48 protein-coding genes, 1 pseudogene and 1 riboswitch (1 of these 50 only partly in view) are annotated in these 57,124 nt (G+C 73.0%); of the genes and pseudogenes, 29 read left to right on the forward strand and 20 right to left on the reverse strand.

Features of this window, described 5'->3' with window-relative positions:
- Positions 1-30 precede the first annotated feature (30 nt).
- Positions 31-1,269 carry an MFS transporter gene (locus tag AC07FT_RS27570; RefSeq protein WP_479178544.1) on the reverse strand — a complete coding sequence of 413 codons (1,239 nt, stop codon included), beginning with the start codon at positions 1,267-1,269 and terminating at the stop codon, positions 31-33.
- A gap of 137 nt (positions 1,270-1,406) precedes the next feature.
- Between AC07FT_RS27570 and AC07FT_RS27575 the strand changes: the two genes are divergently transcribed.
- The 10 genes from AC07FT_RS27575 to AC07FT_RS27620 all read left to right on the forward strand — a co-directional run bounded on the left by AC07FT_RS27575 (position 1,407) and on the right by AC07FT_RS27620 (position 11,466).
- Positions 1,407-2,621 carry an ROK family transcriptional regulator gene (locus tag AC07FT_RS27575; RefSeq protein ID WP_479178546.1) on the forward strand — a complete coding sequence of 405 codons (1,215 nt, stop codon included), beginning with the start codon at positions 1,407-1,409 and terminating at the stop codon, positions 2,619-2,621.
- A gap of 237 nt (positions 2,622-2,858) precedes the next feature.
- A riboswitch (FMN riboswitch) is annotated at positions 2,859-2,989 on the forward strand.
- Positions 2,990-3,140: 151 nt separating this feature from the next.
- On the forward strand, positions 3,141-4,241 hold the full coding sequence (gene ribD / locus AC07FT_RS27580) for a bifunctional diaminohydroxyphosphoribosylaminopyrimidine deaminase/5-amino-6-(5-phosphoribosylamino)uracil reductase RibD (protein WP_479178547.1): 1,101 nt from the start codon (positions 3,141-3,143) through the stop codon (positions 4,239-4,241).
- Position 4,242: 1 nt separating this feature from the next.
- Positions 4,243-4,902 carry a riboflavin synthase gene (locus tag AC07FT_RS27585; protein ID WP_471205300.1) on the forward strand — a complete coding sequence of 220 codons (660 nt, stop codon included), beginning with the start codon at positions 4,243-4,245 and terminating at the stop codon, positions 4,900-4,902.
- A gap of 80 nt (positions 4,903-4,982) precedes the next feature.
- On the forward strand, positions 4,983-6,341 hold the full coding sequence (locus tag AC07FT_RS27590; RefSeq protein WP_471205404.1) for a bifunctional 3,4-dihydroxy-2-butanone-4-phosphate synthase/GTP cyclohydrolase II: 1,359 nt from the start codon (positions 4,983-4,985) through the stop codon (positions 6,339-6,341).
- A gap of 87 nt (positions 6,342-6,428) precedes the next feature.
- On the forward strand, positions 6,429-6,914 hold the full coding sequence (gene ribH, locus AC07FT_RS27595) for a 6,7-dimethyl-8-ribityllumazine synthase (RefSeq protein WP_362445718.1): 486 nt from the start codon (positions 6,429-6,431) through the stop codon (positions 6,912-6,914).
- Positions 6,915-6,950: 36 nt separating this feature from the next.
- A complete protein-coding gene (locus AC07FT_RS27600; RefSeq protein WP_254741959.1) occupies positions 6,951-7,223 on the forward strand; it encodes a phosphoribosyl-ATP diphosphatase in 273 nt (90 codons plus the stop codon).
- Positions 7,224-7,305: 82 nt separating this feature from the next.
- Positions 7,306-8,154 (forward strand): ATP phosphoribosyltransferase, encoded by an 849-nt coding sequence (gene hisG, locus AC07FT_RS27605; protein WP_471205298.1) that lies wholly within the window; start codon positions 7,306-7,308, stop codon positions 8,152-8,154.
- A 50-nt stretch (positions 8,155-8,204) separates the two neighbouring features.
- A complete protein-coding gene (locus tag AC07FT_RS27610) occupies positions 8,205-8,657 on the forward strand; it encodes a PH domain-containing protein (protein ID WP_471205296.1) in 453 nt (150 codons plus the stop codon).
- A gap of 245 nt (positions 8,658-8,902) precedes the next feature.
- Positions 8,903-10,324: a hemolysin family protein gene (locus tag AC07FT_RS27615; RefSeq protein WP_471205294.1), complete on the forward strand. Its 1,422-nt coding sequence runs from the start codon at positions 8,903-8,905 to the stop codon at positions 10,322-10,324.
- Positions 10,321-11,466 (forward strand): hemolysin family protein, encoded by a 1,146-nt coding sequence (locus tag AC07FT_RS27620; RefSeq protein ID WP_479178548.1) that lies wholly within the window; start codon positions 10,321-10,323, stop codon positions 11,464-11,466. The genes AC07FT_RS27615 and AC07FT_RS27620 overlap by 4 nt, the downstream gene beginning before the upstream one ends.
- A gap of 144 nt (positions 11,467-11,610) precedes the next feature.
- Here AC07FT_RS27620 and AC07FT_RS27625 read toward each other — a convergent pair whose 3' ends face one another.
- Together AC07FT_RS27625 and AC07FT_RS27630 are read right to left on the reverse strand one after the other, a co-directional pair.
- A complete protein-coding gene (locus tag AC07FT_RS27625) occupies positions 11,611-13,512 on the reverse strand; it encodes an AAA family ATPase (protein WP_479178549.1) in 1,902 nt (633 codons plus the stop codon).
- A gap of 409 nt (positions 13,513-13,921) precedes the next feature.
- Complete coding sequence (locus AC07FT_RS27630) at positions 13,922-14,596, reverse strand: uridine kinase family protein (protein WP_479178550.1); 675 nt, start codon at positions 14,594-14,596, stop codon at positions 13,922-13,924.
- A 176-nt stretch (positions 14,597-14,772) separates the two neighbouring features.
- Between AC07FT_RS27630 and AC07FT_RS27635 the strand changes: the two genes are divergently transcribed.
- Positions 14,773-16,176: a peptidase C39 family protein gene (locus AC07FT_RS27635; RefSeq protein ID WP_479178552.1), complete on the forward strand. Its 1,404-nt coding sequence runs from the start codon at positions 14,773-14,775 to the stop codon at positions 16,174-16,176.
- A gap of 363 nt (positions 16,177-16,539) precedes the next feature.
- Here AC07FT_RS27635 and AC07FT_RS27640 read toward each other — a convergent pair whose 3' ends face one another.
- Entirely contained in the window at positions 16,540-18,213 is a 1,674-nt protein-coding gene (locus tag AC07FT_RS27640) for a PucR family transcriptional regulator (protein ID WP_479178553.1), read from the reverse strand.
- Positions 18,214-19,048: 835 nt separating this feature from the next.
- Between AC07FT_RS27640 and AC07FT_RS27645 the strand changes: the two genes are divergently transcribed.
- Positions 19,049-21,286 (forward strand): putative bifunctional diguanylate cyclase/phosphodiesterase, encoded by a 2,238-nt coding sequence (locus tag AC07FT_RS27645; RefSeq protein WP_479178554.1) that lies wholly within the window; start codon positions 19,049-19,051, stop codon positions 21,284-21,286.
- A 41-nt stretch (positions 21,287-21,327) separates the two neighbouring features.
- On the opposite strand, the gene AC07FT_RS27650 is transcribed toward AC07FT_RS27645, so the two are convergent.
- Together AC07FT_RS27650 and AC07FT_RS27655 are read right to left on the reverse strand one after the other, a co-directional pair.
- Positions 21,328-21,687: a DUF779 domain-containing protein gene (locus tag AC07FT_RS27650; RefSeq protein WP_471205277.1), complete on the reverse strand. Its 360-nt coding sequence runs from the start codon at positions 21,685-21,687 to the stop codon at positions 21,328-21,330.
- Between the two features lie 118 nt (positions 21,688-21,805).
- A complete protein-coding gene (locus tag AC07FT_RS27655) occupies positions 21,806-24,454 on the reverse strand; it encodes a LuxR C-terminal-related transcriptional regulator (protein ID WP_479178556.1) in 2,649 nt (882 codons plus the stop codon).
- Between the two features lie 365 nt (positions 24,455-24,819).
- On the opposite strand from AC07FT_RS27655, the gene AC07FT_RS27660 reads away from it, so the two are divergent.
- On the forward strand, positions 24,820-25,554 hold the full coding sequence (locus AC07FT_RS27660) for a hypothetical protein (protein WP_479178558.1): 735 nt from the start codon (positions 24,820-24,822) through the stop codon (positions 25,552-25,554).
- Here AC07FT_RS27660 and AC07FT_RS27665 read toward each other — a convergent pair.
- The 4 genes from AC07FT_RS27665 to AC07FT_RS27680 form a co-directional block, all read right to left on the reverse strand.
- The gene (locus AC07FT_RS27665) at positions 25,533-26,729 is read right to left on the reverse strand and encodes a serine hydrolase domain-containing protein (RefSeq protein WP_479178560.1); all 1,197 of its coding nucleotides are present in this window, start codon (positions 26,727-26,729) and stop codon (positions 25,533-25,535) included. The two genes, AC07FT_RS27660 and AC07FT_RS27665, sit on opposite strands and share 22 nt — an antisense overlap.
- A 404-nt stretch (positions 26,730-27,133) precedes the next feature.
- A complete protein-coding gene (exaC, locus tag AC07FT_RS27670; RefSeq protein WP_479178562.1) occupies positions 27,134-28,657 on the reverse strand; it encodes an acetaldehyde dehydrogenase ExaC in 1,524 nt (507 codons plus the stop codon).
- A 205-nt stretch (positions 28,658-28,862) separates the two neighbouring features.
- Complete coding sequence (locus tag AC07FT_RS27675) at positions 28,863-30,107, reverse strand: GAF domain-containing protein (RefSeq protein ID WP_479178617.1); 1,245 nt, start codon at positions 30,105-30,107, stop codon at positions 28,863-28,865.
- Between the two features lie 67 nt (positions 30,108-30,174).
- Complete coding sequence (locus AC07FT_RS27680) at positions 30,175-30,303, reverse strand: hypothetical protein (protein WP_303331592.1); 129 nt, start codon at positions 30,301-30,303, stop codon at positions 30,175-30,177.
- A 199-nt stretch (positions 30,304-30,502) separates the two neighbouring features.
- On the opposite strand from AC07FT_RS27680, the gene AC07FT_RS27685 reads away from it, so the two are divergent.
- Positions 30,503-31,285 carry a hypothetical protein gene (locus AC07FT_RS27685; protein WP_479178564.1) on the forward strand — a complete coding sequence of 261 codons (783 nt, stop codon included), beginning with the start codon at positions 30,503-30,505 and terminating at the stop codon, positions 31,283-31,285.
- Positions 31,286-31,462: 177 nt separating this feature from the next.
- On the opposite strand, the gene AC07FT_RS27690 is transcribed toward AC07FT_RS27685, so the two are convergent.
- The gene (locus tag AC07FT_RS27690; RefSeq protein ID WP_479178566.1) at positions 31,463-31,654 is read right to left on the reverse strand and encodes a zf-HC2 domain-containing protein; all 192 of its coding nucleotides are present in this window, start codon (positions 31,652-31,654) and stop codon (positions 31,463-31,465) included.
- A gap of 46 nt (positions 31,655-31,700) precedes the next feature.
- Between AC07FT_RS27690 and AC07FT_RS27695 the strand changes: the two genes are divergently transcribed.
- Positions 31,701-32,309 (forward strand): sigma-70 family RNA polymerase sigma factor, encoded by a 609-nt coding sequence (locus tag AC07FT_RS27695; RefSeq protein WP_479178568.1) that lies wholly within the window; start codon positions 31,701-31,703, stop codon positions 32,307-32,309.
- A gap of 200 nt (positions 32,310-32,509) precedes the next feature.
- A pseudogene (locus AC07FT_RS27700) lies at positions 32,510-32,889 on the forward strand (IS30 family transposase); the annotation flags it as partial.
- 64 nt (positions 32,890-32,953) lie between these two features.
- Here AC07FT_RS27700 and AC07FT_RS27705 read toward each other — a convergent pair.
- From AC07FT_RS27705 to AC07FT_RS27715, 3 genes are all read right to left on the reverse strand, one after another.
- A complete protein-coding gene (locus AC07FT_RS27705) occupies positions 32,954-33,307 on the reverse strand; it encodes a hypothetical protein (RefSeq protein ID WP_479178569.1) in 354 nt (117 codons plus the stop codon).
- A gap of 562 nt (positions 33,308-33,869) precedes the next feature.
- Positions 33,870-34,352, reverse strand: coding sequence for a copper chaperone PCu(A)C (locus AC07FT_RS27710; RefSeq protein WP_479178570.1), 483 nt, complete (start codon positions 34,350-34,352; stop codon positions 33,870-33,872).
- Between the two features lie 291 nt (positions 34,353-34,643).
- Complete coding sequence (locus AC07FT_RS27715; RefSeq protein WP_479178571.1) at positions 34,644-35,921, reverse strand: glycoside hydrolase family 18 protein; 1,278 nt, start codon at positions 35,919-35,921, stop codon at positions 34,644-34,646.
- A gap of 481 nt (positions 35,922-36,402) precedes the next feature.
- On the opposite strand from AC07FT_RS27715, the gene AC07FT_RS27720 reads away from it, so the two are divergent.
- Positions 36,403-37,575, forward strand: a complete 1,173-nt coding sequence (locus AC07FT_RS27720) for an acyl-CoA dehydrogenase family protein (protein ID WP_479178572.1) — start codon at positions 36,403-36,405, stop codon at positions 37,573-37,575.
- 72 nt (positions 37,576-37,647) lie between these two features.
- Here AC07FT_RS27720 and AC07FT_RS27725 read toward each other — a convergent pair whose 3' ends face one another.
- Positions 37,648-38,028: a hypothetical protein gene (locus AC07FT_RS27725; RefSeq protein WP_479178573.1), complete on the reverse strand. Its 381-nt coding sequence runs from the start codon at positions 38,026-38,028 to the stop codon at positions 37,648-37,650.
- A gap of 227 nt (positions 38,029-38,255) precedes the next feature.
- Here AC07FT_RS27725 and AC07FT_RS27730 point away from each other — a divergent pair, with 227 nt between their 5' ends.
- The 6 genes from AC07FT_RS27730 (at position 38,256) to fxsA (ending at position 44,835) form a co-directional block, all read left to right on the forward strand.
- Positions 38,256-38,696, forward strand: coding sequence for an Lrp/AsnC family transcriptional regulator (locus AC07FT_RS27730; protein WP_020866923.1), 441 nt, complete (start codon positions 38,256-38,258; stop codon positions 38,694-38,696).
- A gap of 149 nt (positions 38,697-38,845) precedes the next feature.
- The gene (locus tag AC07FT_RS27735; protein WP_479178574.1) at positions 38,846-40,489 is read left to right on the forward strand and encodes an amidohydrolase; all 1,644 of its coding nucleotides are present in this window, start codon (positions 38,846-38,848) and stop codon (positions 40,487-40,489) included.
- 574 nt (positions 40,490-41,063) lie between these two features.
- Complete coding sequence (gene lnt / locus AC07FT_RS27740; protein WP_479178575.1) at positions 41,064-42,782, forward strand: apolipoprotein N-acyltransferase; 1,719 nt, start codon at positions 41,064-41,066, stop codon at positions 42,780-42,782.
- A 2-nt stretch (positions 42,783-42,784) separates the two neighbouring features.
- Entirely contained in the window at positions 42,785-43,708 is a 924-nt protein-coding gene (locus AC07FT_RS27745; protein WP_479178577.1) for a polyprenol monophosphomannose synthase, read from the forward strand.
- An 85-nt stretch (positions 43,709-43,793) separates the two neighbouring features.
- A complete protein-coding gene (locus AC07FT_RS27750; protein WP_254741898.1) occupies positions 43,794-43,985 on the forward strand; it encodes a Rho termination factor N-terminal domain-containing protein in 192 nt (63 codons plus the stop codon).
- A 220-nt stretch (positions 43,986-44,205) separates the two neighbouring features.
- Entirely contained in the window at positions 44,206-44,835 is a 630-nt protein-coding gene (fxsA, locus tag AC07FT_RS27755; protein ID WP_479178578.1) for an FxsA family membrane protein, read from the forward strand.
- Positions 44,836-44,957: 122 nt separating this feature from the next.
- Here fxsA and AC07FT_RS27760 read toward each other — a convergent pair whose 3' ends face one another.
- A complete protein-coding gene (locus tag AC07FT_RS27760; protein ID WP_254741893.1) occupies positions 44,958-45,332 on the reverse strand; it encodes an RNA polymerase-binding protein RbpA in 375 nt (124 codons plus the stop codon).
- 261 nt (positions 45,333-45,593) lie between these two features.
- Complete coding sequence (gene yczE / locus AC07FT_RS27765; protein ID WP_471206615.1) at positions 45,594-46,274, reverse strand: membrane protein YczE; 681 nt, start codon at positions 46,272-46,274, stop codon at positions 45,594-45,596.
- Between the two features lie 142 nt (positions 46,275-46,416).
- Here yczE and AC07FT_RS27770 point away from each other — a divergent pair, with 142 nt between their 5' ends.
- Positions 46,417-47,940 carry an SCO1417 family PLP biosynthesis transcription factor gene (locus tag AC07FT_RS27770; protein WP_479178580.1) on the forward strand — a complete coding sequence of 508 codons (1,524 nt, stop codon included), beginning with the start codon at positions 46,417-46,419 and terminating at the stop codon, positions 47,938-47,940.
- Positions 47,941-47,975: 35 nt separating this feature from the next.
- On the opposite strand, the gene AC07FT_RS27775 is transcribed toward AC07FT_RS27770, so the two are convergent.
- Positions 47,976-49,622 carry a hypothetical protein gene (locus tag AC07FT_RS27775; protein WP_479178581.1) on the reverse strand — a complete coding sequence of 549 codons (1,647 nt, stop codon included), beginning with the start codon at positions 49,620-49,622 and terminating at the stop codon, positions 47,976-47,978.
- Between the two features lies 1 nt (position 49,623).
- A complete protein-coding gene (locus AC07FT_RS27780; protein WP_254741884.1) occupies positions 49,624-49,818 on the reverse strand; it encodes a hypothetical protein in 195 nt (64 codons plus the stop codon).
- A gap of 229 nt (positions 49,819-50,047) precedes the next feature.
- Between AC07FT_RS27780 and AC07FT_RS27785 the strand changes: the two genes are divergently transcribed.
- The 5 genes from AC07FT_RS27785 (at position 50,048) to AC07FT_RS27805 (ending at position 54,674) form a co-directional block, all read left to right on the forward strand.
- Entirely contained in the window at positions 50,048-50,461 is a 414-nt protein-coding gene (locus AC07FT_RS27785) for an ankyrin repeat domain-containing protein (protein ID WP_471206609.1), read from the forward strand.
- A 101-nt stretch (positions 50,462-50,562) separates the two neighbouring features.
- Positions 50,563-51,852, forward strand: a complete 1,290-nt coding sequence (locus tag AC07FT_RS27790; RefSeq protein WP_479178583.1) for an ROK family transcriptional regulator — start codon at positions 50,563-50,565, stop codon at positions 51,850-51,852.
- Between the two features lie 128 nt (positions 51,853-51,980).
- Positions 51,981-53,204, forward strand: a complete 1,224-nt coding sequence (locus tag AC07FT_RS27795; protein ID WP_479178585.1) for an ROK family protein — start codon at positions 51,981-51,983, stop codon at positions 53,202-53,204.
- Positions 53,205-53,332: 128 nt separating this feature from the next.
- Positions 53,333-54,190, forward strand: coding sequence for a glycoside hydrolase family 16 protein (locus tag AC07FT_RS27800; RefSeq protein ID WP_479178586.1), 858 nt, complete (start codon positions 53,333-53,335; stop codon positions 54,188-54,190).
- Between the two features lie 28 nt (positions 54,191-54,218).
- Complete coding sequence (locus AC07FT_RS27805) at positions 54,219-54,674, forward strand: peroxiredoxin (RefSeq protein WP_479178588.1); 456 nt, start codon at positions 54,219-54,221, stop codon at positions 54,672-54,674.
- A gap of 66 nt (positions 54,675-54,740) precedes the next feature.
- On the opposite strand, the gene AC07FT_RS27810 is transcribed toward AC07FT_RS27805, so the two are convergent.
- Positions 54,741-57,124: the 3' portion of a glycoside hydrolase family 2 TIM barrel-domain containing protein gene (locus AC07FT_RS27810; protein ID WP_479178589.1), read on the reverse strand. 550 nt of this gene lie beyond the right edge of the window; 2,384 of the gene's 2,934 nt are visible here — the last part of the coding sequence; its start codon lies beyond the right edge, outside the window — the gene reads right to left on this strand; it ends in the stop codon at positions 54,741-54,743.

Consider the following 57,124-nt stretch of genomic DNA (forward strand, 5'->3'; position numbering starts at 1 on the left):
GGCCGCGAACCGGTGGGCCGTCGGTCGCGCTCAGCCGGACGCCGTGCGCTCGGACGCGCCGGGTTCGCGGACCGGGGCGCCCGGCGCGGCGGTCGGTTCGCCGGAGGCGCCGCGGAGTACGCCCGCGCCCGCCACCAGCCCCAGTGCCCCCACTGTGACCAGGCAGAACGACACCGTCAACGAGGTCAGGTCGGCGATCGAACCCATGGCCGCGGGGGCGATCAGCCCGGAGGTGTAGGTGATCGTGGCCACGCCGGCGATGGCCTGGCTGGGGGCGGGACCGCTGCGGCCCGCCGCCGCGAACGCCAGCGGCACCACGACCGCGATGCCCAGCCCGATGAGACCGAAGCCCGCGATGGCCAGGCCCGCGTTCGGCGCGGTGACCACCCCGAGGCCGCCGAGCGTGGCGAGCACCCCGCCCACCCGTACCGTCCGCACCGCGCCGAACCGGCCGACCACCGCGTCGCCCGCCAGCCGGGCCGCGGCCATGGTGCAGGAGAAGGCGGTGGTGCAGGCGGCGGCGACGCCGGGGGAGGAGTCCATGACGTCCCGCAGATAGACCGCCGACCAGTCGAGGCTCGCCCCCTCGGCGAACACCGCGCAGAACCCCACCGCGCCGATGATCAGCGCGGACCGGGGCGGCAGTGCGAAACGGGGCGGCGGGTGCTCCTCGGCCGCGCTGTCCAGGTCCAGCACCCAGTGACAGGCCATGGCGCCCAGCACCGTCAGCGCCGCGGCGGCGACGGCCAGATGGAGCCGGGCGTCCGCCTCCGCGTGGGCCGCGACCGTGCCCGCCGCCGAACCGATGAGCGCGCCCGCGCTCCACATCCCGTGCAGCCCCGACATGATGGGACGGCCCAGCCGGGTCTCGATCTCCACGCCGAGGGCGTTCATGGCGACGTCGGACATCCCGGCGGTGGCGCCGAACACGAACAGCGCGCCGCACAGCCAGACCGGACCGGGGACGAGCGGGGGCACCGCGAGCCACAGACACCACAGCGCCAGCAGCCCCCGCAGGGCCGCGCGGGCCCCGAAGCGGTGACTGATCCGCCCGGCCAGCGGCATCGCGAAGGACGCCCCGATCGCGGGAAAGGCCAGCGCCAGGCCGAGTTGGCCCGCGGTCAGGTCCAACCGCTCCTGGACCCAGGGGATCCGGGTGGCGAAGTTACCGGTGACCGCGCCGTGTACGGCGAACACCGCCGCCACGGCGATCCGCGCCCGCCGTACGGGGGACGGTGGGACCGCCCCGGATTCCGTCGTACTGCTCATGGCTGTCGCTCCCTCCCCGAAGCGCGGCCCTTCCCTGTGCGGCCCTTCCTCGTCCGGCCTATCGGTGGGGAAACTATCAGGGAGCCTGCCTGATAGATAGGCGATATCCCCGGACGGCCGTCTGGAAGGATTCCGGCATGACCTCGACGCGTGGCCCCGCCCCGGGCCGCACCGCATCTCCCGCTACGGCGCGGGCCATCAACGACCGCTTCGCGCTGCATCTGCTCAAGGACGAGGGGCCGCTGACCGCAGGTCAGCTCAAGACGCTGACCGGTCTCTCCCGCCCCACCGTGGCGGACCTGGTGGAACGGCTGCGAGCGGCCGGACTGGTCGCGGTCGTCGGGGAGTCGGGGGCGGAGCGGCGCGGGCCCAACGCCCGGGTCTACGGGATCGTCGCGGACAGCGCATACGTGGCCGGGGTCGACGTCCGCACCGACAGCGTCGCCGTCTGCGTCGCGGACCTGCTCGGCCGGACGCTGGCCGAGGCGTCGCTGCCGGTCGCCGCGAACGCCGACCCCGCGCGGACCGTCTCCGGCGCGGTCGCCCTGGTGGAGCGCACCGCCCGGCGGGCCGGGGCGGACCGGCTGCACCACATCGGCGTCGGCGCGCCCGGCCTGGTCGATCCGGCCACCGGTGAGCTGGACTCCCCGGCCGGGCTGCCCTCCTGGCACCGCGAACTGGCCGCCGCGCTCCACCGCGGCCTGGCGGCGCCGGTGCTGCTGGAGAACGAGGTCAACCTCGCCGCCGTCGCCGAACAGCGGCTCGGCGCGGTGCGCGACCGTGACACCTTCGTGCTGCTGTGGCTGGGCCACGGGGTCGGCGCGGCCGTGGTACTGGACCGGGTGCTGCGGCGCGGTGCCTCCGGTGGCACCGGCGAGATCGGCTTCCTGCCGGTCCCGGGGACGGCGGGACTGCCGTCGGCGACCGGCTGCGACGGTGGCTTCCACGCCCTCGCGGGCAGCCGCGCCATCGGTGAACTCGCCCGGGAGCACGGCCTGTGCGCGGCCCCGGCGGGCGGTGCGGACGACGCGGAGACGGCGGAGGCGGTGCTGCGCGAGGCGGTCGCGGCGGGCGAGCGGGCCGCCCCCTTCCTGGACGCCCTGGCGGCCCGGGTCGCCCTGGGGGCCGCGGCGGTGAGCGCGGTGCTCGACCCCGGCTGTGTGGTCCTCGGCGGGGAGACCGGTCGCGCCGGGGGTACGGCCCTCGCCCATCGCGTCGAGGCCCGGGTCGCCCGGATGTCCCCGCTGCGCACCGAGATCCGCCCCGGGGCCGTCGGCGGCACCGGGGTGCTGCGCGGCGCGGTCCTCACCGCGACGGACGCGGCCCAGAACGACCTGTTCGGAGCGGACTAGCGGACCAGCGGACCAGCGGTTCGGCGGCGGAGCGCACCCGGACGGCCGGGCTTCCCTCCGGAGTGGTCGGGCCGTGAGCCGAACGCACGGCCGGGGTACGGGCCGACGGACACCCCGCACCCCGTTCCCGCACCGCCGTCCCCGCGGGCCCTGAGCCCGCCCCGTGAGGGAGGCCACAGGGGGTGGGCCTCCAGGTCCGCTGATCGTCGTGGCACACTGGGCGCGTACCAGTGACGTCAGCGCACTCCGGGGTCGGTGAAAATCCGAACCGGCGGTTACAGTCCGCGACCCGTCCGCCGCCAGCGGCCGGTTGACCAGGTGAAATTCCTGGACCGACGGTGAAAGTCCGGATGGGAGGCAGTGCGCGGCGAATGCGACATCACCGGTGCGCCGCCGTCGGCGGTCCGCGCTGTTCCTGTGCGGTCCCGTCCGCGATCCCGGCGTACTGGCGGCGCCGTCGTTCGTTCGTGTCGTTTCCGACAGCCCCGGAGTCCGTGCCCGAAGAGGCAGGAGGACCCGGTGGCCACCGCAGCCGAAGCCGACGCGATGCGTCGTGCCGTGGCGCTCGCAGCCCACGGCCTCGGCCACACCAGCCCCAACCCCGTCGTCGGCTGCGTCATCCTCGACGCCCAGGGCCGCATCGCCGGTGAGGGCTGGCACCAGCGCGCCGGCGGGCCGCACGCCGAGGTCCACGCCCTGCGCGCCGCGGGGGAACGGGCCCGGGGCGGGACCGCGCTGGTCACGCTCGAACCCTGCAACCACACCGGCCGCACCGGACCCTGTGCCCAGGCGCTCATCGACGCCGGGATCGCCCGTGTCCGCTACGCCGTCGCCGATCCCACCGCCGAGGCCCGGGGCGGCGCCGCCACCCTGGCCGCCGCCGGGATCGACGTCGCGGCCGGGCCCCTGGCCGACGAGGCCGAGGCGGTCAACGAAGCCTGGCTGACCTCGATGCGGCGCGGCCGCCCGTTCGTGCTGTGGAAGTACGCCGCCACCCTCGACGGACGCAGCGCCGCGGCGGACGGCACCAGCCGCTGGATCACCTCCGCCGCCTCCCGGGCCGATGTGCACCGGCTGCGCGCCGAGGCGGACGCCGTGGTCGTCGGCTCCGGAACCCTGCGCGCCGACGACCCCCACCTGGCCGTGCGCGACCGGGACGGGGCGGCCCAGCCGCTGCGCGTCGTGGTCGACACCCGTGCGACCGTCACCCCCGGCGCCCGAGTGCTGGACGACGCGGCGCCCACGCTGGTCGCCGTCGCCGAGGACGCCGACACCGGCCATCTGCCGGGCGTGGCGACCGTACGGCTGCCGCGTGCCACCGGCACCCCCGGGCTCGACATCCCCGCGCTGCTGGCCGCCCTGCACGACCGCGGGGTGCGCTCTGTCCTGCTGGAGGGCGGGCCCACGCTGGCCGGGGCGTTCCTGGCCGCCGGAGCCGTCGACAAGGTCGTCGGCTATCTGGCGCCCGTGCTGCTCGGTGCGGGCCCCGCCGCCCTCGCCGACGCCGGAATCACCACCATCGCGCAGGCGTTGCGCCTCGAACCGGCCGATGTCACCCGGCTCGGACCCGATCTGCGCGTCACCGCCGTGCCCGCAGCCCCCCTCGCCGAGGAGAACTGAAGTGTTCACCGGAATTGTCGAAGAACTGGGTGAGATCGTCGCCGTCGAGAACCTCGGCGACGCCTCCCGCTTCCTGGTGCGCGGCCCCGTCGTCACCGACGGTGCGAAGCACGGCGACTCCATCGCGGTCAACGGCGTCTGTCTCACCGTGGTGGACCGCCAGGAGGGTCCCGGAGGCGGCGAGTTCAGCGCCGATGTGATGGCCGAGACCCTGAACCGCTCCAGCCTCGGCGCGCTCACCGTCGGCTCCCGCGTCAACCTGGAGCGCCCCATGGCGCTCGGCGGACGGCTCGGCGGCCACCTCGTCCAGGGCCACGTCGACGGCACCGGCACCATCGTCGAGCGCACGCCCTCCGAGCACTGGGAGATCGTCCGGATCTCGCTGCCCGCCGGACTCGGCCGCTATGTGGTGGAGAAGGGTTCGATCACGGTCGACGGCATCAGCCTGACCGTCGTCGACGCGGACCCCGACTCCTTCACCGTGAGCCTGATCCCGACGACGCTCGCCCTCACCACCCTCGGCGTCAAACAGCCCGGTGACCCGGTCAACCTCGAGGTGGACGTGGTCGCCAAGTACGTCGAGCGGATGCTCGGCGACCGCGCCCAGGGCCCCGCCGCCCCCAGCTCCACGTCCGGAACCGCCGAGGAGGCCGTCTCATGACCACCGTCGACCGGCTGGACGCCGGACCCCGAACGATCCACCGCGAGACCGCGAGCGCGCCCGTTCCCGGAAGGAGCCCCATGAACGAGGCATCCGCGCAGACCGCGCCGCAGCACGCCGACCCGCAGCCGGAGCCGGCCCCCGCGCCGCGCGCCGTCCGCACCGGCGGGCAGTGGCCCGACGAACTGGCGCTGGACTCCGTCGAGCGGGCCATCACCGAGATCGCCGCGGGGCGCCCCGTCGTGGTCGTGGACGACGAGGACCGGGAGAACGAGGGCGACCTCATCGTCGCCGCCGAGAAGATCACTCCCGAGATCGTCGCCTTCATGATGTCCGAGTGCCGCGGGCTGATCTGCGCCACCCTGGAGGGCGCCGACCTGGACCGGCTGGAGCTGCCCCAGATGGTGGAGCAGAACTCCGAGTCCATGCGCACCGCGTTCACCGTCTCGGTGGACGCCACCGCCGAGCACGGCGTCAGCACCGGTATCTCCGCCGCCGACCGGGCCACCACCCTGCGGCTGCTGGCCGATCCGCACAGCGTCCCCGGCGACTTCGCGCGCCCCGGCCACATCTTCCCGCTGCGCGCCCGTCCCGGCGGGGTGCTCTCCCGGGACGGCCACACCGAGGCCGGGGTCGATCTGGCCCGGCTCGCGGGGCTGCGCCCGGCCGCCGCGATCGTGGAGATCGCGGGCGAGGACGGCACCATGCTGCGCCTGCCGGACCTGGTCGCCTTCGCTCGCAAGCACGATCTGGCGATCATCTCCATCGAGGACCTGATCGCCCACCGCAAGGCGCTGGAGCCCGGGGTGCGGCGCGAGGCCCAGACCCGGCTGCCCACCGCCTTCGGGGACTTCCAGGCGTACGGCTACCGCTCGACGGCCGACGGCGTCGAGCACATCGCGCTCGTCAGCGGTGAGATCGGCGACGGCGAGGATGTGCTGGTGCGCGTCCACTCCGAATGCCTCACCGGCGACGTCTTCCACTCGCTGCGCTGCGACTGCGGCCCCCAGCTGCACGCCTCGCTGGAGCGGGTGGCCGCCGAGGGCCGCGGCGTGGTGCTCTATCTGCGCGGCCACGAGGGACGCGGTATCGGACTGCTGTCCAAGCTGCGCGCCTACCAGCTCCAGGAGCTGGGCCGGGACACCCTGGACGCCAATCTGGAACTGGGACTGCCCGCCGACGCCCGGGACTACGCCGCGGGCGCGGAGATGCTCACCGACCTCGGTGTGCGCTCGCTGCGTCTGATGACCAACAACCCCGAGAAGACCACGGCACTGGTCCGCCACGGTCTGCGGGTCCTGGACCGGGAGCCGATGCCGGTCCAGGCCGGGGAGCACAACCTGCGGTACCTGCGGACCAAGCGGGACCGGATGGGGCACGACCTGCCCTGGCTGGACGGCGACCGCGCCGAACCCGTGTCCGCCTGCGGCAACCAGTAGCCGCGGGCGAACACCACGACCCACCACCCCCATCAGCACGACCCGTACGGAACCCGTACGCGGGCACAACACGCACCGAGGAGAGACGTGAGCGGTAAGGGCGCCCCCGAACTGTCCGTGAAGAACTGCGGCGACCTGCGCGTGGCAGTCATCGCCGCCCAGTGGCACGAGCAGGTGATGGACGGACTGGTCGACGGCGCGCTGCGCGCCCTCGGCGAGCTCGGCATCTCCGAGCCCACCGTGCTGCGGGTGCCCGGCAGCTTCGAGCTGCCGGTGGTCGCCAAGGTCCTGGCGGGCCGCGGCTATGACGCGATCGTGGCCCTCGGCGTGGTCATCCGCGGTGGCACCCCGCACTTCGAGTACGTGTGCCAGGGCGTCACCCAGGGCCTCACCCAGGTCAGCGTGGACACCGGGGTCCCCATCGGCTTCGGCGTGCTGACCTGCGACACCGAGGAGCAGGCGCTCGACCGGGCCGGGATCGCCGGATCCAGCGAGGACAAGGGCCACGAGGCGGTCACCGCCGCTGTCGCCACCGCCACCACCCTGCGCTCGGTCGCCGAACCCTGGCGCTGAGCCGGGTCGGCCCGCACCAGTAGGATGGCGGGCATCATGGCCAACAAGACGTTCGAGGAGCTCTTCACCGAGCTCCAGCAGAAGGCCGCCACGGCCGATCCCGCCACCTCCCGCACCGCCGAACTGCTCCAGTCCGGTGTGCATGCCATCGGCAAGAAGGTGGTGGAGGAGGCCGCCGAGGTGTGGATGGCCGCCGAGTACGAGAGCGACGCGGCGACCGCCGAGGAGATCTCCCAGCTCCTCTACCACCTTCAGGTGATGATGGTCGCCAAGGGCCTCTCCCTCGATGACGTCTACGCTCATCTCTGAGCCGTCGCGCCCGCCCCGTCACCCCTCCGCGTCCCGAGTCACACCTCTCTCGCACCGATCGCTACCGAAGGAAAGAACGCTCATGCTGCGCATCGCCGTCCCCAACAAGGGTTCACTGTCCGAGCCTGCGTCGGCGATGCTCCATGAGGCGGGCTACCGGCAGCGCAAGGACCGCAAGGAACTGGTGCTCGTCGACTCCGACAACGACGTGGAGTTCTTCTTCCTGCGGCCCCGGGACATCGCGGTCTACGTCGGCTCCGGCCGGCTGGACATCGGTATCACCGGCCGTGATCTGCTGCTGGACTCCGGCTCCAAGGCCGAGGAGATCATGCAGCTCGGCTTCGCCGGGTCCACCTTCCGCTACGCCACGCTCCCCGGCACCGCCCAGGACGTGAGCGAGTTCGGCGGGAAGACCGTGGCCACCTCCTTCGCCGGACTGGTCACCAAGCACCTGGCCGACCACGGGGTCGACGCCGATGTCGTCCACCTCGACGGCGCCGTCGAGACCGCCATCCAGCTCGGCGTCGCCGAGATCATCGCGGATGTCGTGGAGACCGGCACCACCCTGCGCAACGCCGGGCTGGAGATCATCGGTGAGCCGATCCTGCAGTCCGAGGCCGTGGTGATCCGCCGCACCGGCGCCCCCACCGACGACCCCAAGGTGCAGCAGTTCCTCCGCCGGATGCAGGGCGTCCTGGTGGCCCGGCGCTACGTGATGATGGACTACGACATCCGGGTCGAGCACGTCGAGCGCGCCGTGGCGCTCACCCCCGGTCTGGAGTCGCCCACCGTCTCCCCGCTGCACCACGAGGGCTGGGTCGCGGTCCGTTCGATGGTCCCGTCCAAGGACGCCCAGCGGATCATGGATGAGCTGTACGACCTGGGGGCACGGGCGATCCTGACCACCGGGATCCACGCCTGCCGGCTCTGACCCGGCCCCCGCCGCCCCAGCCCATCCGCCTCCCACGAGAGACCGGCCACGTGTCCTCCGCGCCCCTGCCCGCCCTGCCCGTCACCTTCCGGCCGACCAGGACCCGGGCGGTCCTGCTGACCGTCGGTACCGCCGTCGTCATCGCGCTCACCGCGGTCGGACTGCTCCTGGACAGCCTGAGCCCGGGGGAGAAGGCCAGCTTCGCCATCACCGGCCTGATCTTCTTCGGAGTGCTGCTGCTGCTCAGCCGTCCCAAGGTGATGGCCGACACGGACGGGGTGACCGTGGTCAACCTCACCACCCGGCGCCGTCTTGAGTGGGCCGAGGTGCTCCGGGTCAATCTGCGGCCCGGCGATCCGTGGGTCTTCCTGGACCTGGCCGACGGCACCAGCCTGCCCGCGATGGGCATCCAGCCGGGCATCGCCAAGGAGCGCGCCATCCACGACGCGCGGGCGCTGCGGGCCCTGGCCGAGAAGCACGGCACGGGTGGTGAATCGGCCTGATTCCCGCCGCCGCGGCCCGGCCGCGGCGGCTGGGCGGCACTCCATCGGCCCGAGGGGCCTGCCCGTGACGCCCCATCCTTGATTACCCTGTTGCCGGGGCCGAACGGTGCCCCGCCCCGCCTTCCCATGTCCGCGCTCCCCCCGCGCGGCCGGCGGGCTCCCCTGCGACCCGAGGAGTGACTCCCTCCGCAGATGGACGGATCGTCCTGTAGTACCTGCGCCGCCGCCGGCTTCGAGGCGGCGGCATGAGCATCACCCTGTCCCTCCTGCTGCTCTGTGCGGCACTCGTTCTCATCCTCGCCAACGGCTTCTTCGTGGCGGCGGAGTTCGGCCTGGTCACCGTGGAGCGGCCGGATGCCGAACGGGCCGCCGACGAGGGCGACCGGCGCGCCCGCACCGTCGTCGAGGCGCTGCGCGAGCTGTCCTTCCAGCTCTCCGGGACCCAGCTGGGCATCACCATCACCTCCCTGGTGGTCGGCATGCTCGCCGAGCCCGCGCTCGGTCATCTGCTGACCCCGCCGCTGGAGGCCGCCGGTCTGCCGCACGGGGCCGTCCCCGGTGTGGCCGTGGTCATCGGCATGCTGGTGGCGTCCGCCGTGCAGATGGTCATCGGCGAGCTGGTGCCCAAGAACTGGGCCGTCTCCCGGCCGCTCCAGGTCGCCCGGTTCGTGGCGGGCCCGCAGTACGCCTTCGCCCGTTTCTTCCGGCCCGTCATCGCCCTGCTCAACACGGTGGCCAACCGGCTGGTGCGGATGCTCGGCGTGGAGCCCACCGAGGAACTGGCCTCCGCCCGTACCCCCGGTGAGCTGGTCTCGCTCGCCCGCCATTCGGCGCGCGCCGGCGCCATCGAGCAGGACACCGCCGATCTCTTCGTGCGGACCCTCTCCCTGGGCGACCTCACCGCGCAGCATGTGATGACCCCGCGGGTCCGGGTGAGCGCGCTCCAGTCCACGGCCACCGCCGAGGACGTGCTCAACCTCACCCGCGCCACCGGGCTCTCCCGCTTCCCGGTCTACCGGGACCGGCTGGACGAGGTCATCGGGATGGTGCACCTCAAGGAGGCCCTCGCGGTGCCCGCGCACGACCGGCTGCGCACTCCCGTGAGCCGGATCGCCCAGGCCCCGCTGCTGGTTCCGGAGACCCTGCCGGTCCAGCCGCTGTTGGAGCGGCTCCGCAGTGAGCAGCCGATAGCCGTGGTCGTCGACGAGTACGGCGGTACGGCGGGCGTCGTCACCCTGGAGGACATCGTCGAGGAACTCGTCGGCGAGGTCCGCGACGAACATGACGATGAAGCGTCCAATATGCCCGACTTGATGCAAATTGCCATGGAGGACGGCCGTCACGCCTGGGACGCCGACGGCGGCTGCCGCGTGGACACCCTGCGCCGGATCGGCCTGGAGGCTCCCGACGGTCCCTATGAGACCGTCGCCGGACTCGTCGCCGATCTGCTGGCGCGGATCCCCGTCCCCGGCGACACCGCCGAGCTGCCCGGCTGGAAACTGGCGGTCCGGCAGGTCGGCCACCACCGGGCCGAGCTGGTGCGCATCGTCCGCGCCAAGGCGGGTACGCCCGTGGGGCAGCAGGGCACCGCCCCCGCAGCCACCGCCACCTGTCCGGCGGCCAGCACGGCCGCCGGTGCCGCCGCCGGGAAGGGAACCGAGCGATGAGTCTCGTCCAACTGCTCTTCGCCGCCCTGCTGGTGCTCGCCAACGGCTTCTTCGTGGGCGCCGAGTTCGCCCTGGTCTCGGTGCGCCGCAGCCAGATCGAGCCGCGCGCGGCCGAGGGCTCCGCCCGGGCCCGCACGGTGCTCACCGGTCTGGAGAACCTGCCGCAGATGATGGCGGCCGCCCAGTTCGGCATCACCGTCTGCTCGCTGACCCTCGGCGCGGTCGCCGAGCCGACCGTCGCCCATCTGCTGGAGCCGGTCTTCCACGCCGCCCATCTGCCCGCCGGGCTGGTCCACCCCCTCGGCTACGCCATCGCGCTCGCCGTCGTGGTCTTCCTCCACCTGGTCATCGGCGAGATGGTGCCGAAGAACCTGGCCATGGCGGCGCCGGAGAAGACCGCGCTGTGGCTCGGCCCGGGCCTGGTCGGCTTCGCCCGGCTGTGCCGCCCGGTCACCGCGGCGCTCGGGGCCTGCGCCCGGGTGGTGCTGCGGCTGTTCCGGGTGGAGCCCAAGGACGAGGTCGAGGCGGTCTTCACCAGTGAGCAGCTGACCCATCTGGTGGAGGACTCCCGGCAGGCCGGACTCCTCGAACCCGGGGAGCACGAGCGGCTCGCCGATGCCCTGGAGCTGGGCAGCCGCCCGGTCACCGATGTGCTGCTCGACCCGGCGGGCCTGGTCACGGTGGATCCCTCGGTCACCCCCCGGCGGATCGAGGAGCTGACCGTGCGGACCGGCTACTCCCGTTTCCCGGTACGCGGTCCCGGTGGCGCCTTCATGGGCTATCTGCATGTGAAGGATGTCCTGGACCTGGAGTTCCGGGAGCGTGCCGTACCGCAGCACGTCTGGCGGCCGATCGAGACCCTGCGGGCGGAACTGCCGCTCGACGACGCGCTCACCGTGATGCGCCGGGCCGCCTCCCACCTCGCGGCCGTCACCGACGCCTCGGGGAAGGTGCTGGGCCTGGTCGCACTGGAGGACGTCCTGGAGATGCTGGTCGGCGAGGTCAGGGACCCCGCTCACCGGTCCGGGAAGCGCCGCCGGGTGACCGAGCCCCGCGGTGCCTCCGCGGAGCCGTCCGGCCGGGAGCCGGCGCGGCCCTCCGGGGAGGAACCGGCGGAGCAGCACGCGATGGTGGCGCGCTGAGCGCTTCGCGGGAAGTGCCGTGAGGCGCTGTCGTCCGTCCGCGGATGCGTCGTGGCCGGTCGCGCAGTTCCCCGCGCCCCTTCGGGGCACCGAGCCCCAGCCGGTCCGTCTCGGCGGAGGTCGTGGTTCAAGGGGCGGCTGCGGTCAGGACAGCGGGTCCTGCGGGTCGCGGTACATCGGACCGCGGCCCGACAGGACCTCCCCGTACGCCTGCATCAGATCCGGCAGCCGCAGGGTGGCCAGATCGTCCCGGGTCGGGGTGCCCGTCCACCCCGACAGCCGCAGATCCCGGTACGCGCAGCTCTTCTCGTACAGGGTGCGCAGAAAGCGGCCGTTGCCCAGTTCGTCGATCCAGCCCTGGTCCACCACATGGCCGCTGATGCTGCGCAGCTCCTCCACGGCCTCCTCGTCCCAGCCGTCGCCGTTCTCCGCGGCCAGCACCTCGCCGATGCGGGTCAGCTCCAGCGGACGGTAGCTGGGGAAGTCCACCCGTGTGGTGAAGCGCGAGCCGAGACCGGGGTTGGCGGCCAGCAGCCGGTCCATGCCCTCGGGGTAGCCCGCCAGGATCACCACCAGCCGGTCGCGGTTGTCCTCGGCGCGCTTGAGCAGCACCTGGAGCGCCTCGTCGCCGTAGGCGTCGCCCTTGCTGTAGCCGGAGTTGGACAGGCTGTACGCCTCGTCGACGAAGAGCACCCCGCCCAGCGCCGAGTCGATCAGCTCATTGGCCTTCACCGCCGTCTGGCCGAGGTACTCGCCGACCAGATCGGCGCGTCCGGCCTCCACCAGGTGGTCCCCGCCCAGCAGTCCGAGCGCGTAGAAGACCCGGCCCAGGATGCGGGCCACGGTCGTCTTGCCGGTGCCGGAGGGGCCGGAGAAGACGAAGTGGCGCTTGGGCGGCTGGACCGGCAGGCCCTGCCCGGCGCGCAGCCGCGCCATATGGAGCTGTGCGGACAGCGCCCGGACCTGCCGCTTGACCGGCTCCAGACCGACCATGCGCTCCAGCTCCCGCAACGCGCTCTCCAGCAGTGCCGGATCCGAGGGGCCCGGCGGGGCGGGCGGTCCGGACCGCTCCCGGGTGCCGCCGGAACCCACCACGGCGGAGCCCAGCAGCGCCGCGCCCCCGGGACCGGCCTCGCCGCCGGTCCGCGGCTCACGGCCGTCGCCCGGATCGGCGGTGGGCAGCGGGTCGGGGTCGATGGCCATGGCGTCGCGGAGGTCGGCCGCGTCCTGGCCGCCGGCCCCGGCCAGGGAGACGGCCGCCAGATCGGCGGGCTCGTCAAGACCGTCGGACTCGGCTATCGCCGCCAGCCGCGCCGAGGTGTCCATGAAGGTGGGGTCGATCCGGTGCACCGCGCGGTACAGGGGGAGCGCGGCGGCGCTGCGCCCGGTGCCCTCATGGGCGCGGGCGAGCCAGTAGCGCAGCTCCTTGCGCTGCGGCTGTTCGCTGCGGCAGCGCATCAGCGCGGCGGTGAGCAGTGGTTCGGCCTGGCCGAACATCTCCAGCCGGACCCGTGCCATCCCGCCGAAGAGCCCCGCCTCGATGCCCAGCAGCGGATCGTCCAGCAGCGGTTCGGTATGCCGCACCAACTGCTCCCAGTCCTTGACCAGATAGGCACGGCAGGCGTGCAGGAAGCGGGCCTGGGGGTCCGCCTCCACCGGCGGGCACCCGGCCAGCGCCCGGTCCAGCTCGGGGACGTGGCGGCCGTCGAGCCAGTGGGAGGCGTGGGCGAGCAGCAGATCGCGGCTGGTCTCCAGCACCGGCTGGACCCACCAGCCCAGCCAATACCAGGAGTTGAGGGTGCGGCGGTGGCGGGCGCGCTGCTCCCCGAAGCGGTCGCGGTGGCGGTACATCCGCAGCAGGGCGGTGGCGGTGTCGGCGCGGAGCGCGTGCAGCCCGAGCCAGGCGTCGGCCATCGCGGGGTCGTGCCGCACGGCGGCCCGGAACTCCTCCTCGGCCTGTGCGTAGGCGCCCATCGTGTAGGCGTCGACGGCCCGCAGCCAGGCGAGATCGGCCGGGGCGTGCGATCCTTGCGTGCCGAAATCCATCACGTCCCCCACAACCCCTGCCCCCGTGGATGCCGCAAGGGCGACTGCCCCTGGGGCATCGTACCGGCGCAAACGGCACCGGCCGAGGGTGCCGGACTCTTGTTCGTCGCAATCGCACAATGCCGACCCGGTGTGCGCCGGGGGCGTATAGGGGGCGCGAACGGCCATGACCGGTCGGACGTCCATGGTCACCGAGGGTGAGATACGTGCTGGTCACGGCATCGGAAAACCGGCCCCAGACAGGACGAAGCCCCCGATCACGGGGGAACAACCGGGGGCTTCGCGTTGTGGGGCGACTCGTACGAGTCGCACATTGAGAACGTAAGACCTGTATGGCCCCCAGGTCAAGCCGAGTTGGGGCACGCGTCGCACCTCGGGCACCGGGTGCGGACCGGTCGGCCACGCCGGATCACGCTGAGTGAGGAGAGGTCTCGTCTCGGTCGACCTCCGCCGGTCCCGGCAGCAACATGTACCCCTCTTTTCCCTCTGCCACCAGAGTGTCGGCAAAGGGGCGCGAGGGGTCGGCGGTGAAGTGCAGTCGCTCGGCGTGTCGCCAGCCGTCCCAGAATGCGGACTGTTCCGGTCCGTCCCGGCGCTCACCGCGCCGCCAGGCGAGGTGGTCGGGCAGATCCATCCACAACAGCCGCGCCAGGGAAGGCCGTACGGCACGGCGGCCACAGCCCACCCCCTCCAGCAGCACGACCGGCGCGGGGTCCAGCTCCCGCTCCCCGGCCGCGAAGCGGCGCGCCACCCAGTCGTACGGGGCGTACCGGGCGGTGGTGCCCCGGGCGAGCGGATCGAGGATCTGGTGGCGCAGCCGCTCCGCCCAGCCGAACAGCTCGTCATGGGTGGCGAGGTCATCGGTGTGCAGGACCGGGGCGCCGCCGAGCGCCGCCGAGAGCCGCCCGGTGAAGGTGGTCTTCCCCGATCCGGCGTGGCCGTCCACGGCGATGAGCCGCACCGGGCCGCAGGAGGGCGGCAGGGCGCGCAGCCGCCGGGCCAGTGCGTCGAGCCCGGCGGTGGTGCCGGTGGTGCCGGTGGGGGCGTCCGTGCCGGGTGCGCCGGTCGGTTCGGGTGAGTCCATCGCCGCCCAGCCTACGGCGCCCGCCCTCCCGTTCACTCCACTGGTCCACACCAATATTGATGAGCCCGCGGGAGGGGAATCACTGGTCCGAGACCATCCGCAGCGGCCATAGTTGGGCGACGGTCACGTATCCGCCGCCCCGATGGACGACTGGACGACGACTGGGGGAACCCCGTATGAGCAGATCCGGATCCACGCCCCGCCGTTCCGTGCTCACCGCCGCGCTCGGCGTCGCCGGCGCGGTCGCCGTCTCCACCTCCGCCGCCTCGGCCGCCGGGACGGCCCGCCCGGCCGGGGAGCCGGTCGCGGTCGGCGGGCCGAAGCGCCGCAGGGCCCCGGAGGTCGCGGAGTACCACGGCTGGAGCAGCGGCGCCGACTGGAAGGCCGGGACCGCCAAGGGCGTCCGCGTCCAGTCCGGGTCCCGCCCCGGCATCGTGATCTCCACCCCCGCGGGCAGCACGGACTACACCGACCCGCACACCGGCACCAAGGCCCGGTGGGAGTACGCGACCTGGACCTCCCCGGTGCACAAGCTCCAGGTCCCCGCCACCGAGGCGATCGTCTCCTGGAACGCGCGCACCCCGGCCGGCACCTGGATCCAGGCCGAGCTGAAGGGCACCTACTCCGACGCCACCAGTACGCCCTGGTACGTCATGGGCCGCTGGGCCTCCGGCGACGGCGCCGACTCCATCCGGCGCACCTCGGTGGACGACCAGAGCGACGACAAGAGCTCGGTGTGGACCGACACCCTCTCCGTCGACGCCCCGGCGAGCGGACTGCGGCTGGTCTCCTACCGGATCCGGCTCACCCTCCACCGCAAGCCCGGCACCAAGCTCACCCCCACGGTGTGGCGGGTGGGCGCGATGGGTTCGGACGTGCCCGACCGCTTCGAGGTGCCCGCCTCCGCCCCGGGTCTGGACGGCGGGCGGGAACTGACCGTCCCGCGCTACTCGCAGGAGATCCACAAGGGCCAGTACCCCGAGTACGACAACGGCGGCGAGGCATGGTGCAGTCCCACCTCCTCGCAGATGATCGTCGAGTACTGGGGCCGCACCCCCACCGCCGAGGACCTGGCCTGGGTCAACCCCGACTACGCCGATCCCCAGGTCTGCCACGCCGCCCGCGCCACCTTCGACTACCAGTACGAGGGCTGCGGCAACTGGCCGTTCAACGCCGCGTACGCCGCCACCTACCGCGACCTCCAGGGCGTGGTCACCCGGCTCGGCTCGCTCACCGACGCCGAGAAGCTGATCGGCGCGGGCATCCCGCTGATCACCTCGCAGTCCTTCCTGAAGACCGAGCTGGACGGGGCGGGCTACGGCACCGCCGGCCACCTGATGACCGTCGTCGGCTTCACCGCCGAGGGCGATGTCATCGCCAACGACCCGGCCTCGCCCAGCAACGAGGCCGTCCGCCACATCTACAAGCGGCGCCAGTGGGAGAACATCTGGCTGCGCACCAAGCGGTACAACGCCGAAGGCAAGGTGGTCTCCGGCACCGGCGGGGTCTGCTACCTCTACTTCCCGGCCACGCCCACCGCCGCCCAGCGCCGCGTGCTGGAGGAGCTCGGCATCCGGTGACATCCGCAGCCCGGCCGTGCCCCTACGGCCGCGTGCGGTCCAGGGGCACGGTCGGCCTGGCCACGGCGACGGCGCCCGCCGCCGACCACGCCTGGGGCGGCACGACGCCGGATAGGCCACGGCGGGCTCACCCGACGCGTGGTCCGTCCCCCCGAACAGCTCGGGCATCCGGTGGTCGAAGGCGGCGCCCGCCCGCGGCAGCCCCTCCGCCAGGATCCGGGCCCCGGCGTGGTGACCCTCGGCGGCGAGACCCGGTACGGCCACCGCCGTGTCATGCGGCCAGACGCTGCCGCAGTGGCGGCTGAGCGGGCTGTACCCCCCGGTCTCCGCCGGATGTCGGGGGCGGGGAAGTGACCCCGTCGGTCAGCGCGCCACCGGTGGTTCCTCCGGGCCGGTCCGGGTGATCTTCCACATCCGGGTGGCCACCTGGAGGTTGAGTCTGCTCTCGACGTCCGCGAGATCCATACCGGTGATCTCGCGGATGCGGCGCAGCCGGTAGCGCAGTGTGGAGCGGTGGATGACCAGGGCCGCCGCGGCCTCGCTGTAGTGGCCGCCGCAGTCGAAGTACTGGGACAGCGTCTCCACCAGGGCGCTGCGGTGCCGGGCGTCGTAGTCCAGCAGCGGGCCCAGCCACTCCCGGACGAACCGGTCCACCTCGCGGTGGTCACCGCCGGGCGGCAGGATCCGGTACAGCCCCAGGTCGTCGAAGAACGTCATACCGTGCGCCGGGTGCGAGCGGCTGCGCACCTCCAGGGCCCGCAGCGCCTCCTGGTAGGAGCGCGGCACCTCGTGCGGCGGCTCACAGCGGCCGCCCACCCCGATCGCCCCGGCCCCGCTGCCGACCTCCCGGCTCAGCGCCCGGTACAGCGACCGCTCGCCCGGGGCGCCCCGGGCCACCAGGACCGCCGTACCGTCACGCCGGGTGGGCAGCACCGGCAGGCCCAGTCCCGCGGCCGTGCGGACCACCGCCCCCAGGAACGCGTCGTCGACCGTCCGGCCGGACCAGCGCACCGCGATCACATGGTGCGGACCGTGCAGATCGTGCCCCACCGCCGCGGCGCGGGCGTGGGCGCCGGGGACATCGGCTCCCACGAGCAGATCGTCGACCAGTTCATGCCGCAACCGCAGCTCCACCTCGGCCAGTTCACGGACATGGGCCAGTTCCAGCGCGAGCGAGGTCGCCGCGTGGTCCAGCGCCCGCAGCGCCCGTTCATCCGCCCGGCCCCCGGGGTCCACCAGTGACAGCGCGCCCAGCACCTCACCGCGTGGCGCGGCCACCGCCACCAGCCGGTCCCTGGACCGCACCGGCCGCGGCCGCCGGGCGGCGTCCCGCAGCAGCTCCTCGCGGTGGGCCGGGTCCGGTTTGGGGTACGGCTCCGGACGGCCCGGACCCGCCCAGGCCCGGAGGTTGCCGAACCGGTCCTCGATCGCCGCGGGCAGCCCGGTGGCCCGGTGCAGTGCCCGGACGATGCCGTCCTCGCCGTCGCCCCGGGCGGCCGCGCGGGCCAGCGCGTCATGGACCGCGCGCAGATGCCCCAGGTCGGACAGGGAGGACTGGAGCCGCCGCCGGATGGCCTCCCGTTCGTCCCTGGCCCGGCGCGCCTCGGCCGCATGGGCCCGCTCCCGGCGGTGGGCGGCGGCGATGGACAGGGCCGCGGCCGTCTGCCGCACCAGCACGCCGAGCAGGAACCGCTCGTCGTCCCCGGGCCGGTCACGAGAGCTGACCACCAGGGCGCCGCGCAGCCCGCCCGGCTCGCGCAGTCCGAACGCCCAGCCCCAGGCGCGCCGGGGGAACCGCACCGGTCCGTCCCGTCCCGCCAGCTCGCGGACCTGCGCGTCGAGGGCGGCGGTGGCCCGCAGGCCGTCGTGCGGACAGCGCACCAGGGCATCGCCGAGCAGCAGATAGCCCGCCTCGGCGCGGCCCGGTCCGACCACGCTGACCTGCGCCATCGCCCGGCGCAGGATCTCGGCCTCGTCCCGGCTGTCGAACATGGCCAGACAGCGCGACAGCAGATCGTGGATGACGCCTGATGTCATACGCCCTGGAGTACCCACTTTCAGATGAATAACCCCATAAAGCGACAATTCCTCTGTGCTCCCGGGATGAGTCCCGCCGCCGCTCTCGACCTGTGGGCGCAGAGGAGCCAGGCCGCCGATGGTGTGGGGGCGCCGTCAGTGGTTCCACCGGTGGCGGCGGCCGGGCGGGGGTGGCGCGGAGCCGCCCCGGCGCGACCGTCCGCGCGGCACACCGCCACGCGACACGGCGCGACGGTGTGAGACGCCCAACATCCCTCCGCTCCGGGCGAGATGGGGGACGATGAGCGCACCTCCCCCCGGGCCGGGGCGGATTGGCGAGGATGTGCTCAGCATCACCGTCTCCGTTCCGGAAGTCGGAACCCCGCCATTTCGGCCCGGCCGGTCCGTTCGGGCATCGTGGCACCTGACGGCCTCGGCATACGCCCCGCGAGGCCCGTGGCCGACGCCCCGCGGAACCGCCGGATCACCGCGCCGTCCTGCGGCGGGGCAGGTTTTCGAGGGGTGCGCGATGGCGCGATCCGGACGGTGGCAGATGCCTCTGACAGGTGCCCGTCTTCTCCCGGCTTCTCCCTTCTCCCCGGCTCGATGCGGACTTCCGATTTCCGTTTTTTCCTTTCCCCGTCGAGCGGTTGATCAGTAATCTCGCCTCGGCAGCGGGTTGCCCTGCCGCTCTTCGTCGTGCTCCACTTCCCCGAGGACGCGGACGGCCCGAGGGCGGCCCCGGAAGCCGGAAGAGGGCGAAGGAAGTGCAGGACGTGGACTGGCGGCCGGAGGGAACGAGCGCCGCGGACGAGGTCGGAACGGTCCGGGAAGGCCATTCCGCGGAGCATGCGATATGACGTCGGAACCGGGCGGACCGAGACGTGACGGCGGCGCCCACGATGCCGCCGGCCCCACGGCCGGGGACCGTACCGAAGACACCGCCCACGACGCCACCGGTCCGCGGGGCAGCGGGCCGGAACGGTTCGCGGCACTGTGGAGCCGCGCCGTCCACCCGGTCGCGGCCACGCCCCTGACCCTCGAGGAGTTCCAGGACCGTCTGGTGCCGCTGGCCCGCCAGTTGGCCGCCGCACTGCACGCCCGCCCCTTCGACACCGCGGTGGCCTACGAGGTCGGTGCCGCCCTGGTGGACGCCCACTGCACCGAGCCCGAGGCGCTGCCCGCCGTACTGGGCGCCGTCGACGCCCATCTGGTCGACCACTGCCCGCCGGACGGTACGGAGCCGCCGGACGAATCCGGCGCGCGAGCCCGCTGCGCCCGGCTGCAGCACGCGCTGGCCACCGGGTTCGTCCGCGAGCTGCGGGCCCGTGAGCGCGACGCCCAGCAGGCCATCTCCCGGGCCGCGCTGGCCGCCCGCACCGAGGCCGAGAAGGCGCTGCACGCCAGCGAGGCCAAGTTCCGGGCGGTGTTCGAGGGTGCCGTCATCGGCGTCGGCATCGCCGCGCTCGACGGTGAGATCCTCGTCGTCAACGACCCCATGGCCGCCATGTTCGGCGGACGCGACTTCTTCCGGCCCGGCCGCAACGTCAACGAGTTCGTCCACCCCGACGACGCGCCGGGCGCCCACGAGCTCTACCGCCAGCTGGTGAACGGCGAACGCGACCACTTCCGCATAGAGAAACCGCACTACCGCGACGACGGCAGCGTGCTGTGGACCAATCTGACGGTCACCCTGCTCCGTGACTCCACCGGCGCCCCGCAGTACCAGCTCACCCTCGCCGAGGACATCACCGAGCACCGTGAACTCCAGGAGCGGCTGCGCTACGAGGCCACCCACGACGAGCTGACCGGACTGCCCAACCGCGCCCTGTTCCTCGAACGGCTCGACCAGGTGCTCGCCGCCGACGCCGACGCCGAGCGGTTCGGCGTCTGCTACCTCGACCTCGACGGCTTCAAGGCCGTCAACGACAGCCTCGGCCACTCCGCCGGGGACCGGATGCTCATGGCCGTCGCCGAACGGCTGCACGCCTGTCTCACCTCGCCCGACGAACTCATCGCCCGCGTCGGCGGCGACGAGTTCATGGCCCTGGTCACCGGCCCCTCCGCGCAGACCGACGGCACCGCGCTGGCCCGCCGGATGCTCGCCGCGCTGGCCGAACCCGTCCGCGTCGAGGGCCGTGAACTCCAGGTGCGCGTCAGCATCGGCGTCGTCGACGGACGGGCCGGGGAGATCGGCCGCGCCGAGGTGCTGCGCAGCGCCGACATCACCATGTACCGGGCCAAGGCCGCGGGTGGCAACCGTTTCGAACTCGCCGACGCCGACTCCAACGCCCGGGTGATCGCCCGTCACAGCCTCACCAACGGACTGCCCTCGGCCCTGGAGAAGGGCGAGTTCTTCATCGAGTACCAGCCCCTGGTGCGGCTCGCCGACGGCACCGTACGCGGCGCCGAGGCGCTCGTCCGCTGGCTGCACCCGGTGCACGGGGTGCTCGGCCCCGACCAGTTCATCCCGCTGGCCGAGGACACCGGTCTGATCGTCCCGCTCGGCCGCTGGGTGCTGGAACAGGCCGCCCGGCAGGCCCGGAAGTGGCGGGACGGCGCCGAGGACGACCGCGATCCGCTGCGCGTCAACGTCAACCTCTCGCCCTGCCAGCTCAACCACCCCACCCTGGTCTCCGACACCGTGGCGGTCCTGGAGAACGCCGGACTCTGCCCCAGCACGCTGTGCCTGGAGGTCACCGAGAACGACCTCATCGGCGCCGACGAGGACGCCCTGCGGCCGCTGCGCCAACTCGCCGACCTGGGGGTGGACATCGCCCTGGACGACTTCGGCACCGGCTACTCCAACCTCTCGTACCTGCGCCGCCTGCCGGTCAGCCAGCTCAAACTGGACCGTTCCTTCACCCGCGGGATGCAGCGCGCCCCGGCCGACCCGGTGGACGTCAAGATCGTCGAGGGGATCGTCTCGCTCGCCCACACCCTCGACCTCGCGGTGACCGTGGAGGGCGTGGAGACCGCGGTACAGGCCGAGCACCTGCGGATGCTGGGCTGCGACACCGCGCAGGGCTGGTACTACGCCCGCCCCGGCCCGCCGGAGCGGCTGCACACCCTGGCACTGGCCGACGCCAGCTGAGCGACGGCACGGCCGCCGTCGGGGCCGGCCCGGCCGCTGCGCTACCCGGCGTCCAGCAGCCGGGAACGGATGAGGAACCGGACGCCCTCCGGCGCCTCCAGCGAGAACCCGCTGCCCCGCCCCGGCACCACGTCCACCGTCAGATGGGTGTGCCGCCACCGCTCGAACTGGGACGCCGACATCCAGAAGCCGACCGGCCGCTCGACGCCCTCCACCACCAGCTCCCCGAGCAGCACGTCGGACGCGCCGGTACGGAACTCGCCCAGCGGGTAGCACATCGGCGCGCTGCCGTCGCAGCAGCCGCCCGACTGGTGGAACATCAGCGGCCCGTGAGCCGCGCTCAGCCGGCGGATGAGATCGGCGGCGGCCGGGGTCAGCGCGATCCGCGACACCTCGGACATCCTGCGGCTCCTCTCCTGGCCGGGTTCTCAACGGTACCGACCCAGCCAACCCGCGCCCAGGTTGCGAGAGGGTTGCACGGGCGCGCGTCGCGGATCCGGGCCGGCTCCGGTCACCGGGTCACGCGGACAGCAGCCGCCGCAGATGCCGGCGGTCGGTGGCACCGATCTTCTGGTAGATCCGGTAAAGGGTGTTGCTCACCGTACGCGGCGAGATCACCAGCTGGCTCGCGATCTCCTTGTCCGTCAGCCCCTGCGCGGCCAGCCGCGCCACCGTGCGCTCGCGTGCCGACAGCGGCGCGCTCTCCCCGAGGAAGTCCAGGGGCGGGGTGACCACGTCGTCACAGCGTTTGAGCAGGGTCCGCGCCTGGGCCGTCGCCGCGGTCGCGGCCCGGTCCCGGCCCGCCCGGTGGTGCAGCCGCGCGAGTTCGGCGTAGCCCTCGGCCGCGTACAGATGGGCACCGGACTCGGCCATCGTCCGGGCCGCCTGCCCCAGGAGCTTGGCGTCCCCGTCCGCCACCGCGCGGGCGTAGAGCAGCCGGGCGCGCAGCAACGGCCCCTGGACCGGGTGGTCGTGGTGGACCGCGGGGTGCTGCTCAAGACCCAGCCGTGCGCACTCGTGCAGCACCGCCACCACATCCGCGTAGCCGTGGTGGGACAGCGCGTCCTCGACGGCCTCGTGCAGGAACCGGGTGGCGCCCTTGACGTCCCCCGCGTGATGGGCCCGGCGCGCGTGGGCGAGCCGCAGCGCGCCGCGGCAGTGGCCGCCGAACAGCCCGTCGAGGGCGTCCCCGGCGCCGGCGGGGCCGTCGGCCGGACCGGCGGCCCCGGGCGGCAGACAGCTCATGGCCAGTGCCGAGTAGACACGGGACATGGCCTCCCACGGCTGCCAGCCGACCTGGTAGGCGGGGGTGAACGTGAGGAACGCCAGGGCCTGGCGCGGGCGGCCGCGCTCGTACAGCACCGCGCCCAGGGAGAGTCCGCGCTGGGCGTCCACCCGTGTCGCGTACTCCCGGGTGGCCGCGTGGTACTCGCGGGTCAGCAGTATCTCCGCCTCCTCCAGCCGCCCGCTGAACAGCAGTGCCACCGCGTGCAGTTCCTCCAGCGAGTCCTGGATCAGCGGCCAGGCGATCGAGGTGTGCAGCTCGGTGTCGTCCCGCAGCCGCCGGTAGTGCTCCAGGGCCTCCGTCGGCCGCCCCTGGTAGCACAGGGTCGCCATGGCGAAGAGCCCGGACTCCAGCCGATGGGTGGGCAGCGGGGCGCGCAGCAGCGGTGAGCAGTGCTCCAGCGCCGCGCCGAAGTGGCCGCGGAAGAAGCACACCATCCCCTTGATGAGCGCCGCGTCGGCCTCGGGCAGCCCGTTCGCCATCTCCTCGGCCTCGTGCGGACGGCCCTGGAAGACGAAGGCGCGCGCCCGCACCGGATCCAGCACCGTGCCGTACTCCCGGTGCTCGGCACGCACCGCCGCGACGAACGTGTGCAGCTCCCCGAACTCCGCGCGGGCCAGCAGCGTCCGCGCCCTCATCTCGGCCGCCTCCGCCGTGCCGAAGTGGTCCCAGGCCGCGGTGGCCAGCCGGGCCGCCGTCGGCAGCTCATGGGCCCTCAGGGCGTCCCGCGCCGCCTCCAGCAGCGTCTCCTGGGCGGGGACGTCCCCGGCGTCCAGATGCCACTGGGCCAGCAGGATCCGCTCGGCCGGGGGCCGGGCGCCGGGCCCGGGCAGCGCCCCGGTCCACGTGCGCAGATAGTGCTTGCGGCGCAGCGGTGCCACCCCCTGGCGCAGCACCTGGCCCAGATACGGATGGGCGATCCGGACCGACGCCTCGGCGGACCCGGCGGCCCGGCGCGGATCGGGGGCCTGGATCAGCCCCTGGTCCTCCAGGTCCAGCAGGGTGGGCAGCCCGACGAGTGTCTCCAGCACATCCAGCCGGGCGGGCTCGGCCAGCGCGATCAGCTCCAGGGCGCGCCGGGACTCCGTACCGAGCGGCCGGAGCCTGCGGTCGGCCAGATCGCGCAGCGCGTCGGAGGTCGGCAGGGCGTCGTCCAGGTGCCACCAGCCCCCGTCCTGCCGCAGCACCCCCTGGGCGAGCGCGGCGCGCACCAGTTCGCGCAGCAGCAGGGGATTGCCCGCCGACATCCGCGCCAGCCGGGCCACCCCGGTCTGGGCCAGCCGGTCCTCCAGCAGGGCACCGGCCAGCCGCCGGGAGGCCGGGACGTCCAGCGGCGGCAGATCCACCCGGGCGAGGTGCTGGTCCTTCCACAGGGCGTGCAGATGTGGCGGCGCCTCGTCCGGGTTCACCGTCAGGAGCATCTTGTCGCCGCGCCGCCGGAGCAGGAGCAGCAGCGGTTCGATCGCCTGCGGCGGCAGCAGATGCGCGTCGTCGATCCACAGCAGCCGTGGCCGCCGGGCGGTGGCGCACAGCAGCCGCTGGGCGGTGGGCAGTACGCCGCCGGGCGCGAGTTCGTCCACACCGGTGACGACACCGGCGGCGGAGGCGGAGCCGGGGTGCGGGGTCATGATCGCCGCGGCGAGTTCCTCGCCGAGCCGGGTCTTGCCGATCCCGGCGGGGCCGGTCAGCAGGACGCCGGCGGGGCCGTGGCGGCGGCTCAGCACCGTCAGCCCCGCGGTCAGCTCGCGTTCGCGGCCCACGAGGGGCGGCTCACTGGTCAGACCGACCGTGTGGAGTGCCTGCGCCTCGTCCGGGGACGAGGGCGGCGGCCCTCCGGAGTACGGGGGCGGCGGGGACGGTGCCGCGGGCACTGCGGTAGCCATCGAGATGTCCTTCAGCGTTCGGAACGGGCAGCGGGTCCGCCGTACGCAGCCGTCGGCATGCGGCACCGCCATCTTGAGCCCGCGGGCGGGCCGCCCGAATCCGTGACATCACTGGTCCATCGCCGAGGACCGGCTCGGCTCCGTGGGCCGAGCCGGTCCTTCCACGCCGATGGTCCCGCGGTGGCGCGGGCCGGTCATGAGCAAGCCGTACTCACATGGGCGATCCGGCGCTCCCCGCTCCGGGCCACTCCATCGGGGAGTAGCGAATACTCCGGAAACGGCGCGGCGGCGGAGCGACGATTTTTTCGTATTGCTGGATCCGCTTGCTGAATCCGCATCGCGGAAACGACCGGGAGGAGATTTCCATGACCGCGCCCGAGGCGCCCGAAACGGCGAAGAAGGACTCCGCGCGCCGCCGAATGATGATCGGAACCGCGAGTGTCGTGGTGGCGGCACTCGCCATCGGAATCGGGGTGTACGCCTACGATTCCGATGACGACGACTCCGGCTCCTCACGGGCGGGTGGGAAGTCCGGCTCCGAATGGATCGAGGAGTCCTTCTTCGCCCAGGTGCCCAAGGACGGGGTGTTCGAGACGCACCGGGGGAACCTGCCGCTTGCGGTGTTCCCGTCCGGGATCGCGAAATTCACCGAGCCCAAACTGCAGAAGGCATTCGCCCTGGGAGGCAAGCTCCGCGACAAGAACGGCAAGGTCGTCGGTTTCTCCACCGAGATCGAGGAAGTGCTGCCGGAGACCGACTTCGCTTCGGGCAAGATGATGACCCACACCGTCTGGACCCTGTTCTTCCCGGGCCGCGGATCCCTCGTCCTCGATCAGATCGAGAACTCCACGAAGGTCGCCACCAAGGTCTTCAAGCCCGCCTTCGCCAGCAAGAAGCCCTGGGTGGGGAAGCTGAAGGCGAACACCACCGCGGGCCCCCGCAAGGACGGCCGCGGGACGATCCTCGGCGGCACGGGAGCGTTCGCGGGCATCCGCGGCAGTGGTGTCGAGATCGCCGACCTCAAGCGCTTCGACCCGGCCACCGGGGGTCTGGAGGGCGTCTTCGAGCTGCGCTTCCGCTACAAGCTGCCCCACCGCTGACGCGTGCCGCCGCCGTCGCCCCGGCCGTCGCCGTCGGCGGCGGCCAGCGCCGCGTAGGCGGCCCGGATGATGCTCAGCCGGCGGGGGTCCATGGCGCTCCGGGTCTCCCGCATGCGGTTGGGGACATAGGCCAGGGCCATCCGCCGATCGGGGTCGATCAGGCAGAACGACCCTCCCGAACCACCGGAGAAGGCGCCCCGCGGAGCGGGCAGCGGCAGCTCCGGCGACTGCAGCAGCCAGCTCATTCCCCATCGGGCGGGCGTCAGGAACGTCCGGTCGACCCCGTTGGTCTGCTCCTCGAACGCCCTGCGGCACCCGGCCTCCGAGATCAGCCTGACCCCGAGCGTCTCGCCCCCGTTCGCCAGCAGCGACTGGACCGCGGCGAGCCCCCGCGCATTGGCGATACCGCCCATGGCGGGCAGCTCGGCCTGCCGCCATTCGGGCGTCCACGCGATGGTATGGGTCTCCTGGTGCATCGGCGGATTCCCGATGATCTCCCGCAGCGGATGGTCCACCGGCCTGCCGGAGAACATGTCGTCCAGCGGAATCACGGGGGAGACCCGGTGGTGCTCCTCGGGGGCCAGCCCGATGTAGCAAGGGGCCCCGAGCGGCCCGGCCAGTTCCTCGGCGAGGAACCGCCCCAGGCTCCGCCCGGTCACCCGGCGGACCACCTCGCCGATGATGCTGCCCTGCGTATACGCGTGATAGCCGCTGGCCGTACCGGGCTTCCACCGCGGCCGCTGCCGGGCCAGCAGTTCCACCGGCTTCTCCCAGCCGTAGAGGTCCTCGAAGCTGATCTCCTCGTCCCACGTCGGCAGCCCGGCGGCATGCCCCAGCACATGCCGGATCAGCACCCCCTCCTTGCCGCACCGACCGAACTCCGGCCAGTACCGCGCCACCGGCTCGTCCAGACCGACCTCGCCCCGGTCCGCCAGCAGCAGGACGCACATCGCGGTCAGATTCTTCGAGGACGACCAGACCGCCGTGACATCGTCCCGGTCCCACAGCCGCCGGCGCTCGATGTCGAAACAGCCGCCCCAGACGTCGAGGACCGGCTCTCCCTCAATGAAGATCGCCACGGAGGCGCCCAGGTCGGCGCCGCTCGCGATGTTTTCCGCGAGAACGTCACGGACGCCTTCGAAACGCTCGTCCCAGCTACCGAATATCTCGTGCATAGGGCCGACCGTAAGGCGGCGGGGAATGCATCGACGACGCTCACGGAGGATTCGAGTAACCATTGCTCAGTGTGTGGAGTCAGGTCCGGGTATTGAAGGGTACGCCGCCCGGCCTGGCGTTGTCGCATCCGAATTCCGCGTTCATGAGGTTGTCGCGCGGTGCGGTGCCGGGAAATCCGCCCACGAGCGGAGGGCGGCGCCGGCCATGGCGACGTTTCCCGGGCGGCTCATCGCCGGAAATCCCTTTCGTGCCCGCGCCGTTCACACCCGCGTCCGCGCGGGGGCGTCCGAGGCAGCAGAAATAGTGTGCCAAGCGAGCCCATTCCGCCTCGGGACGTGCGGGAAGGCGCCCGACGGAGGCGATGTGCCCGTCGGGCGCCTACGCGCTCGGCCGCTGTCGGCCTCTAGAAGAACCCCAGCTTCTTCGGCGAGTAGGACACCAGCAGGTTCTTCGTCTGCTGGTAGTGATCCAGCATCATCTTGTGCGTCTCGCGGCCGATACCGGACTGCTTGTAGCCGCCGAAGGCGGCGTGGGCCGGGTAGGCGTGGTAGCAGTTGGTCCAGACGCGGCCCGCCTGGATGGCGCGTCCGGCGCGGTAGGCGGTGGAGCCGTCGCGGGTCCAGACGCCCGCACCCAGGCCGTAGAGGGTGTCGTTGGCGATCTCGATCGCCTCGTCGAAGCCGGAGAACCGGGCGACCGCCACCACCGGGCCGAAGATCTCCTCCTGGAAGACCCGCATGTGGTTGGCGCCTTCGAAGATGGTGGGCCGGACGTAGTAGCCGCCCTCCAGTTCACCGCCGAGCTCGGCCCGGGTGCCGCCGGTGAGGATGCGGGCGCCCTCCTGCTTGCCGATGTCCAGATACGAAAGGATCTTCTCGAGCTGGTCGTTGGACGCCTGGGCGCCGATCATGGTCTCGGTGTCCAGGGGGTGTCCCTGCACGATCTTCTCGGTGCGGGCCACGGCCGCGTCCATGAACTCCTGGTAGTGGCCGCGCTGCACCAGCGCCCGCGACGGACAGGTGCACACCTCGCCCTGGTTGAGGGCGAACATGGTGAAGCCTTCCAGCGCCTTGTCCCGGAAGTCGTCGTCGGCCGCCCAGACGTCGTCGAAGAAGATGTTCGGGCTCTTGCCGCCCAGTTCCAGGGTGACCGGCTTCAGGTTCTCGCTCGCGTACTGCATGATCAGGCGGCCGGTGGTGGTCTCACCGGTGAAGGCCACCTTGGCCACCCGCGGGCTGGAGGCCAGCGGCTTCCCGGCCTCGACACCGAAGCCGTTGACGATGTTGACCACGCCCGGCGGCAGAAGATCCGCGATCAGGTTCATCCACACGTGGATCGAGGCGGGCGTCTGCTCGGCGGGCTTGAGGACCACCGCGTTGCCCGCCGCGAGCGCCGGGGCCAGCTTCCAGGCGGCCATCAGGATCGGGAAGTTCCACGGGATGATCTGCGCGACGACACCCAGCGGTTCATGGAAGTGGTACGCGACCGTGTCGTCGTCGATCTCGGAGAGACTGCCCTCCTGGGCCCGGATCGCGCCCGCGAAGTAGCGGAAGTGGTCGATGGCCAGCGGGATGTCGGCGGCCAGCGTCTCCCGCACCGGTTTGCCGTTCTCCCAGCTCTCGGCGACCGCCAGCTCCTCGAGGTGCTGTTCCATCCGGTCGGCGATCTTCAGCAGGACGGACGACCGGTCCCCGGGCGCCGTACGGGCCCAGGCGGGTGCTGCCGCGTGCGCGGCGTCCAGGGCCCGTTCGACGTCCTCGGCGGTGCCCCGGGCGATCTCGGTGAACGTCTTCCCGTTGACCGGACTCGGGTTCTCGAAGTACTTCCCCTGGGCGGGCGGTACGTACGCGCCGCCGATCCAGTGGTCATAGCGCGGCTGGTAGCTGACGACCGAACCCTCGGAGCCCGGGGTTGCGTATCGCGTCATGGGGCGGCCCTCCCGTGGGTGTTCCTCTTCTCGGCCGCTCGCCCGGGAACCACCGCACCTCGGCGGTGTCCCTCGTGGCTGCGGCACTCCTCGTCGAAGACGGAACGACGGTAGGCACCGGGACGTTGCGCGGACGTTGCGCCGTGCGGAGCATTCCGGCCAGTGGATCGGTCAGGTCACGGGAGCGGAGCGGACGCCGGGCGTCTCAGGCCAGCCCGTACGCCTCACGCAGCCGCCGCACCCGCGCCGCCGGGGCCGCTCGGGCCGGGGTTCCCTCGGGTGCCGCCGCCACCAGTGCCTCGGCCACCTCGAGGTCGTCCTCGCCCCACGGCGTCTGCGCCCAGCGCCGCAGGAGGTCCGGATCGGCGCGGGACAGTACGGCGCGGCGCAGTCCGTCCTCCAGGGCCTGTCGCATCCGGCTGACACCCGGCGCCTCCGACAGGGGGAGCAGGGGCCCCGGATAGGCACCGAGGGCCGTGTGCGGGTTGCCCGCGGACAGCGCGTCGGCCGCCACCGCCACATCGGTGCGGACCGGTGCGCACAGCCGGTAGGGGCGCGATCCCAGCAGCGGTCCGACGAGCCGTCGCAGCCGGGAGAGTTCGGCGCGGAGGGTCACCGGGGACTGGTGGTCGGCCCGGCGGCCGTACAGCTCCAGCGCCAGCCGGTCGCCGCTGAGCCCCTCCGGGTGGCCCGCGAGCAGCACCATGATCTCGCTGTGCCGCCGTCCCAGCCGCAGCCGGCGGCCGTCGGTCACCAGCAGCGCCTCGTCACGGCCCAGCGCCGACAGGCTGATCCGCGGTCCGGGCGGGCGCGGCGCGGTGGCGGCGAGCTGTGCCTCGGCGGCGCGGGCGGTCGCCTGCACCAGGGCCAGACTGTGCGGGGCGGCCAGGTGGTCGCCCCCGGTGATGTCCACCGCGCCCAGCAGCCGTCCGGTGTGCGGATCGTGGACCGGTGCGGCGGCGCAGGTCCACGGCTGTACGGTGCGGTTGAAGTGCTCGGTGGCGAAGATCTGCACCGCGTGGTCGACGCTGAGCGCCGTGCCGGGCGCGTTGGTGCCCGCGTGGCGCTCGTCCCAGCGTGCCCCGGCCACGAAGTTCATCCGCTCGGCCCGGTCCCGTACGCCGGTGTGTCCCTCGACCCACAGCAGGCGGCCCTGTTCGTCGCAGACCGCCATCAGATGGGCGCCGTCGTAGGCGATCGTGCCCAGCAGTTCGCGGAACAGCGGCATCACCCGGGCCAGCGGATGGTCGGCCCGGTACGCCTCCAGCGTGTCGTCCGCCAGCTCGATCGGCGCCACGCACTCCTGTGCCACCCGGGCATCGGCCGAACGCCGCCACGAATCCGCCACCACCGGGCGGACGGCCGGATCCACCGCCCCCTCCGTCAGGAACTCCTCATGGGCGCGGCGCACGGCGCGGGTGCGCTCCGCGGGGTTCGTACCGGGTGTCATCGCCAGCCAGGGATTGACGTTGACCACGGGGGCCTCACTCAGCAGTACGGGCGGGTGGGCGGAGGGCTCAGGTGGGGAGGGACGGGGCGGGTGCGACGCCGGGTGGCGAGGCGTAGCCGCAGGAGTGACAGATCTTCCACCCGTCCTGGTTGACCGCGAGATGGCCACCGCAGTTCGGGCACTGCTCGGAGCTCATGATCGATCCTTTGGTTCATACACGGGCGGTGTGGGGCCGCCGGCGTTCAGATTTCCTTGTGAGGCGGATGCCCCGCAATAGTCAGAACAAGTCGCGTTCAGGTACGGCGTGGCGCCTCTCCGCGTTCATGCGGCGGTGCGGTGCCCCAGTGCGCCCCCGGCGTCGGCACGGATGCCTCGAATGCGACGATGAGGGCGTCATGGAAGCGGGGCGCGGACTACGGGCGCTGCGGGCAACGGTGTTCGCGGCGGTCTGTGTGCTGCTCGCCGCACTGGGCCACGCGGTGATGTCCGGTACGGGCGTGCCGTGGTGGGCCGTCACGGCGGCCGTGCTGGTCACCGGTGGTGCGGCATGGGCCGTGGCGGGCCGGGAGCGGGGGCCGCTGCTGGTCACCGCCGCGACCGTGGGGGCGCAGTCGGCGCTGCACCTGGGTTTCACGTTCGCGCAGAAGGTCACGGCGGGGGCGGCCGGGGCGCCGGGGGCGGCGGCCGGGAGCGGCCATGTCCATCACACCGGGCACCTGGCGCACGCACCCGCGCACGCCCACGCCGCCATGGACACGATGGCGATGCACGCCGCGCCGACGCACTCCATGACGTCGCACGCCGCCATGGGGCATGACGCCATGAGTCACGCCGCCATGAGTCACGCCGCCATGGGGAACGGTGCCGTGGCGGACGCCGTCATGGGGCATGGCGCGCTCGGCATGTGGTCCGCCCACGTCCTGGTCGCCCTGCTGTGCGGGATGTGGCTCTCGGGCGGTGAACAGGCCGCGTTCCGGCTCTTCCGGCTCGTCCGCACCCGGGCCACGCGCCTCTTCGCACCCCTGCTGGCCCTGCTGCTGGGCGCCGCGCCGCCGCCCGGCCCGGTGCGCCCGCGCGCCGCCGGTGAGGGCACCGCGCAGCGGCTGCGCCGACTGCTGCTCGTCCATGTCATCGCCACCCGTGGTCCACCGGTGCCCTCCGCCGTCCCCGCCCGCTGACGGGCGATCCGCGACGGCACGCGCACCGAACCATGTCACCGGACGACCGGCCGCTCAGCGGCGTTGTCCGGAATCCAGGAAGGACCGCAGGCGATGACCCCTGCCCGCAGCCGCCCGGCCGTGCCACGACGGCATCCGGCCCCGGCCACCCACCCCGCCCCGGCAGCCCCGGGGAACTCAGTCCCCTTCGCGGCCCATCTCGTCCAGGCGTGCTGCCAACTCCCGCAGCTCCCGGGCCCGTTCACCCCAGTGGCGGCACTCGGGGCACCGCCGCAGATGGGCATCGAGCGCCCCGTCCGGCACCTCCGGCGGGAGCGCCTCGCCGTCGACACGGGCGGAAAGGGCGGTACGGAACGCTGCGCAGCTCACCTCCCCATCGTCGCCGACGGTGTCCGCCGCGCGTCCGGAGGTCCCCGTGCCGGAGCGTGACGACGAGACCGTGACGGCCTGGGCGCTCGCCGCACGCGGTGGTGACCCCGACGCCGTCGACCGCTTCATCCGGGCCACTCAGCGAGATGTGTGGCGCTATGTGTCCCGGCTGAGCGATCCGCAGTCGGCCGACGACCTCGTCCAGGAGACGTATCTGCGCGCGCTGCGCGGACTGCCGCGCTTCGAGGCCCGCTCCTCCGCGCGGACCTGGCTGCTGTCGATCGCCCGCCGCGCGGTCGTCGACCGGCTGCGCCGCAACGCGGCGCGTCCGCGGCTTTCGGACACCGCCGACTGGGAGGCGGCGGCGGAACGCACCCAGTGCCGGGGGCTGCCGGTCGTCGGCTTCGACGACGGCGTGGCGCTGACGCAGCTGCTGGCGCTGCTGCCGTACGAGCGGCGTGAGGCGTTCGTGCTGACCCAGATGCTGGGGCTGCCGTACGCCGAGGCCGCCGTCGTCGCGGGCTGTCCGGTGGGCACCGTCCGCTCCCGGGTGGCCCGGGCCCGTGAGGCGCTGATCGGTGAACTGACGGCGCCGGACCCGTCCGACGGCCCTCCGTCGCCCCTGCCCGAACCCGCCCTGGCGGGTACCGGGTGACGACCGGCCCGGCCGGTCCCGCCTCCGTGGTGTGACCGGCCGGGCGCCTCCGCGACTCCCGCGCCGGGAGACCGCACGCGGCTGGGCCGCGCCCCGTGGACGCCGCGGGGTCCGCCCCGCCCGGGGCGAGGTCCGCCCACGGGGCTGTCGGAGTGTCCCGGTGCGCGGTGGCGACTGCCCCGAAGGCACCGCGCCTGTCCGGGGCCGTCCACCTGCCCGCTGGCCGACAGCCTCCGCAGGTCCGCGACGCCCTGGTGCAAACCGCTCAACCCTTCCCTCCCAGCTCAGACGCTCTCTCACCTGGGATCAGGGCTCCGAGATGGCCCTGCACAAGCAGTTCAGCACCGCTACCGACATGCCGGTCTTCTTCTGCGACCCCGGCAGCCCTTGGCAGCGCGGCTCGAACGAGAACACCAACGGCCTGCTGCGGCAGTACTTCCCCAAGAGCACCGATCTGGCCCGCTACAGCCGCGAAGAACTGGACGCCGTCGCCGCCGAGCTGAACAGCCGGCCCCGCAAGACGCTCGGCTGGGAGACCCCAGCCGAGCGGCTCGCCAGGCTCCTGGAGACGGCCAGTTGATCACTGTGACTCGACGACCGCCGGAATGCGCCTCTCGGCGGTGGGAGGTGTCACGCGGGTAGCGTCAGCCCCAACAACCTGACGCGGAATAGCCCGCGTAGTTGTCGTTGTAGACGTAGAACCAACCGTTGCCGTTCGATGTCCCGCAAGCGGTATACCGACCGCCCAGGATGACGCTATTTGTGCCACAGGCCCACGTCTGCCCCTTCAAGGCAGTGGTCACCAGAGCGGCACTGGTACTGGTACTGGTGCGGATGGCCACGTTTTCCACTGCTGTCGCCTTGCCGTCGTTACAGGCCGTGTTGGACCTGGGCTGGGTCGAGTCATCCGCCGCACCGGCAACTCCCGGAAGGGCAAGGCCGACGGCGGCGGCAACCGCCAGCGTGACAGCCAGTCTCGATCGCATGATCTTACCCATTGAGCCTCCTTTGATCGGCTTTTATGCAGTAAGCACCGACAAGTAGCGCCCGAGCTCCGCACCCCGTCAAGCGCCCTGTATGAGGTTGACCTGTTTTCAACGTGAGCTCTTGATTGAGGAACTGGAGACTCGTCGGCCGGGTGCAGCCGCCAGGAGCTGGACGCTGCTGCCGCCGAACTCAACAACGGCCCACTCAAAACGCTCGGCTGGGGTGTCCCAGCCGAGCGCCTGCATACACTGCTCGCCATCACACGTCAGTGATCACGTGTTGCGACGATCCCCGGAATCCGCCGAACGGGCGGGGGCGGCCGGGCGGAGCCCGCCGGCCGGGCGGGCAGCGGCCGCGCCGCACGATCCGCCCGTCTGAGCCCCGGGTGACGCCGGGGCACCCGAGCCGCCCGGCCGCCCGCCGCCGGGTGACACTCTCCTGAGCCCCGGGCAGGGCCGCTGATCCGGACCCGCCCGTCCCCGCGGCGGTTTCCTCACGCCGCGTACGGCACGGCATGCGCGCCGAGTGGTCACGGCCGTCGTCGGAAGGGGCCCGTGCCGCGTGGTCATCCGCTCAGCCGGCCACCGCGGTGCCCGGCCGGACGGCCACCGCCTCCACCCGGACGCGCCCGCTCTCGCGGAAGTGCAGCACGAACGGTACGCGGTCCCCGGCCCGCAGCCGCCCGGGCGCGGGCCGGAGCATCACATCCAGCTCCTCCGCCGACATCCGCAGGGTGGTGCGGGCGGGAACGCGGGCCGAGGACACCATCCGCATCGAGCCCGCGCCACGCCGGACGATCCGTCGGCTGAGCATCGCGCTGTCGGCCAACGGCGTGGTGACACGCAGGAGTTCGTCCTCCGCGCCACCGGTGTTGCGGAGGTCGAAGAAGGCGGCGGTGGCCTCGGGGTTGGAGGGCAGCAGCACGCGGGCGCGGGCGACCGCCACATCGGCGGGGGAGCCCGCGGCACCGGAGGCGGTCCAGGCCACGAGTCCGAGGAGGGCGAGGGCGCACGCGACGACGGGCGCGAGGGCGGTACGCAGCGCGGAGGCGGTCATCTGCCGGACCTCCCCGGCGTTCCGCGTCGCCCGGATGGCATGACGACGAAAGCCGCGACGGCGGTCAGGGGCGCGGCGTACCTGGCGGGAGGGGGCTGACATGCGGTCACCGCCGCATCGTGGCACGGCCGAAGCCGCCCGTCCGCCCTCCGGCCGCCCGGCGCCGGGTGACATTCCTCCCGCCCGCCCCGGGGAACCGGAGGGTCCCGTCGGACGACGCGGCGCCCGTGTGGGCGGGGAGCCGTGCTCCGGCTCCCCGCCCCGGGGGGTGGTGCGGTGGTGCGGGGGTGGTCAGCTGATGGACTTGATCAGTTCACCGTTGCCGGTGTCGCCGCTGAGCTCCCAGAAGAAGGTGCCGCCCAGCCCCTGCTGCCGCTTGTAGGCCATCTTTCCGGCGATGGTGGCGGGAGTGTCGTAGCTCCACCACTGGCTGCCGCAGCGCGCGTAGGCCGTCCCGGCGACGGTGCCGGTGGCCGGGCAGGAGTTCTTGAGGACCTTGTAGTCCTCGATGCCCGCCTCGTACGTTCCCGGTGCGGCGCCGGTCGCCGTGCCGCCGGGCGTGCTCTGGGTGACGCCGGTCCAGCCGCGGCCGTAGAAGCCGATGCCCAGCAGCAGTTTGGAGGCCGGGACACCGAGCCCCTTGAGCTTCTGGATCGCGGCGTCGGTGTTGAAGCCCTGCTGCGGAATGCCGTTGTAGGAGGTGAGCGGGGAGTGCGGGGCGGTCGGGCCCTGGGCCGCCCAGGCACCGAAGAAGTCGTACGTCATCGGGTTGTACCAGTCCACGTACTGGGCCGCGCCCGCGTAGTCGGCGGCGTCGATCTTTCCGCCGGAGGAGGCGTCGGCGGTGATGGCCGCGGTCACCAGGTTGTTCTGCCCGAACTTGGCGCGCAGTGCGGACATCAGCTTGGGGAAGGCGGCCCTGCCGCTGGTGTCACAGCTGTTGCCGCAGGCGTTGGGGTACTCCCAGTCGATGTCGATACCGTCGAAGACATCGGCCCACCGCGGGTCCTCCACCAGGTCGTAGCAGGACTGGGCGAAGGCGGCGGGGTTCCTCGCGGCCTCGCCGAACCCGGCGGACCAGGTCCAGCCGCCGAAGGACCACAGCACCTTGAGCTCCGGGTGGAGCTTCTTGAGCTTGCGGAGCTGGTTGAAGTTGCCGCGCAGCGCGCCCGCGTCCCAGGTGTCGGCCTTGCCGTCGACGCTGGTCGCCGCGTCGTAGGCCTTGTCGTAGTCGGCGTAGGCATCGCCGATGGCGCATTTGCCGCCCGTGACGTTGCCGAACGCGTAGTTGATGTGTGTCAGCTTCGCCGCCGAGCCCGAGGTCTCGATGTTCTTCACGTGGTAGTTGCGCTGGTATATGCCCCATTCGGTGAAGTAGCCGATGACCTTGTTTCCGGCCGCTTTCGCGTCGGTGGTGTGATCCGCGGCGGCACGGGCCGCGGGGGCGGGGGTGGTGCCGGTCGTGTCCCGGCGGTCGCCGGCCACGGCCGAACCCGCCAGCAGGGTGGCGGCCAACACCGCCGTACAGAGCGCCGCGAGAGCGGCGAGCAGTCCGCGTGGTCTGAGCATGGAATCTCCTCGGTGGGGGGTGAGGGGAGAGTGAAGTGCCCGACGACCTGCCGAGATCTTGACATGCACGCGCAGGGCGCGGTGCACAAAAGGTAGAAGGACTAGACCAGTGGGGTCAATGGTCTGGGCCAATGCTCTTCCGTTGTCGTGCCCGGTCCCTGCCCGGATTCCGTCCGCCGCCGGTCCGCCGTCCGTACGCCGCCGGTCTCCGTCCGCCCGTCCGCCGCCTGTCGGAGGGGCCGCCCGCCCCGTCCGGGGTGCCGTCCCGCGCGCTGTCCGAGAAGCTGTCCGAGAAGGTGGTTGAAGATCGGCCGACCGGTGACGGAGGGCTGCCGATCGGGCATACTCCAACCGCCGCGGTGCAGGTCATCACCCGCTCGAGACCCGATGGGAACCGGCCGGCCGACGGTGACAACGGCGGTGCCGCCCCACCCCCGGCCGCCCGCCGCCGCGCGCCCGACAGGGAGAGGAGAGCGCCGCCATGACCGACCACGGCCCGCAGCCGGTGGAACGCGAACTGCCCACCGAGGAGGCCCGCGATCTGATCGCGCTCGTACGCGAGCTGATCGACCGCGAGATCCGGCCCCGTGCCGCGGAGGAGGAGGCGGCCGGCCGCTTCCCCCGCGAGCTGTTCACCCTGCTCTCCGAATCCGGGCTGCTGGGGCTGGTCCATCCCGAGGAGTACGGCGGCGGCGGCCAGCCGTACGAGGTCTACCTCCAGGTCCTCGAGGAACTGGCCGCGGCGCGGCTCACGGTCGGCCTCGGGGTCAGCGTGCACACCCTGGCCTGCCACGCGCTCGCCGGGTTCGGCAGCAAACAGCAGCTGGCCGAGCATCTGCCCGCGATGCTGGGCGGCGGACTGCTCGGCGCGTACTGCCTGTCCGAGCCGTCCTCCGGTTCCGACGCCGCCGCCCTGACCACCCGTGCCACCCGCGACGGCGACACCTGGACGCTGGAGGGCACCAAGGCGTGGATCACCCACGGCGGTGTCGCCGACTTCTACACCGTGCTCGCCCGCACCGGCCCCGAGCGCACCCGTGGCATCAGCGCCTTCCTGGTACCCGGCGACGCCCCCGGGCTCAGTGCCGCCGCGCCCGAGCACAAGATGGGCATGAGCGGCTCGCCCACCGCCCAGATCCACCTCGACGGCGTACGGATCCCGGACGCGCGGCGCGTCGGCGACGAGGGGCAGGGCTTCGCCATCGCGCTGTCCGCCCTCGACGCGGGGCGGCTGGGCATCGCGGCGTGTGCGGTCGGCGTCGCCCAGGCGGCGTTGGACGAGGCGCTCGCGTACACCGTGCAGCGCCACCAGTTCGGGCGGCCGATAGCCGACTTCCAGGGGCTGCGCTTCATGCTGGCCGATATGGCGACCCAGATCGAGGCGGGGCGGGCGCTCTATCTGACCGCCGCCCGGCTGCGGGACGCGGGCCGCCCGTTCTCCAAGCAAGCGGCCATGGCCAAACTGTTCTGCACCGACACCGCCATGCGGGTCACCACGGACGCCGTCCAACTCCTCGGCGGATACGGCTACACGGCGGACTTCCCCGTGGAGCGGTTCATGCGCGAGGCGAAGGTGCTGCAGATCGTGGAGGGCACCAACCAGATCCAACGGGTCGTCATCGCCCGTGCCCTGGCGGGCCCGGAGAGCCGCTGACCGGCACCGCCGCCGGTGTGGCGGTCCGGGGGCGCGGCGATGCCGGGCCCCCGCCGCCCGGCAGGACAGGGCCTAGACGCGCGGCGCCGTGCCCCGGCGCAGCACCGGCATGCTGAGCGGCCGCGATCCGGGGCCGCCGATGTGCGAGAACGGCTGGGTGCGCCAGTCCAGACCCTCCGGCAGCGTCAGCAGCAGTGCCGCGTCCTGCTCCTGGACGTCGAGCGAGGCGTCGGCGGGGGAGGTGTCGGCCACCCCGCGCCCCGTACCGGCGCACACCGTGAGCCCGAACGGGTCCCACGGGGACGGGCACAGCGCATGCTCGGGGAGGATGTCCTCGTCCGCGAGCAGGGCGATGGGCCGCGCGCACTCCGGGCAGACGACCCGGAACATCTCGTAGGTCTCGTTCTCGTGGGATTCGACGTCGCCTTCGTCGAGGCGCTCAAGGTAGGGCATGAGTTTCCCCCTCGGGTGGGCTGGCCAGGCGCGTCGGCCTCGACCACAGCAAGCATTTCCCGCACCGCCCGGGAGGTAATCTCCGCACTTCCGCGGACGCCGCCGACAGGATGTGGCGTTCGTCACATGCCCGGCGCAGATGCGGTGAACAAGGGCCGTACGGCCCCCGTCCGGGTCCTGGGCACCCGCTGTGCCGGATCGCCCGCGACCACATAAGGTGATCGGCTGTGGAGGAGTTGGACAGACAAATCGTGGAGCTGCTCGTCAAGGACGGGCGGATGAGCTACACGGACCTGGGCAAGGCCACCGGCCTGTCCACATCGGCCGTGCATCAGCGGGTCCGCCGCCTTGAGCAGCGTGGAGTGATCCGCGGCTACGCCGCCGTGGTGGACCCGGAGGCCGTCGGCCTGCCGCTGACCGCCTTCATCTCGGTGAAACCCTTCGACCCCAGCGCTCCCGACGACATCTCCGAGCGGCTCGCCGAGGTGCCCGAGATCGAGGCGTGCCACAGCGTCGCGGGGGACGAGAACTACATCCTCAAGGTGCGCGTCGCCACCCCGCTGGAGCTGGAGCATCTGCTCAGCCGGATCCGTTCGCTGGCCGGGGTCTCCACCCGCACCACCGTGGTCCTCTCCACTCCCTACGAAGCGCGCCCGCCGCGCGTCTGACCGGCCCCGGGCGCGCCCGCCGGGCGTGTCCCCTCCGGATCCGGCGCGCCCGGCGCGCGCCACCCGGAATCCACCCGCGAAACCCGCGAAACCCGCGGATCCCCGCGCACACCCACCCCGCGAGAACCGACCCCACGAGGCAGCCCGCCGTGAACGACCCCACCCCTGACCGGACCGCCGAGGGCCGCACCGTGCTGCTGCGCGGCGGCGAGGTCCACAGCCCCGCCGATCCGTTCGCGACCGCGATGGTCGTCGAGCGGGGCGCCATCGCCTGGGTCGGCTCCGAAGGCGCCGCCGACAGCTTCGCCGACGGGGTGGACGAGGTGATCCAGCTGAACGGGGCGCTGGTGACGCCCGCGTTCACCGATGCGCATGTGCACACCACCGCCACCGGACTCGCCCTCACCGGACTGGACCTCTCCGGTGCCCGGACGCTCGCCGACAGCCTGGAGCGGGTCCGTGCCCACGCCGCCGCCCGCCCCGGGGACCGGGTGCTGCTCGGGCACGGCTGGGATGCCAGCGGCTGGCCCGAGGGCCGTCCGCCCCGCCGCGCCGAGCTCGACGAGGCCACCGGCGGCCGGCCCCTCTATCTGACCCGGGTCGATGTGCACTCCGCGGTCGTCACCACCGCCCTGCTGGATCTGGTGCCGGGCGTGTCGGACCTCGCGGGGTACCACCCCGACGCGCCGCTGACCGGCGCCGCCCACCACGCCGTACGCGCCGCCGCCCAGGGAACCGTGACCCCGCGGCAGCGCGCCGACGCCCAGCGCGCCGCGCTGGCCCACGCCGCCTCACTGGGCATCGGCTCGCTCCACGAGTGCGCGGGCCCGGAGATCTCCGGCGAGGACGATCTGACCGGACTGCTGGCACTGGCCGCGGCCGAGCCGGGGCCGCGGGTGTTCGGGTACTGGGCCGAGGCCGCCGAGAGCGCCGCCGACCTGGAGAAGACGCGTGCGCTCGGCGCGCTCGGCGCCGCCGGTGACCTCTTCGTGGACGGTTCCCTCGGTTCCCACACGGCGTGTCTCCACCAGCCCTACGCCGACACGCCGCACACCGGCACCGCCTACCTGGACCGGGCCGCCGTCACCGCCCATGTCGCCGCCTGCACCGAGGCCGGGGTCCAGGCGGGGTTCCACGCCATCGGCGACGCCGCCGTCGGCGCCGTGGTCGAAGGGGTGCGCGCCGCCGCCGAACGGGTCGGTCCGGCCCGGGTGCGCGCCGCCCGCCACCGCGTGGAACACGCCGAGATGATGACCCCCGAGACCATCGCGGCCTTCGCCGAACTCGGCCTCACCGCCTCCGTCCAGCCCGCCTTCGATGCCGCCTGGGGCGGCGAGGAGGGCATGTACGCCCGGCGTCTGGGCGCCGGACGGGCCCGGACCCTCAATCCGTACGCGGCCATGCTGCGGGCCGGAGTGCCGCTCGCGCTCGGCTCCGACAGTCCGGTCACCCCGCTCGACCCCTGGGGCACCGTGCGCGCCGCCGCCTTCCACCGCACCCCTGAGCACCGCGTGTCGGTCCGCGCGGCCTTCACCGCGCATACGCGCGGCGGCTGGCGGGCCATCGGCCGCGATGACGCGGGTGTCCTGGTACCCGGCGCGCCCGCCGACTACGCGGTCTGGCGCACCGGTGAGTTGGTCGTCCAGGTGCCCGACACGCGGGTCGCCGGATGGTCGACCGATCCGCGGTCGGGCACGCCCGGCCTGCCCGATCTCACCCCCGGCGGTCAACTGCCCGTGTGCGTGCGCACGGTGGTCGGCGGACGCACCGTCCACCTCCGGCCGGACGAGTGACGCGCGGGCGCCCCGTACCGCCGAACGATGTTCCCCCGGCCTGTCGCGGCATCTGAACACCGTCCGTACTGACCTGGTCATTTGAGGAAACGGCGCAGGTCATGCGGCTGTTGACAGGGTGCGGTCGGTGGCCGGTAGGTTCGGCCGAGTCCACCACTGGACGCCCGACCGGGGAATCTTCACGCAGTCGTCGAACGCCGCTGGGCCAGAGGGAGACGCACCGCACCGGTGCGCCACCACTGGGAGCCAGGTCCAGCGCACGGGGGCGAGGGAGGGATCGCCGGGTCGGCAGGTGCGACCCGGGAGGGGCCCGGACGCTCAGTAGACAACGGCTCTCGGTCGACCCGCAGCCAGCGGGTCCCAGGTCGGCCCGAAGGGCGTCGGGCCCCCATCCGCACGCACACGGCGGACCGCCCCCGGCCGCGGGGGCGGCGCCGCCGAGCCCCGGGAACCCGGCCGTGGCGGTGGCCGAAGCGTCCGCACCCCAGGAGCACATTCCGTACCTCGGGACCACTTCCGCGCGCTCGCGTTATACGGTCACCTCACCACAGCACGCATTGCAGGAAGGCCGAACGTGCCCCCGGGTTCCGACACCACCGCCGAAGCCGCTTCGCCCGGCCCCGCCGCCGACCGACCGGGCGGGACGCCCGGGCCCGCCGCCGAGCCGCCGTCCGGCGACGGCGAGGCGGTTCCGCCCGTGTCCGCCGCCGCGGACCGGCCGGGCCGGTTCCGCCGTCTGGGGCTGCTGGCCCGCCGGGAGGCGGGCCGCAGCCTGCTCGCGGCCGTCAGCGGCCTCGCGCTCGGCTTCGCCTTCCCGCCGTTCGGTGTGTGGCCGCTGTCCCTGCTGGCGGTGGCCGCGCTGGCGCTGCTCACCCACGGCCGCACCGCCCGGCAGGGCGCCTGGACGGGCTTCGCGTTCGGGCTGCCGTTCTTCGCGCTGCTGCTGAAGTGGCTCAGCGTGATCGGCTGGGACGCGACGATCGGCCTGTCCGTCATCGAGGCGGCCTTCCTGGCGCTGCTGGGCGCCGGGCTGGCCCTGGTCTCCCGGCTGCCCGTGCCGGCCCTGTGGCCGCTGTGGACGGCCTGTCTGTGGGTCGCCGAGGAGTGGGCCCGGGACCGTACGCCGTTCGGGGGCTTCCCCTGGGGGCGGCTGGCCTTCGCCAACACCGGTTCGCCCTTCACCCCGCTCGCCGCCCTGGGCGGCGCCCCGCTGGTCACCTTCGGGGTGGCGCTGGCCGGCGGGCTGCTGGCCTCCGCGCTGCTGACCGGATGGCGGCTGCGCGGCGCCTTCTCGCCGCGCGCCGCGCTGCCCGCCGTGGGCGCGCTGGTGGTCGCCGGGGCGGTGACCGCGGCCGGGTCCACGGTGCCGATCCCGAACGGGGCCGCGAAGTCGGTGGACATCGCGGTGGTCCAGGGCAATGTGCAGCAGCCCGGCATGGACTTCCTGGGCCGTCCCATGAAGATCCTCAACAACCACGTCGAGGCCACTCTCGCCCTGGCCAAGGACGTCAAGGCCGGGCGGATCAAGAAGCCGGACCTGGTGATCTGGCCGGAAAACGCCTCCGACCTCGACCCCTTCCAGTACAAGGAGGCGTACGCCCGGATCGACGAGGCCGTGAAGGCCATCGACGTCCCGGTCCTGGTCGGCGCCCTGGTGGACCACCCCACCAAGGAGGGCTATGTGGAGAACCAGGGCATCGTCTGGGACCCGAAGGAAGGTCCCGGCGCCTCGTACACCAAGCAGCACCCGGTGCCCTTCGGTGAGTACGTGCCCTTCCGCCAGCAGCTCAGCAAGGTCATCACCCGGCTCCAGCGGGTGCCCCGCGACTTCTACCCCGGTGATCACACCGGGGTGCTCCAGGTGGGCCCGGCCCGGCTGGGCGATGTGATCTGCTTCGAGGTGGCGTACGACGAGATCGTCCGCGACACGGTCAACGCGGGTGCCCGCGCGATCGTCGTACAGACCAACAACGCCACCTACGGCCGCAGCGGCCAGCCCGACCAGCAGCTGGTCATGTCCCGGCTGCGGGCCATCGAGCACGGCCGTCCGGTGATCACGGCGGCCACCAGCGGGATCAGCGCCGTCGTCTCCCCGGATGGCACGATCGAGCAGCGGACGAAAGAATTCACGCAAGATGTGCTCACCGCGCGCATCCCCTTGCGTGACGGCAAGACCCTCGCCGACCGCGTCGGTGCGAGCCCGGAGTGGGTGCTCGCTATGGTGGGCCTTCTGTCCTGCGCGGCCGCGATCATGATTGGCCGTCGGGGACGTACGGACGAGAAGGGGCAGTAGCCGTGAGCGACGCACGCGAGGCCGACGAGCCGCAGAACAAGGCCGACGAGCCGCGCACCGAGGCCGACGGACCGCGCACCGGGGCGGAAGGGCCGGTCGACGCGGCCGGGGAGCGGCCGGGCGAGGGGGACGCGGCCGCGGAAGCGAGCCGCACCACCCAGGACGACGGCGGCCGCCGCAAGTACGGCCCGCTCGGCAGCATCTTGGTGATCATTCCGACCTACAACGAGGCGGAGAACATCAAGCCCATCGTCGCCCGGGTCCGGGAGTCCGTGCCGGACGCGCACATCCTCGTCGCCGACGACAACAGCCCCGACGGCACCGGCAAGGTCGCCGATGAGCTCGCGGTCGAGGACGACCATGTGCGGGTGCTGCACCGCAAGGGCAAGGAGGGGCTCGGCGCCGCCTATCTGGCCGGGTTCCGCTGGGGTATCGAGCACGGCTACGGCGTCCTGGTGGAGATGGACGCCGACGGCTCCCACCAGCCCGAGGAACTGCCCCGGCTGCTGACCGCACTCAAGGGCGCCGACCTGGTCATCGGCTCCCGCTGGGTACCGGGCGGACGGATCGTCAACTGGCCCAAGTCCCGTGAGTTCATCTCCCGCGGCGGCAGCACCTACTCCCGGCTGCTGCTCGATGTCCCGATCCGGGACATGACGGCCGGGTTCCGCGCCTTCCGCAAGGAGACCCTGGAGGGCCTGGGCATGGAGGCCGTCGCCTCCCAGGGCTACTGCTTCCAGATCGATCTGGCCTGGCGCGCCGTCAAGGCGGGTTTCCACGTCATCGAGGTCCCGGTGACCTTCATCGAACGCGAGCGCGGCGAGAGCAAGATGAGCCGTGACATCGTCACCGAGGCCGCCTGGCGGGTGATGACCTGGGGCGTGAGCAGCCGGGTCAACAAGCTGCTGGGCCGTAAGAACGCCTAGTCACAGCCCGCGTTTACCGCTCGGAGTAGTCCCACGGGCATCCGGCCGTTCCGTCCCCGAGACTTGAGGCGGAAGGAGGCGGAACATGCCTAAAACGACCATGAAGAGCAGCAAGAGCTCATCGCGCCGGACGTCGATGCCCCGCCGGGGCGCCAAGGGCGGCACGATGGAGTCACAGACCAAGGAAGAGCTCTACCGCAAGGCCAAGAAGGCCGGTATCGAGGGCAGGTCGCAGATGTCGAAGAGCGAGCTCATCTCGGCACTGCGGCACCGCTGACACCGGCCGCGGGCGGTTCCCCTGCCCCTGCCCCCCGCCCGTGGGAGGGGCGGGGGGCAGGGGACCACTCATGTTCGGGGCCGGGGCCGGGGCCGGTGTCGGGCGGGCCGGGTCCTCCCGGGCCACGGCCGTGGTGGTCCGCCGGGACCTTCCCCGCGATCCGGGAGGAATCCGCCGCCCCGGGGTCCGTGCCCCCGCGGCGTCCGGGCACACTGGGGGCATGACGACCGGCGCACCGCAGCAGAGCGACCCGACCCGCCCGAAGCGCTCGCGCGCCCGCACCTTCGTACCGCTGGGGATCGCCGCCTGGCTGGTGCTGGAGATCTGGCTGCTGACCGTGGTGGCGCACGCCACCGGCGGGCTCACCGTCTTCCTGCTGCTGGTGGCGGGTGTGGTGGTGGGCGCGGCCGTGGTCAAGCGCGGCGGACGCCGGGCCTGGCAGAGCCTGACCCGGTCCATGCAGCCGGGCGCCGATGCCTCGAAGCCCGCGGCCCGGCCCGGCTCCTCGTTCACCATGCTGGGCGGGCTGCTGCTGATGATGCCGGGGCTGATCTCCGATGCGGCCGCTCTGGTGTGTCTGTTCCCGCCGACCCGGGCGCTGCTGCGGCGCCGTGCAGAGGGGGCGCTGTCGCGCCGGATGGGATACGTCCCGGGGGCGCCCGGCGATCCGTTCCGCCAGGCCCGGGAGGGCGGCGGGCACGGTATGGGGCAGGGCGAGGGCGGTCACGTCATCCAGGGTGAGGTGATCCGCGACGATGAGCGCGCCGCAGGCCGTGGCGACGGCGGGGGCACCGTCCGGGGCGAGGTCCGGGGCGACGAGGACGGTCCGCGCTCGGCGCACCGCGACTGACCCGCGGCCCGGGGCCGGGGCCGGGGGAGACCAGGACGCACGGATCGGGACGCACGAGGGCCGGGGCCACCGCTCGGCGGTGGCCCCGGCCCTCGTGTGTCAGTGCTCTCTCGGGTCCGCGGTCAGGCGGACTTGCGGTTGTCCCGCGGATGCACGGCGATGTTCATGGCGCCGGAGCGCAGGACCGCCAGCCGCTCGGCCAGCACCTCCTCCAGCTCCTCGCGGGTGCGCCGCTCCATGAGCATGTCCCAGTGCGTGCGCGCGGGCTTGCCCTTCTTCTCCTCAGGACCGTCGCCGTCCACCAGGAGTGCCATGGCGCCGCACGCCTTGCACTCCCACTCCGGCGGGATCTCCGCCTCAACCGAGAACGGCATCTCGAATCGATGTCCGTTCTGGCATGCGTACTCCACCGCCTGGCGCGGGGCCAGATCGATGCCGCGGTCGGTCTCGTAGCTGGTCACCACGAGTCGCGTGCCGCGGAGAGCTCGCTCACTCATGAATCGTGCCTCCCGGGCTTGTCGCCCACAGGACAGGTGTCGCTGTCGTCGTCATCCGGTCAACGTCCGGTCGGCGGTGAAGATTCCCGTGTTGGGACATGCGTCGCCCGTCGTGCCGCCCCGTTGTTCTACCCACAGGCGCCCGGTTTGTCACATCTGGCAGCAGATGTCACCCAGCGTTTCTGGTACTTTAGCGCGCAGTAACGGTCCGCCTGGTAGGCCAAGGGCGTACACTACCGCTCCACTGCCCCGAGCTCGAAATCAGGTCCCCGTTCTGTCCGGGATCCGGCCCTCGGTGCCGCCCCGTGCGACCACGTCCGAGCCCTCCCCGGCGGCGGTGGGGATCGCGAAGAGGCGCAGGAAGAACTGTGACAGCGGCCCGATGGCCAGCGCAAAGAGCACGGTTCCGGCGCCCACGGACCCGCCCAGGAAGTACCCCGTCACCAGCACCGTCACCTCGATCCCGGTGCGCACCAGACGGATCGAGCGGCCGGTGCGCCGGTGCAGTCCGGTCATCAGTCCGTCCCGCGGCCCCGGCCCGAAGCGCGCCGAGATGTACAGCCCGGTGGCCGCGCCGCACAGCACGATCGAGAAGACCAGCAGCGGGATCCGCACCGCAAGCGCCTCGGGGGCCGGTACCAGCCACAAGGTGGCGTCCGCCGCCGGTCCCACCACCAGCACATTGGACACCGTGCCCAGGCCCGGCCGCTGCCGCAGCGGTATCCACAGCAGCAGTACGACGGCGCCCACGATCATGGTCACCGTGCCGAACGAGAGCGGGACGCGCTTGGTGATGCCCTGGTTGAGGACGTCCCAGGGGTCGAGACCGAGGGTGGCCCGCAGTTGCAGGGCCATGGAGGCGCCGAACAGCGTGAGTCCGACGTAGAGCTGGGCGAGGCGGCGGGCGAGGCGGCGGGATCCCCCCGACGGATCTGCGGACAACGTGCCCTCCTGCTTCCTGTTCTGATCGGCCTCACGGCCTCGTGGCCCGGGTGCCCTGGTGGTGATGGGCGGTGGCATGTCACTCTGTCCCCCGGGACCAGTCCAGTTCCATGGCCAATCCGTGAAAGGTGGACCGCATTCGATGAGTCCGTGGACCTCCGCGGTGGGGGCACCGCAGCTGGCGCGGCTGCTCGGATCACAGCACACCCGCGACCGTACTCCCGAAGGCGCGGTGGCCTCACTGAACGGCGGCCGCCGGGTGCCCGCGTACCGCGCCCTGGCCGACGGAGTGCGGCTGCTGATTCTGGAGGGCCGGGTTCCGGTCGCCGCCCGGCTGCCCGCCGAACGGGAACTCGCCGCCGCCCTCGCGGTCAGCCGCACCACGGTGGCCGCCGCCTACGAGGCGCTGCGCGGTGAGGGGTTCCTGGAGTCCCGGCGCGGCGCCGGGAGCTGGACCGCCATGCCCGCCGGGAGCCCGCTGCCCACCCGGGGGCTGGACCCGCTGCCGCCCGAGGACGCCGCCTCGGTGATCGACCTCGGCTGCGCCGCGCTGCCCGCCCCCGAGCCCTGGCTCACCCGCGCCATGCGCGGTGCGCTGGACGACCTCCCGCCGTACGCCCACACCCACGGCGACTACCCCGCCGGGCTGCCCGCCCTGCGCCAGGCGCTCGCCGACCGCTACACCGCGCGCGGCATCCCGACCATGCCCGAGCAGATCATGGTCACCACCGGCGCGATGGGCGCGGTGGCCGCCGCCTCGCGGCTGCTGGTGCGCCCCGGTGAGCGCGTCGCCGTCGAATCGCCCAGTTACGCCAACATCCTCCAGCTGATGCGCGAGGCGGGCACCCGGCTGGTCCCCGTCGCGATGGCCGACCGGCTCGGCGGCTGGGACTTCCCGTCCTGGCGCCAGGTGCTGAGCGCCGCCGCGCCCCGGATGGCCTATGTCATGGCCGACTTCCACAACCCCACCGGCGCGCTCGCCTCCGAGGAGCAGCGCCGCCGGCTCGTGGATGCCGCCCGGTCGGCCGGCACCGTCCTGGTCGCCGATGAGTCGATGGCCGAACTCCGGCTCGACGAGGACGTGGAACTGCCGCCTCCGCTGTGTTCCTTCGATCCGGCGGGCAGCACCGTGATCACCGTCGGCTCGGCGAGCAAGAGCTTCTGGGCCGGACTGCGCATCGGCTGGGTGCGCGCGGCGCCCGAGGTGATCCGCAGTCTCGTCGCCGCCCGCGCCTACGCCGACCTGGGCACCCCCGTCATCGAACAGCTCGCGGTGGCCTGGCTGCTGAACACCGGCGGCTGGGAGGAGGCCGTCGCGATACGCCGTGAGCTCGCACGCGGCCACCGCGACGCGCTGGTGGGCGCGCTGCGCCGCCACCTCCCCGACTGGGAGTTCACCGTGCCGCACGGCGGGCTCACCCTGTGGGTGCGCACCGGCGGCCTCTCCGGATCGCGGATCGCCGAGGCGGGTGCGCGGCTGGGGGTGCGGGTGCCGTCCGGACCGCGCTTCGGGGTGGACGGGGCCTTCGAGGGCTATGTGCGGCTGCCGTTCACCGTGGGCGGCGCCGTCGCCGACCAGGCCGCCACCCGGCTGGCCGCCGCGGCCGAACTGGTCGCCACCGGCGCGGTCACCGAGGCCGAGGCCCCGCGCACCTACGTCGCCTGAGCCCGCGCCCCTCCGCGCGGGCGGGCGAGGGGCGCTCAGGCGCCGGACGGGGCCGAGGCGCAGGGCGGTTCCGCCGGCTGTCCGGCCGGGCCGCCCTCCGGCCGCGGCAGCAGTCTGAGCACCGCCTGCCGCTGTGCCTCGCTGGTCGCGTCGTCGTACGGATCCGGGGTGGCGGGCACCTGGAGCCGGTGCACCGGTCCGGTGCCCAGCCGGGCGTAACCGCGGCCCGCGGGCATCTCCGGGGTCGGGGTGGTGTGCGGCGGCGCGCCGAGGACGGCCGCCGCCTGGTCGAAGGAGGCCGGGCCCAGCACCACCCGGGCCCGGGTGTGGGTCCGCACCGCCTCGGTGAGCCCGTCCGCGGCGTCGAGCTGGTCCGCGACCACCACCCGTACGTTCGCCGCCCGGCCGTGCCGCAGCGGTACGGCCAGCAGCTCCTGCGGATCGGGGCGGCCGTCGGCGGCGGCCAGGTGGCTGAGCACCGACGGGCGGTCCAGCAGGATCCACAGCGGGCGCTGGATGTCGTCCGGCAGCGGATGGCCCAGCTGCCGCGCGCGGTTGGCGGCGATCAGCCGCCGCTCGGTCTCGTGCCCCGCCCACTCCAGCGTCGCCAGCGTCCCGGCCAGTCCGCACTCCACCGCCAGCACTCCGGCCCGTCCGGCCAGACACGCGTACTCGCTGGTGCCGCTGCCGTCCACCACCAGGACGTCCCCGTGGTGCAGCGCCTGGAGGGCGATGGAGCGCAGCAGGGTCGTGGTGCCGCTGCCGGGCTGGCCGAGGGCCAGCAGATGCGGCTCGGTGGAGCGCGGTCCGGTGCGCCAGACCACCGGCGGGACATCGCGGGTGGCGGGCTCCTCGGCCGCCTCGTCCCGGCCGCCTCCCGGCCGCGACCCGTTCCCGGGCGGCTCCGCGGCGCCGCCCTCGGGGCCTTCACCGCCCTCGAGCACCGGCAGGGTGCGCTGGACGGAGGAGGTGTCGGTGAAGCCGAGCACGGTCTCACCGGGGGTGGTGACGAAGCGCTGGGCGCAGATCGCGGTGGACAGCGGGGGCAGCACTGTCAGGGTGAGCCGGTTCGCCTCCTCGTCCCAGGCGAAGAGGTACTCCCGGCCGCGTCCGGACTTGGCGTGCAGCAGCTGTTCGATCCGTGCCCGGGAGGAGGGCTCACCGTCGGTGAAGTACGCCGGATAGCGCAGGTGCAGCTTGGTCAGCCGGCCGCCCTCGTCGAACGCGTAGGACTCGAAGGCGTCCGACCACTCCCCGCCGTGGACGTACAGCGGACTGGGGTCCTCGGCGGTCGAGAAGTAGGGCACGAGCGCCTCGTAGAGCGTGCGCAGCCGCTCGGTTCCGTCCGGTCCGGGACCGTCCGGAGCGGCGGCGGCACGCTCCCGGCCCGCCCAGCACGCCGCTCCTATCAGGCAGACCCCCGCCACCAGCGGCCCGTAGGGCAGCAGGAAGACGACGAACACCCCGCAGGCCGCGAGGAAGAGCGCCGGGCCGCGGCGTTCGCCCGGCAGCTCCCCCCACATCCGCCGCCCCGAGGCGGCCATCACGCGCAGCCCCCGGGTGAGCGCGATCAGCGGGTGGAGCACATCGGCGGCGCTGTCGGCCGCCGTTCGGGCGAAGTCGCGGCCGCGCAGCAGGGGGTCCGGGGCGCTGCCGAGCCGGAGGCGGGGGAGTCGTGCCACGTCAGATCTTGATTCCGCCCAGCAGGCTGGCCAGGCTCGCGCCGCCCGCCTTGATGCTCGGGGCGATCGCGGTGCTCGCCAGGTAGAAGCCGAAGAGGGCGCAGACGATCGCGTGGGACCCCTTGAGGCCGTCCTTGCGGAAGAACACGAAGACGACGATGCCGAGCAGTACGACACCGGAAATGGAGAGGATCATCACGGGCTCCTGGCTGGTGGGGGACGGTCACCATGAGTTGTTCCAGGCTCACAGCATGTATCCATCTAGGGAAAGGTGCAAATGGGTGGATTATCGGTGTAATCATCACAATGGGTGTGTGATGGGGGCGGCCCGGTGCGGGGGTCCCACCCGCCCTGGGGTGGACGTGATCGCGGAGAAGTGATCACCTGGCGGGACGAGCCGGAAGCCGAGCCGGAGGCGAGACGCCATGAGCGAACCGAACGAGCCCGCCCACGACCCGGAGGTGCTCCAGCTGGCCGCCAAGGTCTTCGACCTGGCCCGGCGCGGTGACACCGACACCCTCGCCGCCTACGTGGACGCGGGTGTTCCGGCCAACCTCACCAACGACAAGGGTGATTCGCTGCTCATGCTGGCCGCCTACTACGGCCACCCGGCGGCCGTATCGGCCCTGCTGGAGCGGGGTGCGGACCCCAATCGCGTCAATGAACGGGGTCAGACCCCCATCGCCGGAGCCGCCTTCAAGGGTGAGGAGGAGGTGCTGCGGGTGCTGCTGGCCGGCGGCGCCGATCCGCGGGCCGGGTCGCCCTCGGCGGTCGAGACGGCGCGGATGTTCGGACGGCAGGACCTGCTCACCCTGTTCGGGACGCCGGAAGCCGAGTAGCCCCGCGCGGAGCGCTTCGTTCAGGGGGTGGGCGAAGCGGTCGCCGGAGGCTGTGGCGCGGGGCTCGGGGCCGGTAGATTCGGGCCGGGGGAAGGAGCCTTATGGCCGAAAACCGGCGCACCGTACGCGATCTGCGGCGCGGTAACCGCTCGACACTGCTGCGCACGCTGTACTTCCAGGGGCCGGTGAGCCGCCAGGAACTGGGAGAGCTCACCGGGCTCAGCGCGGGCTCGGTCAGCAGTGTGGTCGCCGAGCTGTTCGCCGACGGGCTGGCCGAGGACGCCGGTTCGGTCGGCTCCGACGGCGGCCGCCCCCGGACGCTGCTGCGGGTGGCCCCCGGCAGTGGCCACCTCATCGGGGCAGACATCGGTGAAACCCACGTCCGGGTGGCGCTGTTCGACCTCGCGTTGACCGAACTCGCCCGATGGGAGCACCCGCTGCGCCCCGGCCGCCCGGAAGCCGGGGCGGTCGTCGAACACATCCTGACCGGACTGGACATGGTGCTGGCCAAGGGGGACGTGGCGGCCGAGGCGGTCATCGGTGTGGGGGTGGGGGTTCCCGGCATCGTCGAGCGGGATCCCGAGGCCGTCGTCCACGGCCAGACATCCGGCTGGGACGCGGTGCCGCTGGAGCGGCTGCTGCGCGCGGGCACGCCGCTGCCGCTGTTCATCGACAACGGCGCCAGCGCACAGGGCCAGGCCGAGATGTGGTTCGGGGCCGGACGGGGCGCGGACACCGCCGTGATCGCGCTGATCGGCTCGGGTGTCGGCGCGAGCATCGTGACCGGCGGGTCCCCCTACCGCGGCGCGACCAGCAGCGCGGGGGAGTGGGGCCACACCGTCGTCCAGGTCGGCGGACGCACCTGCCGGTGCGGCGCGGTCGGCTGTCTGGAGGCGTACATCGGGGCGCAGGCGGTACTGGACCGCTACCGGACCCGGCACGGCGGGGGCATCGCGCCGTGCGGGGGCTCCCTGGACGGGTGCGGGCCCGCCGGACCCGGCCCGGTCTCCGCCGCCGGGCAGCAGGACGCGTTCGCCGCGCTGCTGCGGGCGGCCGCCGACGGGGCCGACCCCCGGGCGCGCGAGGTCGTGGAGGAGACCGCGGCCTACCTCGGCGCGGGCATCGCCGACCTGGTCAACCTCTTCAACCCCGAGCGGATCATCCTCGGCGGCTGGGCCGGACTGCTGCTGGCCCGTCACGCCCTGCCGGTGGTCCGGGAGGCCACCGCCCGCTACGCGCTGCGCCGTCCACTGGCCCGGACCGAGATCACCCCGGCCGCGCTCGGGCCGGACGCGGTGGCCCTGGGTGCGGCCACCCTTCCGCTGGCCCGGTTCCTCGGCACCGGGGGCCCCGGGCGTGAGGTTCCGGTGCCCTCCGGATCTCTCCGGTGAGTTCGACTCCTGTCCTTTTCACGGGAGTTGGGGACAGCGCCGTCTCAAGTTCTTTGAACCAAGAAGGTCCAGACCTGTTGACATGGCGTAAACCCGGCTGGACATTATGTCTTCCCGGGAGGTGATGTATGACGGCCCAGACAGCCCAGCCCCACCCGCTCACCGTTGGGCGCGACCAGCGGCACGGCGCACGCTCCCCGGTCCTGTGGGCGTTGTACTCCGACTCCCCGCTCAGCAGGCGGCAACTCACCCTGCGTACGGGCCTTGACGCCACCGTGGTGGACGCCGCCGTCGATGAACTGCTCCTGGAGGGCGTCCTCATCGAGCCGGAGACGGACCGGCCGGGCCCGGCGCCGCTGCGGCTCGTCCGCGCGCACCGGTACGTCGTCGGCGTCGACATCGGGGAAACCCGGGTGCGCGTCGCGCTGTTCGACCTGGGGCTGAACCGGCTCGCCGCCGCCGACCATCCGCTGTCCACCGGACAGCATGATCCCGACAGCGTTGTCGGCCATGTCCTGGCCGGGCTCGACACCGTCATCGGCGCCGCCGGGGTGCCGCCGTCGGCGATCCTCGGCGTCGGTGTCGGCATCTCGGGCGCGGTGGAGCGCGGGGCCGAGACACTCGTCCACGGCCAGAGCTTCGGCTGGGACGCGGTGCCGCTGGAGCGGCTGCTGCGCGCGGGTACGGCGCTGCCGCTGTTCATCGACAACGGCGCCGGCGCGATGGGCCGGGCCGAGCTGTGGTTCGGCGCCGCGCGCGGCGCCCGGCATGTGGTGGTCGCGCTGATCGGCTCGGGTGTCGGCGCGAGCATCGTGACGGGCGGGTCCCCCTACCGCGGCGCGACCAGCAGCGCGGGGGAGTGGGGCCACACCACCGTCCAGGCCGGGGGCCGCCGTTGCCGGTGCGGTGCGCGCGGCTGTCTCGAGGCGTACGTGGGGGCCGGAGCGGTCCTGGAGCGCTTCCGCCAGGCCCGGCGCGGCCGTCCGGTCCCGGGGGAGGACGAGGAGTCCGCGTTCGGCGCGCTGCTGACCGCGGCCGACACCTCACCCGCGGCCCAGCGCGTCCTGGAGGAGGCCGCGGTGTACCTCGGCGCCGGGATCGCCAATCTGGTCAACCTCTTCAACCCGGAGCGCATCGTCCTCGGCGGCTGGGCCGGACTGCGGTTCGGCGCCCGGATGCTGCCCCGGATCCGGGAGTCGGTGGCCGCGCACGCCCTGCGGCGCCCCTACGCCCACACCGCCATCGAACTCGGCACGCCGGGACCGGACGGAGTGGCGCTCGGCGCCGCGACCCTCCCGGTGTGCCGGTTCCTCGCCGACGGCGCGCGTCCGCCGCGGACCCCCGTTCCCTGACGGCCCGTTCGGCCCCCGCGACCGCTCCCCACCGATGTTCCACCGGCCGTGACCGCACCGGCCGCAGCACCTTCCCCCGCGGACCGGCGACGCCCGGTCCACCCCCCACAGGAAGGCACCACGGTTCCATGCGAAGGACCCTGCGCACCACCGTGATCGGCCTGCTCTCGGCCACCGCCCTCGCCGCCGTCTCCTGGTCCACCGCCCCGGCCGCCGCGGGGCAGGACGGTGGCGGCCGGACCGCCGCCGCCACGTTCACCGAGAACTTCGACGGCCCGGCGGGCAGCGCCGTCGACGGCTCCCGCTGGAGCCACGAGACCGGCGACAACGTCAACAACCACGAGCGGCAGTACTACACCGCCGGGACCGGGAACGCGGCGCTGGACGGCCAGGGAAACCTGGTCATCACCGCGCGCAAGGAGAACCCCGCCGACTACGCCTGCTGGTACGGCCGGTGCGAGTACACCTCCGCCCGGCTGTCCACCGCCCGCACCTTCACCACCGCCTACGGCCACGTGGAGACCCGGCTGAAGGTCCCGCGCGGCCAGGGCATGTGGCCCGCGTTCTGGATGCTGGGCACCGACATCGGCAGCGCGGGCTGGCCCGACTGCGGTGAGATCGACGTGATGGAGAACGTCGGCTTCGAACCGGGCACCGTACACGGCACCCTCCACGGCCCGGGCTACTCCGGCTCCGGCGGTATCGGCGCCGGTTACACCCTGCCGGGCGGCGCCGCGTTCGCCGACGCCTTCCACACCTTCGCCGTCGACTGGTCCCCGAACAAGATCACTTGGTCGGTGGACGGGCAGGTCTACCAGACGCGCACCCCAGCCGATCTCGGCGGCAACCGCTGGGTGTTCGACCACCCCTTCCACCTCATCCTCAACCTGGCCGTAGGCGGCTACTGGCCCGGTGACCCGGACGGCAGCACCGCCTTCCCGCAGGTGCTCGTCGTCGACTACGTCAAGGTGACCGGTGGCAGCTGATCCGCAAGGGGCCGAGTAGCGTGCTCCCATGGACATCGGTGATGTGGTCGAGGACTTCGAACTTCCCGACGAGACCGGTACGGTCCGGACGCTGAGCGGACTGCTCGCGGACGGACCGGTGGTGCTCTTCTTCTACCCGGCGGCCATGACCCCCGGCTGCACCAAGGAGGCGTGCCACTTCCGCGACATCGCGGCGGAGTTCAGGGCCGTGGGGGCACAGCCGGTGGGCATCAGTGCCGACTCCGTGGAGCGGCAGGCGGAGTTCGCCGGCCGTCACTCCTTCGGCTATCCGCTGCTCTCCGACCCGGAGGGCACCGTACGGGAGCGGTTCGGCGTCAAACGCGGACTGGCGGCGGTACCGACCAAGCGGGTCACCTTCGTGATCGGTACCGACCGCCGGGTGCTGGAGATCGTCAAGAGCGAGTTCCGGATGACGGTCCACGCCGACAAGGCGCTGGAGGCGCTGCGCAACGCGGCGGGCTGACCCCGCCGGCCGCGCACACGGAAGGCCCACGGGCGGGCCGCTGAGGGCGGCCCGCCCGTCGGTGTCTCATCCCGACGGGGAGAAGACGAAGGTGAACGCGGCCGGTGCGACCGGGAGGCGGTACGGCTCCAGCACTCCGGGCCCGCACGACAGACTGCCGATGCCCTGCTGACCGTGGTCGAGGTTGACCCACACCGTGTCCGGCGACGGCACCAGGTCCGTGGTGTGCGCGGCGGCGTCCAACTGCTCACTGGTCCAGCGGCGCGCGGTGAACCAGAACGGCGGGGCGCCCTCGATCCGCACCCCCCGCCCGTCGGGAGCGGACAGCCGCGCCCAGCGGACGTCCGGCCGCGCCCCGTTCTCCTGCGGCCGGACGTACGGCGTCTGCATCGCGTCGACCGACAGCGCCCAGCGCCCCAGGCGGGACGCGGTCCGGGTGTCCGGATATCCCTCGCCGGGGCCGCCGCCGAACCACTCGGCGTGGCCGAGCGAGGCCGGAACACCCAGCCGCAGACCGAGCCGCGGCAGCGGACAGGGCCAGGTGCCGCGCGGTACGACGGACACCGCGAGCCGCAGCCGGTCCCCGGCGGCGGTCCAGCGGCAGACCGTCTCCAGGGCCAGATCGGTGGCCGCGGCCGCCACCCTCGTCCGCACCGTGAGCCCGGTGCCGTCCGGCTCCACCGCGTCCACCCGGTGCCTCATCCGGTGCAGCCCCAGCTCCCGCCAGATCAGCCCGTACCGCTCATCGGGCTGCCAGGAGGCGCCGTTGTCGTTGTCGGTGGGCGCCCGCCACACATCCAGCCGCGGCCCGGTGACCGCGAGCGGGCCGAGCGCGGTGAGCTCACCGGTGGCGGCGTCGAAGGTGCCCGGTCCGAGGGTGATCCGCCGCGCGGCGCGGCGGGGCGCCTCCACCGGTGCGTCGGTGTGCGGGGGCTCGGTCCGCACCCGGGCGGGGAGCTGGCCCCACGCCACCGGATGGCCCGCCGGGGCCCACACCGTGGTGGCGGCCAGCCGCGCCTCCACGGTCCACCGGGTCTCCTGGCCGGGCGCGGTCTCGGGCGGCACCGGCAGCTTGAGGTCGGCGGCCAGTCCCGGGCCGATCGGGGGCACCGCCAGCTCGCCGGACGCCACCACCTCGCCCTCGGCCTCGTAACGCCAGGCGAAGACCAGATGGGACAGATCGGCGAAGTCATGGTGGTTGGCGATCCGCACCGTGCCCTCGACACCGTCGCCACCGATCCGGACCGGCTCGATGACCTTCTTGTACTCGGTCAGCCCCGGTGAGGGGGTGCGGTCGGGGAAGACCAGACCGTCGCAGACGAAGTTCCCGTCGTGCAGCTCCTCGCCGAAGTCCCCGCCGTAGGCGAACCAGGGCGTGCCGTCGGCGGTGCGCCGGGCCAGACCGTGGTCGATCCACTCCCAGACGAAACCGCCCTGGCAGCGCTCATGGGTCTCGAACGACCGCTGGTACTCGGTGAGTCCACCCGGCCCGTTGCCCATCGCGTGCGCGTACTCGCACTGGATGAACGGCAGCCGCCGGCGCCTGGCGTCCAGCTCCGGATCGCCCCACGGCGGCTCCGCGCGCCGTCCGATCCGCTCGACCTCGTCGTGCGGCGCGTACATCCGCGAGTAGACGTCGGTGTCGGCGCAGGACGGATCGCCCTCGTAGTGGATCACCCGCGACGGATCGCGCTCCCGGATCCAGTCGGCCATGGCGGACAGCCCGCGACCGGTGCCGCACTCGTTCCCCAGCGACCACATCACGATCGACGGGTGGTTCTTGTCGCGCTCGACCATCCGGGCGGCCCGGTCGAGCAGTGCCGGGGTCCAGCGGGCGTCGTCCACCGGGTTGTCCCGCCAGTCCTGTTCGACGAAGCCGTGGGTCTCCAGATCGCATTCGTCGACGACCCACAGCCCCAGCTCGTCACAGAGCCCGAGGAAGGCCGGATGCGGCGGATAGTGGCTGGTGCGCACGGCGTTGACGTTGTGCTGTTTCATCAGCGTCAGATCGGCGCGCATGGTCTCCGGGTCCAGCGTGCGGCCGGACTCCGGGTGGAACTCGTGCCGGTTGACCCCGCGGAACAGCACCCGCCTGCCGTTGACCTTCAGCAGTCCGCCCTCGACCACGATGGTGCGGAAGCCGACCCGCAGCGGAACGCTCTCGCCGACGGTGGTCAGCCACGCGTCGTACAGCCGGGGGGTCTCCGCCGTCCACGGCTCCACCGGCACCGTGGCGCTCTCCCCGGTGGCCAGGTCCAGGCCCAGTTCGGGCACGGTGACCCGGCCACCGGGATCGGCGTCGATCCGCAGGGTGCCCTCGCCCCGTACGTGGTCGTAGGAGGCGTGCACGAAGTAGTCCTCCAGACAGCCCTCCGGGCGGTGTTCCAGGGTGACCTCGCGGAAGATCCCCGGCAGCCACCACTGGTCCTGGTCCTCCAGATAGCTGCCGG

This window comes from Streptomyces sp. NPDC045899 (assembly GCF_056431485.1).

Coding starts and splice junctions, on each gene's coding strand:
- AC07FT_RS27710 (WP_479178570.1), bottom strand. CDS start 34,352: ATGACCGCCTCCGCGCTGCGTACCGCCCTCGCGCCCGTCGTCGCGTGC.
- AC07FT_RS27615 (WP_471205294.1), top strand. CDS start 8,903: ATGAGCATCACCCTGTCCCTCCTGCTGCTCTGTGCGGCACTCGTTCTC.
- AC07FT_RS27635 (WP_479178552.1), top strand. CDS start 14,773: ATGAGCAGATCCGGATCCACGCCCCGCCGTTCCGTGCTCACCGCCGCG.
- AC07FT_RS27625 (WP_479178549.1), bottom strand. CDS start 13,512: ATGGATTTCGGCACGCAAGGATCGCACGCCCCGGCCGATCTCGCCTGG.
- AC07FT_RS27780 (WP_254741884.1), bottom strand. CDS start 49,818: ATGATCCTCTCCATTTCCGGTGTCGTACTGCTCGGCATCGTCGTCTTC.
- AC07FT_RS27805 (WP_479178588.1), top strand. CDS start 54,219: ATGGACATCGGTGATGTGGTCGAGGACTTCGAACTTCCCGACGAGACC.
- AC07FT_RS27760 (WP_254741893.1), bottom strand. CDS start 45,332: ATGAGTGAGCGAGCTCTCCGCGGCACGCGACTCGTGGTGACCAGCTAC.
- AC07FT_RS27600 (WP_254741959.1), top strand. CDS start 6,951: ATGGCCAACAAGACGTTCGAGGAGCTCTTCACCGAGCTCCAGCAGAAG.
- AC07FT_RS27655 (WP_479178556.1), bottom strand. CDS start 24,454: ATGGCTACCGCAGTGCCCGCGGCACCGTCCCCGCCGCCCCCGTACTCC.
- AC07FT_RS27630 (WP_479178550.1), bottom strand. CDS start 14,596: ATGGACTCACCCGAACCGACCGGCGCACCCGGCACGGACGCCCCCACC.
- AC07FT_RS27675 (WP_479178617.1), bottom strand. CDS start 30,107: ATGACACCCGGTACGAACCCCGCGGAGCGCACCCGCGCCGTGCGCCGC.
- AC07FT_RS27720 (WP_479178572.1), top strand. CDS start 36,403: ATGACCGACCACGGCCCGCAGCCGGTGGAACGCGAACTGCCCACCGAG.
- AC07FT_RS27650 (WP_471205277.1), bottom strand. CDS start 21,687: ATGTCCGAGGTGTCGCGGATCGCGCTGACCCCGGCCGCCGCCGATCTC.
- AC07FT_RS27790 (WP_479178583.1), top strand. CDS start 50,563: ATGGCCGAAAACCGGCGCACCGTACGCGATCTGCGGCGCGGTAACCGC.
- AC07FT_RS27705 (WP_479178569.1), bottom strand. CDS start 33,307: ATGGGTAAGATCATGCGATCGAGACTGGCTGTCACGCTGGCGGTTGCC.
- exaC (WP_479178562.1), bottom strand. CDS start 28,657: ATGACGCGATACGCAACCCCGGGCTCCGAGGGTTCGGTCGTCAGCTAC.
- AC07FT_RS27660 (WP_479178558.1), top strand. CDS start 24,820: ATGACCGCGCCCGAGGCGCCCGAAACGGCGAAGAAGGACTCCGCGCGC.
- AC07FT_RS27620 (WP_479178548.1), top strand. CDS start 10,321: ATGAGTCTCGTCCAACTGCTCTTCGCCGCCCTGCTGGTGCTCGCCAAC.
- AC07FT_RS27770 (WP_479178580.1), top strand. CDS start 46,417: ATGAGTCCGTGGACCTCCGCGGTGGGGGCACCGCAGCTGGCGCGGCTG.
- AC07FT_RS27800 (WP_479178586.1), top strand. CDS start 53,333: ATGCGAAGGACCCTGCGCACCACCGTGATCGGCCTGCTCTCGGCCACC.
- AC07FT_RS27685 (WP_479178564.1), top strand. CDS start 30,503: ATGGAAGCGGGGCGCGGACTACGGGCGCTGCGGGCAACGGTGTTCGCG.
- AC07FT_RS27590 (WP_471205404.1), top strand. CDS start 4,983: ATGAACGAGGCATCCGCGCAGACCGCGCCGCAGCACGCCGACCCGCAG.
- AC07FT_RS27725 (WP_479178573.1), bottom strand. CDS start 38,028: ATGCCCTACCTTGAGCGCCTCGACGAAGGCGACGTCGAATCCCACGAG.
- AC07FT_RS27715 (WP_479178571.1), bottom strand. CDS start 35,921: ATGCTCAGACCACGCGGACTGCTCGCCGCTCTCGCGGCGCTCTGTACG.
- AC07FT_RS27680 (WP_303331592.1), bottom strand. CDS start 30,303: ATGAGCTCCGAGCAGTGCCCGAACTGCGGTGGCCATCTCGCGGTCAAC.
- AC07FT_RS27795 (WP_479178585.1), top strand. CDS start 51,981: ATGACGGCCCAGACAGCCCAGCCCCACCCGCTCACCGTTGGGCGCGAC.
- AC07FT_RS27665 (WP_479178560.1), bottom strand. CDS start 26,729: ATGCACGAGATATTCGGTAGCTGGGACGAGCGTTTCGAAGGCGTCCGT.
- fxsA (WP_479178578.1), top strand. CDS start 44,206: ATGACGACCGGCGCACCGCAGCAGAGCGACCCGACCCGCCCGAAGCGC.
- AC07FT_RS27645 (WP_479178554.1), top strand. CDS start 19,049: ATGACGTCGGAACCGGGCGGACCGAGACGTGACGGCGGCGCCCACGAT.
- AC07FT_RS27785 (WP_471206609.1), top strand. CDS start 50,048: ATGAGCGAACCGAACGAGCCCGCCCACGACCCGGAGGTGCTCCAGCTG.
- AC07FT_RS27570 (WP_479178544.1), bottom strand. CDS start 1,269: ATGAGCAGTACGACGGAATCCGGGGCGGTCCCACCGTCCCCCGTACGG.
- AC07FT_RS27750 (WP_254741898.1), top strand. CDS start 43,794: ATGCCTAAAACGACCATGAAGAGCAGCAAGAGCTCATCGCGCCGGACG.
- AC07FT_RS27575 (WP_479178546.1), top strand. CDS start 1,407: ATGACCTCGACGCGTGGCCCCGCCCCGGGCCGCACCGCATCTCCCGCT.
- AC07FT_RS27640 (WP_479178553.1), bottom strand. CDS start 18,213: ATGACATCAGGCGTCATCCACGATCTGCTGTCGCGCTGTCTGGCCATG.
- hisG (WP_471205298.1), top strand. CDS start 7,306: ATGCTGCGCATCGCCGTCCCCAACAAGGGTTCACTGTCCGAGCCTGCG.